Origin of the sequence: Parvibaculum sp. (genome assembly GCF_039973015.1) — a bacterium.
GTDB lineage: Bacteria > Pseudomonadota > Alphaproteobacteria > Parvibaculales > Parvibaculaceae > Parvibaculum.
In genome coordinates this window covers 225,241-280,906 of record NZ_JBDWLT010000009.1, presented here as the reverse complement: position 1 = coordinate 280,906, position 55,666 = coordinate 225,241, and the positions used below count along the sequence as shown (strand labels likewise).

Sequence of the window (55,666 nt, the reverse complement as noted above, 5' to 3'; positions counted from 1 at the left end):
GCGCTCGAAAAGGCGCAGCAGAAGGTCGAGGCGCGGAACTACGATATCCGCAAAAACCTGCTGAAATACGACAATGTGATGAACGACCAGCGCCGCGCGATCTTCGAGCAGCGCGTCGAACTCATGCGTGCAGACGACGTGTCGGACACGGTGGACGACATGCGCCGTCAGGTGATCGACGACATGGTGTCGCTGCATGTGCCCGAGAAAGCCTATGCGGAGCAGTGGAATCTTCAGGGCCTGAAGGAAGATGCGAAAAAGAACCTCGACCTCGACCTGCCCGTGGAGACATGGTCGGAAGAGGAAGGCATTGCCGACGAGGAAATCCGCGAACGCATCAATGCCGCCTCCGACCGCCTGATGGCTGCGAAGACGGCACAAGTCGGCCCGAAGCTCATGCGCCAGGTCGAGAAAGCCGTTCTCTTGCAGACGCTCGACCTTCACTGGCGCGAACACCTCATGATGCTCGACCACCTGCGTCAGGCCGTCGGCCTGCGCGGCTATGCGCAGCGCGATCCGCTCAATGAATACAAGTCCGAAGCCTTTGAACTCTTTGAAAGCCTTCTTGCGCGGCTTCGCGAAGACGTGACAAGACAACTCTCCGTCGCACAGTTCGTGACGGAAGAGCAGGCGCCGAAGATCGAAAACGAACCGCTACCTGAAATGCATGCTCACCATGCCGATCCGGTGACCGGCGAGGAAGAATTCGCTGATGGCGACACCGCCACCCTTCAACGCCCGGCGCGGAACGATCCGGGCGTTGCCATGGACGCGAACGATCCGCGCACATGGGGCAAGACCCCGCGCAACGCGCCCTGCCCCTGCGGCTCAGGCAAGAAATACAAACACTGCCACGGCGCACTCTGACCCTCAGAGCCACGTCGGACGGAAACAAAAAGAGCCGCGCATGAAGCGCGGCTCTTTCCGTTTGTGCGGTGCAGATCAGGCGCGATGACCGCCCGATGACGATTTCTTCAGATGATGGCCGGCAAGGAAGTAGTGCGCCGCCGCCCAGAGGTTGAGCATAGACGTGCCGAAGAGCGCCCAGCGAAGCGACTGGGTGCCCATTCCCATCGTGTGGTTGAAGAAATCCGACAGGATGCCAACAAATTGCGGGCCGAAGCCGAGACCGATGATGTTGATGATGAACAGCATCACGGCCGAGCAAAGCGCCCTTTTCGCAGGCGGCGTCAGCGTCTGGATCATGGCGAAGGACGGCCCCAGATAGAATGCGCCGAGGAAGGAGATCGGCACATAAAGAACCCAGAGGATCGAGACCGGGTACGTACCGAGATAGAAGGCCGGCGTGTTGTCCATGAGATAGAAGGCAACGATGAAAGGTACGACCAGCACCTTCGCCCAGGCCACCACCCAGGTATTCCAGCGTTCGTCCTTCTGCGCGAGACGGTCCGTCATATGTCCACCGATATAGGCACCCAGACCGCCGACCACACCAACGATGATCGCAAGGAAGGTCGAGACTTCACCAATCGACATACCATGCGTGCGGATAAGGAAGGCCGGGCCCCACATCACGCCGCCATAGCCGACGAAGGATGTGATGGTAACGCCGCAAACGACGTGCCGCGCGGCCGCAGTGTGCCAGAGATGATGGAAGCCCTCTTTTACAAGGGCGAGGCCGGTCTTGATGTTGAGCTGCGCATCCGCTTTTTCCGGCGCCATGCCATCCGCCCCGCCACGCTCCGGCTCGACCAGCGTGAAGCGAACGAGAAGGGCAAGAAGAAGCCCCGGCAACCCGACCACGAAGAAGGCCACGCGCCAGCCATACCAGACAGCAACCCAGCCGCCGACAAGGAAGCCGATCATCACGCCGAAATAGACGCCGAGCGAATATACCGCCATCGCGCTGGCGCGTTCGTTCGGTCCATACATGTCGGCGATCATCGAATGGGAGGGCGGGCTGGAGCCCGCCTCGCCAACGCCGACACCGATACGCGCGAGTGCTAGCTGCCAGAAATTGCCGGCAAGACCGCAAAGCGCCGTCATACCGCTCCAGATGGCGATTGCCCATGCGATGATGTTTCGCCGGTTACCGCGGTCGGCGACAAGCGCAATCGGGATTCCGAGCGTTGCGTAGAAAATCGCGAAGGCGATGCCGGAGAGAAAACCCAGCTGCGTATCGGAAAGGAGAAGATCCGCCTTGATGGGCTCAAGAAGGATTCCCATGATATTGCGATCGACATGGCTCGACGTATAGCCGAGCACGAGAATCATAAGTGCGTAGCGTCTGTAGCCCGGCGACAGCTTCGCAGGCGCTGCTCCCTTGGCCATTGCGGCTTCGGCCATTTCCTCTCCCCTCGATTTTTATGTTCTTTTGGTCCGGCAATTCTACTGACGCGAGCCCCCTCCCGCAATCTCGCCCGCTTGCGGCAGCGTCCCGCACTGCCATAATCGCCTGCAACGAAGAATGAAAACAAATGCAGCGAGGCGGAAATGACCCCCACTCCTTTCACCATCGACATTCCCCAGGGACAGCTCGATGCCATCATGGCGAAAGTGCGCGCCTATGAATGGCACGAGATGCCGGAAATCGCACCGGGCAGCGACCGCTGGGCCTATGGCACCGACATGGAATATATGCGTGAACTTTGCACCTATTGGACGGACAAGTTCGACTGGCGCGCGGCGGAAAAGAAGCTCAATGCCTTTCCGCAATTCCATGCCGAGGTAGATGGCCACACTGTTCACTTCATCCATGTGAAAGGCTCGGGCACCAATCCGGAGACGGTGTTGCTCACGCATGGCTGGCCGGGCTCGGTCTTCGAGTTCTATGACGTCATCGAACAGCTCGCACATCCAGAGAAGTCCGGCGGCAAGGCGGAAGAAGGCGTAAACCTCGTCGTACCCTCGCTGCCGGGCTACGGTTTTTCGGGAAAGCTGAAAAACCCCATCGGCCCGAAAGGCACCGCCGCGCTCTGGGACAAGCTGATGCGCGACGTACTCGGCTACGATACCTACATTGCGCAGGGCGGCGACTGGGGCTCCGTCGTTTCGGGTTGGCTGGCCTATGAACATGCCGTCACGAAAGGCGGCGGCTGCAAGGCGGTGCATCTCAACATGTATGGTGTGCGGCCCGCAGCACTCCCCGAAACGGAAACGGAGCAGCAATGGGCGGCAGGCGCCGCGATGACCTTCGAGCTCGAAAGCGCCTATATGCGCCTGCAAATGACCAAGCCGCTGACGCTCTCCTACGGAATGATGGACAGCCCCGTGGGGGCGGCCGCCTGGATCGTGGAAAAATTCCACGGCTGGTCGGACCGGCGCGGCCCGGACGGCAATGAGCACATCGAAAATGCCTTCACCAAGGACCAGCTTCTCACCAACATCATGATTTATCTGGTCACGGGAACCTTCAACACGGCCACGTGGTTCTACCGGGGCATGTTCGAGGAAGGCGGCACCAACATGGCTCCCGGCACGAAGGTCGACATACCCACAAGCATCGCCAACTTCCCGAAGGAGTTTCTCGTCTTTCCGCCGCGCAGCATGGTGGAGAAGGGCTACAACATTGTCCGCTGGAGCGATTTCGAGCATGGCGGTCATTTCGCAGCCCTCGAAACCGGCAAGGTATTTGCCGATGACGTGCGCGCCTTCGTCAGCCAGGTGAAGGAGTGAATGCGGAATGACGCATCGCATCGTGCCCGCCGACCCTTTCTCTATCCATGTCGCGGAGGCGGAGGTCGAGGATCTGAAACGGCGCCTGCAACGCACGCGCATGCCCAATGAACCGCTCGGGAACGGGGGGTGGGACTACGGCACGAACCTTTCCTATATGGAGCGGCTGGTCGAATACTGGCGCGACGATTTCGACTGGCGCACAGCCGAAGCGAAGCTCAATCGCTTCCCCCAATACCGCGCCACGCTGACGGATGAGGAGGGGGAGGATCACACCATCCACTTCATCTATGAGCGCGGCTCGGGCGACAATCCGGTACCGCTCATTCTGACGCATGGCTGGCCATCGACCTTTCGCGAATTTCTCGACGTCGTCGATCCGCTGGCGCATCCGGAGAAATACGGGAAGGCGGGACCGGCCTTCGACGTTATCGTTCCCTCGCTTGTCGGCTATGGCTTTTCCTCGCTGCCGAGAAAGCCGATAGGCCCGGCCGCAATCGCCGACCTCTGGCACCGGGTGATGACGGAAGTGCTGGGCTATGACCGCTATGCGGCGCAGGCGGGCGACTGGGGAGGCTTCGTGACATCGCGCCTTGCCCTCCAGCACAGCGATAGCCTCATGGGCATCCACCTCACCATGCTGCCGCTCCGGCCTTCGCTGAAGCATGAAAGCCAGCCGCCGGTGAGCGAAGAGGAAGGTCACTGGATCGCCCGGATGCAGAAATGGTGGCGGCAGGAAGAGGGCTACCGCTCGATCCAGTCAACGAAGCCCATGGCGCTTGCCTTTGGGTTGATGGACAGTCCCGCCGGCCTCGCGGGCTGGCTCGCCGACAAATATTACCGCCTCGGCGACACCGACAAGACCGACACGATGGAAGGCATGATCGCGCGCTTTCCCTTCGACGATATCCTGACCCAGTTCTCGATCTACTGGTTCACCGGAACGATCAACGCCGCGAACACGCTTTACAAGGCCGGCCCCGCCGAAGGCTCGTCCCAGCTCCTGCCCGGCGAGAAGGTGCGGGTGCCGACCGCCTATTCCGAATATCCAATCGACGTGTTGCCCGATACACCGCGATCCTGGGCAGAACGCGGCTACAACATCGTGCGCTGGCGCATCATGGATCGTGGCGGGCACTTCGCCGCGATGGAAGAACCCGAACTCTTTGCCGACGACGTACGCGACGCATTTCGCGAGATGGGGATCACAAAAGGAGACGCCCCTTCATGACCCTCGAGCAGGGCCTTTCCTTCGGTATTCTCTTTCTCGCTCTCGTCCTGTTTGCCTCCGGCAAGCTGCGCCACGATATCGTTGCGCTGATCTCGCTGGTCGCCGTCGGGTTCACGGGTCTGGTCGAACCGGCAGAACTGCTGTCGGGCTTCGGCCACCCCGCCGTCATCACCGTGGCCGCCGTCCTGGTCGTTTCCGAAGCATTGCGAAGCTCCGGCCTCGTCTATGTCATTGTGCAGCGGATCGGACCGCTCACCAAAACGGCAACGGGCCACATTGCCGTGCTGACCGGCGTCGTCGCACTGGCCTCATCCTTCATGAACAATGTCGGCGCATTGGCAATCATGCTGCCGGTCGCCCTGGCAACGGCAACCGAACGCGGCCGCCCGCCCGCCATGCTGCTGATGCCGCTTGCCTTCGGCTCAATGCTTGGCGGCATGATCACGCTGATCGGCACACCGCCCAATATCATCATCGCGAGCTTTCGCCGCTCCTATACGGACGAACCGTTCCATATGTTCGACTTTGCGTGGGTGGGCCTGCCGATTGCGGTGATCGGCATTCTCTTTATCGCACTCGGCGCATGGCGGCTCATTCCACGCGAGCGCAAAGGCGGCGTTCAACCCGAAGACATGTTTTCTCTTGAGGAGTATGTGATCGAGGTCCGCGTTCGCGAGAAAAGTCCGCTTGTCGGCCGGCGCATCACGCATATGGAGACGGCGGCGGGCGAAGATATCGCCATTGCCGCGCGCGTGCGCGACGACGGTCAGCTCTATCAGCCGGAGTCCTGGCAGCCGATCGCAGCCGGCGACCTTTTTATTCTTCGCGCCGACCCGGTAGACCTGACCGAGTTCCTCAACAAACAGGGGCTGGAGCTCGTGAGCCCGGAAGGAGAAACCCGCGCCGACATCACGAGTTCGGACCTGAAGCTCATGGAGGCGATTGTCGGGCCGAATTCCCCATTGATCGGCTTTGGTCCGCGAACGCTTTCGCGGCTCGCGCAGGACGAGTTTCAACTCTTCGCCGTCGCGCGTCAGGGCAAGCCCGTCGGCGGAAGGCTTCACAACGTCCGCTTTCAGACCGGCGACGTACTCTTGTTGCAAACAAAGGAAAGAGAAGACCTGCAGGTGCCGCCCGAACTCGGACTGCTGCCACTTCCCGAACGCGGCCTCCGGCTCGGCAGTGCCCAGCGGCTGGGAACCGCCTTCACGATCTTCGCAGGCGCGATCGGCCTCTCTATGACAGGCATTCTGCCGATAGCCGTCGCCTTCATCGCTGCAATTATCCTCTATGTCATTACGGGCATCTTGCCACTGCGCGATCTATACCGGCACATCGACTGGCCTGTTATCGTGCTGCTCGGCGCAATGATCCCCGTCGGGCAGGCGCTCCAGAACACAGGTGCAGACCTTCTCATCGCGCAGAGCATTGCAGGCACGGCGGGAACGCTGCCTGTATGGGCCGTCGTCGCGCTCCTTCTCGTCGCCACGATGGCTTTGACCGATGTCGTGAATAATGCCGCCACGGCGCTCATCATGGCGCCGATTTCGATTGCGACCGCGCAGGCGATGGGCGTCAATCCCGACGCCTTTCTCATGACCATTGCCATCGGGGCCAGTTGCTCTTTTCTCACACCGATCGGTCACCAGTCGAACACGCTGGTGATGGGTCCGGGCGGATACAAGTTTTCGGATTACTGGCGGCTTGGCCTGCCGCTTGAAATCGTCGTCGCCATCGTCGCCGTGCCGCTCATCATGTTTTTCTGGACATAAAGCTCGGTAAGGGCATCCGGTCCTGGTCCCGGATCGGCCCGGGCTAAAATCGCACCGGTCAGGGTCAGGAAAGTCCGATGCGGCCCATCGCGAGGAACTTTTCGCGGCGGACGCGGCGAATCGAGTCCGCATCGAGCTTTTCAAGGCCCTTCAGCTCCTCGGCAATCGCATCGCCGGTTTCCTTGATCATCTGGTTGCGCTCGCGGTGCGCGCCGCCGACAGGCTCCGGCAGGATGCGATCGATCACGCCAAGCTCATGAAGATTCTGGGCCGTGATCTTCATGGCGGTTGCCGCATCCTTCGCCTTGTCGGAACTGCGCCAAAGGATCGACGACGCACCTTCAGGTGAGATGACGCTGTAGATCGAGTGTTCGAGCATCAGCACACGATTGCCGCAGGCGATGCCGATGGCGCCACCCGACATGCCTTCGCCGATGATGACGGAAATAAGCGGCACCCCGAGAGAAAGACAGCGGTCCGTCGAACGCGCAATCGCCTCCGCCACACTGCGCTCTTCGCTTTCCATGCCGGGATAGGCCCCCGACGTATCGGCAAGCGTGACGACGGGAATACCGAACCGTTCGGCAAGCGTCATCAGGCGAATCGCCTTGCGATAACCCTCGGGCCGGGCCATGCCGAAATTATGTTTGATACGGCCCTGCGTGTCGGAGCCTTTTTCGTGGCCGATAAACATGACCGAACGGCCACGGAAACGGCCAATACCGCCGACAATGGCGGAGTCTTCGCCATAAACACGGTCACCCGCAAGCGGCGTGAAATCTTCAGCCAGACGTTCGACGTAATCCAGGAAGTGCGGACGCGAGGGATGACGTGCAACCTGCACCTTCTGCCAGGGCGTAAGCGAAGCATAAGTTTCCTGAAGAAGCTGAGACGCTTTCTGCTCGAGCTTCGACACCTCATCGCCAATGCTGACGGACGGATCTTCCTGCGCAAGAAGCTTTAGCTCCTGCACTTTGCCTTCCAGTTCGGCAATCGGTTTCTCGAAATCGAGATAAGTATGCATCGCGCTCCGGCAGCTCCTGTCCGGCCGCAATGCGGAACCGGGCGGCGGGCCTCGTCACGGGGCCCCCTTTTTTTGCAAGTGCGCGGCACACTGGCCCGCCCCCGCGCCCTTGTCAACCGGCCCGGCGGCCAATGGTAAATGGCGGAATCCTGCGGTTCCGGGTCCGCCTGTCACAAAGCTGCCGAGCGCCACGTCTTCCCTTCGTAATCAACGCTCCCCGAACACGGAGGCTTCCATGACCGAAAGCGCCACCGCCTCTTACCGGCACCCGCCCGCAAGGCAGGTTGCTCTCGCTCTCTTTGCCGCCATCTGGCTCATCAACGCCATCTGGATGCTCGCGGACCCGGCAGGCTGGTACGCCAGTATCGACGGTGTGCCGAATACCGGCCCCTATAACCCCCATTTTGTGCGCGATATTGGCGTCGCTTATCTGATGCTTGCGATATTGAGCGCAGCCCCGCTTCGCTGGCCCGACCATTCGACCGCCCTGCTCAGTGCAGTGACGCTTTATCTCGGCCTCCACGCAGCCCTTCATATCTGGGATATCGCTGCCGCGCGGCTCCCCCTCGAACACATCCTGATCGACCTTCCCGGTGTCTTCATGCCGCCCCTGATTGCGGCGGCGCTTGTTTGGTGGTGCGCGCCCGCCCGTCCAAATCACTGACAAAGGAGAATATTATGCTGAAAAACATAATAGGCCGCCTGATCCGCAAGCAGGAGGAAGTGACGGGCGAAAGCGCTGATTTCATGCGCAATTTGTATGAAGCTTCGCCGCGCGGCTTCTGGCGTTTCGTCCTTTTCGTACCCATGAGCCGCCATCGGGGCACCCTGCCCGTGGATGCGGTGAGCGCGGTCCGCATTGCCGCCGTTCATGCGGAAGATTGCGGCCCCTGTCTTCAAACCGTCATCAAACTGTCACTCGATGCGGGCGCCGCCCCCCGTCTCCTTCGCGCGGCCGTTGAAGAAAATCCCGCCGCAATGGACGAAGAAACGAGACTGGCCTTCGAGTTCGCCCGTCACCTCGTGGCGAGAGACCCGCGCGCCGAAGACCTGCGCCATGCCGTCGAGCAGCGCTGGGGAAAGGCGGGGATATGCGAGATCGCCCTCGCCATTGCCTCGACCCGCGTCTTCCCCACGGTGAAACGCGCAATGGGATATGGTCAAGCATGCCAGCGCGCCGTGATCGCGGGTGAGGAAACGGACGCGACGTTGAAGGAGCCGAGAGCCGCATGAACGGCGCAGCGAAACAGGAGATGCAAACGGACGCGATATTCGAGCGTCACCGCTCCCGCGCCTTCGGTGTTGCCTACCGCATCCTCGGATCGGCAAGCGACGCGGAAGACGTGGTGCAGGAGGCCTGGTTCCGCTGGCGCGGCGCGGACATTTCAACGATCCGCAATCCGGAAGCCTGGCTCGTGACGACGGTAACGCGCCTTGGTATCGACCAGCTTCGTACCGCACGCGCACGGCGCGAAACCTATGTGGGGCCCTGGTTGCCCGAGCCCCTCATTTCTGCCGCGCTCGAAACCGAAGCCACACCGGAAGATCGTCTGTCGCTTGCCGACGACATTTCGATGGCGCTTCTCCATATGCTTGAAAGGCTGGCGCCGGAAGAACGCGCGGCCTTCCTTCTGCATGACGCCTTCGACTACGACTATGGCGAGCTCGCAGCCTTGCTTGGAAAATCGGAAGCCGCCTGCCGCCAGACGGTCAGCCGCGCCCGCAAACGTGTACAGGAGGCGCATCCGCGCTTCGACACCAACGCGCGTGAACATCTTCGTCTCACCAATGCCTTCAGCGCTGCCATCACGAGCGCGGACCCGCAGGCACTGATCGACTGCATGAGCGAGGATGTGGTTTTCTATTCGGATGGCGGCGGAAAAGCGATCGCGGCACTGAACCCGCTCTATGGAGCGGACCGCGTATCGCGTTTCTTCATGGGCATATTGAAGAAGCGGCCGGAAAACCTCGCTGTGACGCCGGCAACCGTGAACGGGTTGCCCGGCTTCATCATCTATGAGGGAGACCTTGTCCACGCGGCACTGAGCTTCGGCATCAGCAATGGGCTCATCTCGACGCTTTACATGATGCGTAATCCCGACAAGCTGACGCGGATCGGCAGGCTCTAGGAGGCTTTGCCCTTCTTCGCGAGCGGATGATGCGTCTGCACCAGCTCCTTCAGGCGCTCGTCGAGCACATGCGTGTAGATCTGCGTGGTCGAGATGTCGGCATGGCCGAGCATCTGCTGCACCGCGCGCAGATCCGCACCGTTCGCAAGCAGATGGCTTGCAAAGGCATGGCGCAGAGTATGAGGCGAGACGCGCGTCGGATCGAGCCCGGCGGCGACCGCCAGATCCTTCAAAAGCTGTGCGAAACGATGGCGCGTAAGATGACCCTGCCGTCCACGCGAAGGAAAAAGCCAGGGTGAAACCTGATCGCCGAGACGCATCGAGCGGAGCGGCAGATAGGCGTCGATGGCGGCCCGCGCGGTTTCCGAGAGCGGCACGAGACGTTCGCGCCCGCCCTTGCCGCTCACCGCAAGGAACCGCTCATCACCGCGTACGGCGGAAAGCGGCAGGCCGACAAGTTCGGAGACGCGAAGCCCCGTCGCATAAAGAACTTCCATCAGGCAAACGAGGCGCGCGCGCTTGTAGGCGAGGACCGCTTCTTCCTGGGTGCGCCCGTCTTCCGCCCGTTGTGCGGCGGAAAGAAGTGCATCGACCTCCTCGACCGTCAGCGTCTTGGGCAGCGGGCGGGCGCGGCGCGGGCCTTCGATCGAACCGCAAGGATCGTCGGACCGAATACCTTCGGCAAAGAGGAACCCGTGAAACTGACGGATGGCGGAAAGACGCCGCGCGGCAGTCGAAGCGGAAAGGCCCTGCGCCGCGAGGTTTTCGAGATAGTCGCGAATGTCCTTGGTCGCCGCAGCCGTCGCGGGCTTACCCCGCGCGGTGAGAAAAGCGGAGAAATCTTTCAGATCGCGTTCGTAAGCATCGAGCGTGTTGCGAGCCGCACCGCGCTCCGCGCTCAGCATTTCGAGAAAGGCTTCGAGATGTTGCCCGCGCTCCTGAGACTCTTTCGCCATGTAACTCACCTTTTACTCAACCGCGTCCGGCGCTACTTCTCGCCATCAGCGCTTCCAATGCGAGGCGCCGCGCCTCGCTTTCCAGACCGACGGCCCGAAGACTTGCCACCGCCTGCGCCGAGGCACGCGGATGTACGGAACCGGGGCCGGCCTGTCCCGCCGCGTCGAGCGCAAGCAGCACGGTTTCACCAACCGCCCCTCTGGCGCCCGCCGCATGCAACCGATTAAGCAGCGCCTCGGGCGGAACCTTGCCCGTCAGCGCGCCGCGCGCATCAAGCAGCGCATCCCAGACGGCGGGATCGAGCTGAAACCCGAGCGCGTCCAGAAGCATTGCTTCGCTTGCGGCATAAAACTGCGTCGACTTCACGCCGGATTTAAGGTCGGCAATGATTTCCGCCGAAAGCTTTTTACCATCGAAATCGTTCGCCGAACCGTCAGCGACCCTCATCAGACCGGACAATTCCCGCTCGTCGCGGCCAAGCATCTGACCGCCCGGCGCCACCAGGGCAAACCACTCCCTGGCCTTCGTGTTTTCACCGATGGCGATGAAGGCACGGGTCGCCGCCGGTGCCAGTGGGCGAAGCGCGTCGTTCGGTTCCATCGCGCTCAGTTCAGAATATAGGGCTTCGACAGTCGGATAGTAGAGGCCAGCGCTTTCTGCCGTCGCAAAGGCCAGCTTGAAAAGCTGGATGCGCTCATCGGCCGCCACCGCCGATCCAATCGACTGATAGATCATGGCCCGGCGCAAGGGAGAGGCTTCCGGGATGTCGGAGGTCAGCAACCCCGCCATTTGTTCGTTCGTGAAGCGCGGCTTCCTGTAAAAAGCCGCAAGCTGGCGCCCGTTGATGAGCCCGTATGCTGCCGCCCGCTCAGCCGCCTCGACCTTTTGTTCGGCGGAGATGGACCGGTCGTCGAGCAGCGAAGGCAGAAGCGCCGGCACTGCGATTGCCGTGGCGTTTTCCGGCAAATCACGCTTGGCAAGACGGTAGAAGGCAGCATCCAGGATGCCGAGTTCGTTCGGCTCGGGCGCGCGCAGCGTGATTCCCGCCGCAGCCTCGCTTGCAAGCGAATAGAAGAGCGGATCGTCGAGTCCTTCCTCACGCGCAAGGTCGAGTGTGAGGCTCGCTATTTCCCGATTGCCCGCTGCAATCTGGCAATAGGTGCTGAGCTTCACCGAAAAGGCAGCCATCCCGTCATGCGCGGGATCGTTTCCCGGCGGAATGTCTTTCAACGCGCCGCAGGCGAGCTTTTCATTATCTTGCGCGAGCGCCGCCCGCGCGAGTTCCGAAGCCACACCCGGCGAGCGTTCCTTGCCTGCCGCTTCGGCGAGTTGAAGCGCAGCCTGGGTGTGCCCGGCGGCGATCAGCAAGTTGAGCCGCGTGGCAAGCAGCGAGCTTGCGTTACCCGCCCCTTCCGGCGTCCGTGCCCCTGTGAGAAGGAGACGGCGCGCAAGATCGCTCATGACGGGCGAACGCATCGGCACCGGCAAACGCGAAAGATAGCTGTCGATATCCGACCGGGAAGCGCCTCGCCACATATCCGCACCGAAGCCTTGTTGGCCGCTCAGAAGACCCGCTGTGGCCGCATCGACGACGGAAAGCGAACCGATCTCGATGCCCGACCCGCTTCGCCCCGGCACGGAACCCAGAACGCGAACGCTTTGTTCCGCAGGCTGCACCCCGGCAGGAAAAAACTGCGCAGGACCAGAAGGCTCCACAGTACGCGACGCCGACGAAGGGGTCGTCGCCCCGAAGCCCGGCGGCACAATGCTTTGCGGCCCCACGGCGGACCCGGCGGCAGTCTCTCCGGACGAGGGTTCGGCCAGCGATTGCGGTACCGGTCGCGCGGGCTGCATGCCCTCAGGGGCCTGCAGCATATTCGCGTCTTGGGCGAAAACCGGGGAACCGGAAGCCGAAAGGAAAGCGATAAGCGCCAAACCGGCGGCAAAGCGCCGCCGCGCCATCGGCTTAACGCGAGAACTGGTCATCTGGGAGAACCTTCTCCACTGTCTGGGCCTGCGGCTCAACGGCCTGGTCCAGATAAAAGAGCCCGCCAACGACGACCACCACGAGAATGACGGCGAGGACGAGAAAGCTGGTAGCACGGCTCATGATTCTTCCTTCTTGCGGATCGAAAACTCGGGGCTTCGACCTTCGGGTTCATGCCGCCGGGACAGTTCTCCAGCCTTACGGTCCGCTTGCGGCGAAATTTGGGCGCGACTCAGCCCTCGTGAGGCCTTATCTACAGCCATGACCGGCTGCAACTCCGTTAACCTTCGTTTACGATTCGGGAAAGCAGCCAGCGAAAGACCGGGAGACTAGGCCAAGCGGGTTAAGGCAGCCACAATGGAACCCGAAAACGGGACCCCGCCAGCCAAAAGGCTGAAAGGGCCCTGCCAAAGGCCAACGGAACAGAATGACGCAAGCAGACGAAAGCAGGGCGGGCGAACGAGACGAGAACGAGGCACTCTCGCCGGTTCCGCTCGCCGAACGCGCCATCGTGCTGGTCGGTCTGATGGGCGCAGGAAAAACCACAGTCGGCCGCCGTCTGGCACGTCGCCTCGACCTTGCATTCGTGGATACGGATGCCGAAATAGAAGAGGCGGCCGGGGAGAGCATTCCCGAAATATTCGAACGCCGGGGCGAAGCAGCTTTTCGCGCAGGCGAACGGCGCGTGATCGCCCGGCTCCTCGACGAGGGGCCGCAGGTTCTCGCAACCGGAGGCGGCGCCTTCATGGACCCGCTCACCCGTGCCAATATTGCGGCACGCGGCATTTCGATCTGGCTAAAAGCGGATCTCGACGTGCTGATGAAGCGCGTCAGCAAGCGCGGTGACCGTCCGCTTTTGCAGACGGGCGATCCACGCGAAACGATGAAGAGACTTATGGACCAGCGCTACCCCGTTTACGCCGAGGCCGACATTACGATTGAAAGCCTCGAAGGGCCGCATGACGCGGTCGTCGAACAGGTCATCGAAAAACTCGACCTCTTCCGGGCGAACCAGGCCGGTGTCAGCCATGAGTGAGGGCACAAAAAAAGTGCGGGTCGAACTCGGCGACCGCGCTTATGACATTCTGGTCGGTCCCGGCCTGATCGCCAAAGCGGGCGCGCATCTGGCGCCGCTCCTTCGCCGCAAGCGTGTCGCCATCGTCACCGACGAAACGGTGGGCAATATCCACCTGCCCGTGCTTGCGAAAAGCCTCGACGCAGAGGGCATTCGTCACTCGGCCATTCGCCTGCCCGCGGGCGAGAGCACCAAATCCTTCGCCCAGCTCGAAAAGCTGACCGAATGGCTGCTCGGTGAGGAAATCGAACGCGGCGATCTCGTGATCGCTCTCGGTGGCGGCGTCATTGGCGATCTGACGGGGTTTGCCGCCGCGATTCTCCGGCGCGGCATCGACTTTGCGCAGATACCGACGACACTGCTCTCACAGGTGGACAGCTCCGTCGGCGGCAAGACCGGCATCAACACAAAGCACGGCAAGAACCTCGCCGGCGCCTTCCACCAGCCCCGCCTCGTGCTGGCCGACACGGATGCACTGGCGACATTGCCGATGCGCGAATTTCTTGCGGGCTATGCCGAAGTCGTGAAATACGGCCTTATCGGCGACCGCGATTTCTTCGACTGGCTGGAGGAAAATCTCGACCGCCTGAAGGAAGGCGATGTCGAGACTCGTATCCATGCCATCGTGAAAAGCTGCGAGGCGAAGGCCGCGACCGTGGCCGCCGACGAACGCGAAGGCGGGGTGCGCGCGCTTCTCAATCTCGGCCATACATTCGGTCATGCGCTGGAGGCGGCGACGGGTTTTTCCAGCCGCCTCGTGCATGGCGAGGGCGTAGCCGTGGGCATGGCGCTTGCCTTCGAACTTTCCGCCCGGCTCGGGCTTTGCCCTGGTCAGGATGCCGTGCGCGTTCGGCAGCATCTTGCCCGAGCAGGCCTGCCCTGCTCACTCGCCGGCATTCCGGGCGACTTGCCGGATGCGGACGGACTGATCGCATTGATGGGCCAGGACAAGAAAGTCGTCGACGGCACCCTCACCTTCATTCTCGCGCGGGGAATAGGCGAGGCTTTCATTACCCGCGACGTCGACCCCGACGCGCTTCGGGCCCTGATGCGGGAAAGGGAGCCCGCCTGAAATGGTTTCGCTCGGCCTCGGCGTCATTCTTTGCGCCATTGTATTGCTGCTGCTTTTCTCCGGCTTCTTCTCGGGCTCGGAAACGGCGCTTACCGCCGCTTCGCGCGCGCGCATGCACCGCCTCGCCGAAGAGGGCGACAAGCGCGCCCGGATCGTGCTGCGCCTCACGGAAGATCGCGAGCGCCTGATCGGTGCAATCCTGCTCGGCAACAATCTCGTCAACATTCTTGCTTCGGCGCTGGCGACGAGCCTTTTCCTCGCGCTGTTTGGCGATGCGGGCGTTGTCTATGCGACACTCGTCATGACGGCGGTCGTGCTGATCTTCGCGGAAGTGGCGCCAAAGACACTTGCGATCACGAATACCGACCGCGTCGCGCTTGCGGTTTCGCAACCCTTGCGCGTGCTCATCTTTCTGTTCGGCCCTGTGACAGCCGCCGTTCAGTTCATCGTGCGCCACACCTTCCGTATCTTCGGTCTCAATGTCGATGACCAGCAGCAGGTGCTTTCCGCTCATGAAGAATTGCGCGGCGCGATCAACCTGCATCACCATGAAGGCGGCGTGGTGAAAATCGACCGCGACATGCTTGGCGGCATTCTCGACCTGCGCGATCTTGAAGTCAGCGACATCATGGTTCATCGCAAGAACATCGCGATGATTGATGCCGCACAAACAAACAGTGAAATCGTGGGGCAGGTTCTCGCAAGCCCGCATACGCGCATCCCGCTCTGGCGCGACGAGCAGGAAAACATCATCGGTGTGCTGCACGCGAAGGATCTGCTGCGCGCACTGGCGAGTGCAGGCTGGAATCCCGACGCGGTGGACGTTCTTGCCGTGGCGACGAAACCCTGGTTCGTCCCCGACACGACGGCACTGCAGGACCAGCTCAACGCCTTCCTCCGCCGAAAAACGCATTTTGCGCTCGTCGTCGACGAATATGGCGCGCTGATGGGTCTCATTACGCTGGAAGACATTCTGGAAGAAATCGTCGGCGAGATTTCGGACGAACACGATATCGACGTGGCGGGCGTACGCGCACAGCCGGACGGCTCGGTCATCGTGAACGGCTCGGTTCCGATCCGCGACCTCAATCGCGCTTTCGACTGGTCATTGCCGGACGATGAGGCAACGACCATCGCCGGTCTCGTCATTCACGAGGCACGTACCATTCCCGAAGTCGGGCAGGCTTTCACCTTTCACGGCTTCCGCTTTGAAATCACGCGGCGTCAGCGCAACCAGATCGCGCAGATGCGCATCATATCCGCACGCGGGCTGAAGGCGGGCGCCGCCGATTAGGACGCGGCTGCTTCTTCCGGCGTCAGCGTCTTCATGGAAAGTGCGTGGATGGGAGCGCCCATCTCGTCCTTGAGCGCGGCCGCGACGAGACGCTGGCGCTCGACGCGCGATTTACCGGAAAAACCGGCAGCGACGACAGTCACGCGGAAATGAGTCTCCCCTTCGGGCCGGTGCCCGGAATGGCCCTTGTGAAGGTGGGACTCATCAACTATTTCCAGCCGTTCCGGTAAAAGAGCCGCTTCGATCTTGCGGCGTATCGTCTCCGCGACGGACATGAACTAACTCGCTAGGCTATTCGTTAATGGAAGCCGCGCCATGCTTCCTTGTTTTGACGCCGCCGCCAACCCATAATTTGCCCGTGAAGCTGACCTCGAAATATTTCGATTCGATAAGGATCGCTCCCCGGAAACGCCGCGGCGTGGAGGAGCCCCCGCATGTCCGGCGCATGAAGCGCGAGCAGGCGCCGAAACAATGCGAATGGGCAAGCTGCCGGGAGGTAGGCACGTTCCGCGCCCCGCGCATCGGGCCTGCCGACAGCGCAGCCGATGCGGGTGCCAGCCAGTATGCCTGGTTCTGCGAAACCCATATCCGCGAGTTCAACCGTAGCTACGACTTCTTCAAGGGCATGAGCGACGCCGATATCGCCAGCTTTCAGCGCGACGCGCTGACCGGGCACCGCCCGACCTGGAATCTGGGCGTGAATTCCGCGAATGCAGCGTTTAACTCGCCTTTCGAAGCGAGATTTCGCCGGGAGTCGCCTTTTCGCGATACATTTGGCTTTTTTGACGAGAACCCCGGCCCGGACGCTCGGGAAGGCGCGGAAACGCGGCGTAAGCCGCGCGCACTGGAGCAAAAGGCACTCGATACGCTGGATCTCCCGGCCTCCGCATCCTTGAACGAGATCAAGGCACGGTATAAGGAACTGGTAAAAAGGCACCATCCGGACGCCAATGGCGGGGACAGGTCTGCCGAGGAGCGTCTGCGCAAGGTCATTCAGGCCTACGATTACCTCCGCAAAAGCGGCTTCAGCTCATAAGCGGAAGCGGCATAGGCAGGCCAGCAGACACCACCGTTCCGGACGGGACGCGGGCCACGGACGCGCGCCGCTTTTTTTGATTGAACTGCCGGTCGCACACGGCCGGTCCCGAACACCTAGGGTACGGAAGTAGGATAAGGATGAGCTTCGAAGCGAGAAACGGCATGTCGGAGAACCTCCCGGACAAGAAGGTGTCCGCCCGAGAGGTGTTCAAAATCGACATCGACATGGAAGTACCGGCCTTTTCGGAGCCCAATGAATATGTGCCCGATTATGATCCCGATTACCTGTTCGACAAGGATACGACGATCGCCCTGCTGGCGGGTTACGCCTATAACCGCCGCGTGATCGTTCAGGGCTATCACGGCACCGGCAAGTCGACCCATATCGAGCAGGTCGCGGCCCGCCTCAACTGGCCCTGCGTCCGCATCAATCTGGACAGCCATATCAGCCGTATCGACCTTGTCGGCAAGGACGCGATCGTGCTGAAAGAAGGCAAGCAGATCACGGAATTCCGCGAAGGCATCCTTCCCTGGGCGTTGCAGCACCCTGTCGCTCTCGTCTTCGACGAATATGACGCTGGCCGCCCGGACGTGATGTTCGTGATTCAGCGCGTACTCGAAGCCTCGGGCAAGCTGACGCTGCTCGACCAGAACCGCGTCATCCGCCCGCATCCGGCTTTCCGCCTCTTCGCGACGGCGAACACAGTCGGCCTCGGTGACACGTCCGGCCTCTATCACGGCACACAGCAGATCAACCAGGGCCAGATGGACCGCTGGAACATCGTGACCACGCTGAACTACCTGCCGCATGCCGACGAAGTGAACATCATGCTCTCCAAGATGAAGAGCTATGACACGGACGAGGGACGCAAGAATATCGATGCGATGGTCCGCGTTGCCGATCTCACGCGTTCGGCCTTCATCAATGGCGACATCTCGACCGTGATGAGCCCGCGTACCGTTCTCACCTGGGCGGAAAACGCGCGTATCTTTGGCGGCGATATCGGTTTCGCCTTCCGCGTTACCTTCCTCAACAAGTGCGACGAACTGGAGCGCCCAACCGTTGCTGAATTCTATCAGCGTTGCTTCGGCCAGGACCTTCCGGACTCGGCGGCCAACATCAAAGTCGCCTGACCCCGCAAATATTGATCCCTCCCGCTACTCGCGGGAGGGCCATGCCTCCGAACCGGCGAGCAGAGAACTGACGACGCCATGAAGTCAAAGGAAAGCCCGGTCGAACCCTTCAAGCGTGCGCTGAGCATGACGATGCGCACGATTGCCGAACAGCCCGAGCTCAACGTCTCATTCGGCACGGAAGCACCCGGCCTTCGCGGCTTGCGGGCGCGCCTCCCCATGCCGAGCCGCAACCTGCCGCCGGAGGAAGTAGCGCAGGTTCGCGGCGTCTCGGACGCCTATGCACTCCGCCTCGCCCATCACGACGAAAAGGTGAACGCAAACCTGCAGCCCGAAGGCGGCAATGCGCTCGCCGTCTTCGACGCCATCGAGCAGGCGCGCTGCGAAGCCATAGGCGCGACGCAGATGTCCGGCATGGCGAAGAACCTCACAGCCGCGCTCGAACAGCGTTGTGCCGCGCGTGGTTACGACCGCATCACCTCACGCGAGGAGGCGCCGCTTTCGGAAGCCGTCGCGATGATGGTGCGCGAAAAACTGACAGGCGAAGCACCGCCCCCTTCCGCGCAGAAACTCGTCGAACAGTGGCGTCCATGGATCGAGGAAAAGGCGGGTTCCGACCTTGAGCGCCTCCAGGACGTGATGGAAGACCAGGCCGCCTTCGCGCGCGCGACACGCGATATTCTCGTCGATCTCGATATGGGCGACGAACTCGGCGAAGCCCCGGACCAGTCTTCCGAAGATGCCGAGAACCAGGAAGGCGACAGCGAGGACAGCTCGGACCAGAGCCAGTCCGGCGAAGCCGAGCAGCCCGATGGCTCTTCGGCCGAGCAGGTTGAATATGCCGAAGGTGAAGGCGAGGAAGGCGAGGAGCAGACGGTCGAGGTCGAAGCCGACGATGCGCCGATGGATGGCGATACGGACGAGACGAGCGACGGCAACCAGCCCTGGCGTCCGAACCAGCAGGGCGATGACCGCAATCGCCAGCCCTCCTACAAGATTTTCACGCCGCAATTCGATGAAGTGATCTCGGCGGAAGACCTCTGCGATATCGAGGAACTGTCACGGCTGCGCCAGTATCTGGACCAGCAGCTGCAGCAGATGCAGGGCGTCGTCTCACGGCTCGCAAACAAGCTGCAGCGCCGCCTGCTCGCACAACAGAACCGCACTTGGGAATTCGATCTCGAAGAAGGCATTCTCGATGCCGCGCGCCTTACCCGCGCCGTCATCGACCCCACCCTGCCGCTCGCCTACAAGGTCGAGCATGATATGGATTTTCGCGACACCGTGGTGACGCTGCTGCTCGACAATTCGGGTTCGATGCGCGGCCGTCCGATTACCGTCGCCGCCATGTGCGCCGATATTCTTGCGCGCACGCTGGAACGCTGCTCGGTGAAAGTCGAAATCCTTGGCTTCACGACCCGCGCCTGGAAAGGCGGCCAGTCGCGCGAGCGCTGGCTCGCTGAAGGAAAACCGGCCCAGCCGGGCCGCCTGAACGATCTGCGTCACATCATCTACAAGGCCGCCGACAGCCCCTGGCGGCGCGCACGGCGCAATCTCGGCCTGATGATGCGCGAAGGCCTGTTAAAGGAAAACATCGACGGCGAGGCGCTTATCTGGGCTCATAACCGTCTGCTCGGCCGCCCCGAGCAACGCCGCATCCTGATGGTGATTTCGGACGGCGCACCGGTTGACGATTCGACGCTTTCCGTCAACGCGGGCAACTATCTCGAAAAGCACCTTCGCAGCGTGATCGAGGAAATCGAAACACGCTCGCCCGTCGAATTGATCGCCATCGGCATCGGCCACGACGTCACGCGCTACTATCGTCGCGCCGTCACCATCGTCGATGCCGAGCAGCTCGGCGGCGCCATGACCGAAAAGCTTGCCGAACTCTTCGAGGATGAAACGAGCAAGAAGCGTAGCCAGCGCCGTGGCGGGAAGCTGAGCGCGGGTGAACCCCGCAGGGGCGCGGGCGCCGCGCGCTGAGCAAGCACTCGCTGGCCCATTCCGGCGTAGAGCGGGGGGGATGGCTGAATGCAGGATGCAACACAACTTCACCCGCGCCACAAACGCAGTCTCGCCGCCGCCATCCTGTCCATGGGCATGGTCAACCTCTCCATGGGGATCGCCTTTCCGCTCACCGCACTGATCCTCGCGCGGCAAGGTGTCGAACCCGGCATGATCGGCCTCTCGACAGCAGCGCAAGCAGCGCCCGTCTTCTTCATCTCGCCTTTCGCACCGCGCATCATGCGCCGCTTCGGCCCCGCCCATGTGATGATCGCAGGGCTCGTCCTCGCCGGCATCTCGTTTGTGCTGATGGCACTTTTTCCGAGCCTTCTTGCCTGGTTTCCACTGCGTTTCCTTCTCGGTTCGGCCGGAACCCTTCTCTGGGCGACAAGCGAAGCCTGGATCAACTCTCTTGCGCCGGAAGAACGGCGCGGACGGGTTATCGGCATCTATAGCGCGGCGGCCGCGGCGGGCTTTGCTTCCGGGCCCATGCTGCTCGCCCTTATCGGCACGGACGTCACTCCCTTCTATATCGGCGCCGCGCTCATGCTCATTGCAGCATTTGTCGTTACAACGGCGGATCGCGGACGCGACTATTTCGGCGAAGCGGGCACTTCGTCGGCCATGTGGCGGCTGATCCTGATCGCGCCTGCAGCCCTGCTTGCGAATTTCTTTTTCGCGGCAGCCGAAGATTCGCTTGTGACATTCTTCCCGCTTTACGCGATCCGCACCGGCATGACCGAGAGCGCAAGCCTTGGGCTTCTTACCGTCGCGGCACTTGGCGCCATCGCAACGCAACCCGCCATCGGCATCGCCGCCGACCGGATGAACCGGCTCAACCTGCTGATCGGTCTCGTCATTGCGACCCTTGCGGGCTATATACTGCTGCCCTTCACCATGCCGGACGCCATCGCCACGGGTGCAACGCTCTTCCTCGTGGTCGGGCTTGCGAACGGCATCTTCACACTCGCCATGGTGCTTGTCGGGGAGCGTTTCCGCGGCGCCGAACTCGCAAGCGCGAGCGCATTCACGACGGCAATGTGGGGTGCGGGCGCGCTTGTCGGTGCGCCGCTATCGGGCATCGCCATGCAGGTCTGGGATCCGCATGGCCTGATCGTAGCGGTATTGCTCATCTTCCTTGCCTACCTCCCCTTCCCGGTGATCGCCCGATTGCCGGCAAGGAAATCGGCTGCGGAATAAGAAAAAGAACGCTTGAGCTTCACCCCGAGGGGAATATTCTGCGCGGCTTTTCTCTCGCAGAAGAAGATACCGACAATGCACGCCGCGACACCTCAAAACAGACGAGCGCTCTGGATCGCCGAAGCCACGGCAACGCTGGCGCTCGCCTGGCCGCTTATCGCGACGAACCTCGCTCAGATTGCCATCAACGCAACCGATGTTGTGATGATGGGCTGGCTTGGCCCGGAAGCACTCGCTTCCGGCGCACTCGGCTCGAACCTTTATTTCGCAATGATGATCTTCGGTATCGGCCTCGTGACTGCCGCCTCGCCCATGGCGGCCTCCGAGCTGGGCCGGCGGCGCCATTCCGTGCGTGACGTGCGCCGCACGATCCGCCAGGCCTTCTGGGCAGGCGCAACCCTTTGCCTTCCATTCTGGCTCCTGCTCTGGAACGCCGAACAGATTCTGGTCCTGCTTGGGCAGGAACCGGCACTGGCCGCGCAAGCTGCTTCCTATACGCGCGCCTTGCAATGGGCGCTGCTGCCGTCGTTTCTCTACGTCGTGCTGCGTATCTTCATCTCCGCACTGGAGCGGCCGCGCTGGGCCCTAGCAATCGGCGCGCTTGCCATTCCCTTCAACGCCTTCGCAAACTGGTGCCTGATGTTCGGGCATCTGGGATTTCCTGCGCTCGGCCTTCAAGGCGCCGGCATCGGCAGTGTGCTTACCGGCATTTTCATGTTCGGAGCGCTTGCCCTTGTCGTCATTATCGACCGGCGTTTCCGCCGCTATTATGTTTTCGGCCGCTTCTGGCGTCCGGACTGGCCGCGTTACCGCGAACTCTGGCGGCTCGGCCTGCCCATCGGCATGACGCTCGCCTTCGAGGTTCTGGTCTTCAACGCAGCCGTGCTGCTCATGGGCCTTTTCGGCGCGCAGGCGCTGGCCGCCCATTCCATCGCCCTTCAGATTGCAGCCATCTCCTTCATGATACCGCTCGGCTTCTCGCAGGCCGTAACCGTTCGCGTCGGTCGTGCACTCGGCGCGAATGACAAGGCTGCCATCACGCGAGCGGGCTGGACGCCCTTCACGATGGGGATCGCCTTCATGGCGCTGATGGCGGTTCTGATGATGCTTTTTCCGCACGTGCTGATCGGCGTATTTCTCGACCGCGACCTGCCCGGAAACGCCGAAGTGATCGACCTTGCCGTCTCCTTTCTCGCCATCGCCGCTCTCTTCCAGGTCTTCGACGGCGCACAGGCAATCGCCGCCGGCATGTTGCGCGGCATGCAGGATACGCGCGTGCCGATGATCTATGCAGGCATCGGATACTGGGTCATCGGCCTGAGTGCGGGCGTCTTCCTCGCTTTCCCGATGGAACTTGCCGGTGTCGGTATCTGGCTTGGTCTCGCGACGGGACTTGCCGCGGTTTCCGCGATGATGATCTCGCGCTGGCTCAAGCGGACAAGGCTGGGCCTCGACCGCTCGCCCTGGGCCGCCGGCGATCAGCACCTGCCGCAAAACGCCCCTCCCTTGTAAGCGAGCCACACGCCGATATGATGCCCGCACCGGCCCTATCCGCCATCGAAGAGCGGGAGCGCGCCGGTTCAGAGGGGTGAACTGAATTGGCTATCCGCTACCGCTACCGTTCGATATGCGTACTCGCCGTCTGTACCGCGTTTGCGGCGCTCCCGCTGACGGCACCCGCTGCAAGGGCAGCAAGCGAGAACATCGAAGTCTCGACATCCGCGCTGCTCTGGAATCCCGAGAACCGCAGCGAGATGAAAACCGGCAAGCTTTCATGGGCAGGCGGTATCGAAATCAGCTCTCCCGATGACGATTTCGGCGGCTGGTCGGGGCTGGCGGTGAGTTCCGATGGAGCGGCCATGCTTTCCGTCTCCGACAAAGGCCACTGGCTGAGTGCAATCCTGCTCTATGACGAGCGCGGTCGGCTTTCCGGCATGGCGGAAGCGAAGATCGCGCCGATGCTCGGCCTCGATGGCAAACCCGTCTCAGGCAAACTGCTCGGAGATGCAGAGAGCCTCGTCATTGCCCCCGGCGCCACGGACAGCCTGATGGGCAAGGCCTATGTCGGATTCGAGCGCGCGCATCGTATCTGGCGCTATGACCTCGAAGCCTATGGCGCGGAAGCAAAGCCGGAACAACTGCTGACGCAGCGCCATTTTGGACGGCTGAACAATAATGGCGGGATCGAGTCGCTTGAACTGCTGCCCGGCTCCTCGCCAGAGAAAGACCGGCGCATACTCGCGATCACTGAAGACACGCTCGATCCGCTTGGTCATATCAAGGGTTTCATCGCCGATGGACACGACATTGCCTGGTTTGGCGTGAAGGCGCGCGAACCATACAGCCCCACAGACATGGCAAAGCTGCCAAACGGCGATCTGTTATTGCTGGAACGCCGCTATTCGCCGCTCGGAGGCGTCGGCATGCAGATGCGCCTGATCCGTAGCGATGCATTGAAGCCCGGCGAGGTGATAGACGGCGAAGTGCTTGTCGATGTCGGACAGCGCTACTCGATCGACAATATGGAAGGGCTCGCCATCCGCGAAGACGAGAAGGGAAACCTCTATGTCTATGTAATCTCGGACGACAACTTCAATCCGCTGCAACGGACGCTGCTGCTGATGTTCAAGCTCGACTTGAGTGAGGAGCCAGAGCCCGCCGAAGAGACGCCTACGCGCCTCCAAACCCCGGCAGCGGACGGATCGTCCGGCGGAGCATCAACGTCGGAAGAAGCTGCACCAGAGCCCAGGTGAAGTGGATCGCCGCCTCGACCGCGAGACGCCCGCCAAGTTCCTCATCCCATACCATCGCCGGACGCGTGTTGAAGACAATCGCGAAAGCGGCACCGCCGGCGAAAGCCGCAAGGAAGGGTGCCTTCCACCAGGGAATGCCGCGCAGCCGGTCAAACAGGAGAATGTTCACAAGCTGACCGACCGCCATCGCCCCGACAAAGGACGCCGCGAGCGCATAGGGCGCAATTTCCTGCTCAAAGCCCGCAATGAAACCCTCCCGGACCGCCCAGAAGATACCGCCCGCGAGCAGCAGCCAGGCGAGTAGAGACGCTGTCAGCGTCAGCGCCGCGCCGTAGCGGCGGCTCGTAAGGTTGAGGACGAAGAAAACCAGCGGAAGAACAAGCAAGCCCCAGTTCAGCCAGCTTGACGGGTCGAGCAGCGGGTCGACCTCGCGAAGCCGGTCCAGTTCCGGAACCGGGATGTCACGCAGATAAAAGCAGAGGACAAGAGCCCCGCACAACGCCAGGACAGGCAGAATGAGGCGGACGATGGTTGTCACGAACCGCGACACCGCTCCCGGCCGGCTCACCGGCACGCGATCCACCCCCCTGTCCAACATTTTACGCCCCCGAATAGAACACAGCCACGAGTCTAGCCGCGCCGGGCCAAGCCTGAAAGGCCCCCGGAACGCCTCAAACGACATTTCGAAAATCTGGGTAAACGGCGCAAAGCGGGCCAAAAACGAAACGGGCGGCCCGATGGACCGCCCGATTTCAGAATTCTTTCATCGCCGTCAGGCGGCGACTGCCGTCTTCGCCTTTTCGATCTGACGCTTCAGCTTCAGCACCCGTGAGGAAAGCTGCGCATCCGAGGCTTTCAGAAGGAAGAAATCGAGACCGCCATTATGCTCAACCGAGCGCAGCGCATGGGCTGAAACGCGCAGGCTGATCTGGCGGCCGAGAGCGTCGCTGATAAGCGTCACCTGGCAGAGATTCGGCAGAAAGCGGCGACGCGTCTTGCGGTTCGCGTGGCTCACATTATTGCCGGTCATCACGGCCTTGCCGGAGAGTTCGCAACGGCGGGACATAGGGCTTCCTTTGCAGTATCGGCTGGGCCGCCGCGAGTGACCGCGCGGCCCGGAAAAAACACCTTAAGACAGGCGCGCACGTATAAAAGGCCGGGAGAGGCACGTCAAGGCCGGAAACGGGGCTTCACTCCTCCCTCCCGCCTCCCAGAACGAGGGAGAGCAGGCGTTTCGCGGCCGCGGTAGGCGTAGCCCTTCCTTCCGCTACGTCCGCTTCGAGCTCGGGGAGCAGTTTCGCAGCCTTTTTGTCCGTCTTGAGTGTGGAAAAAAGCCCTTCCCTGATCTCCGTCCACATCCATGCACGCGCCTGGGCCGCCCTGAGCTTGTCGAGTTCGCCCGCCTCCGACATCGCCTTGTGATGCTGTTGGGCGGCCTCCCAGACGCCGGAAAGCCCTTCGCCTTTGAGGGCCGAGGCCAAAAGAACGCTTGGGGTCCAGACGGCGCTTTTCGGCTTCATCAGATGAAGCGCGGTCTTGTATTCCATCTGGGCGCGTTTCGCGGCCGGAATAAGGTCGCCATCCGCCTTGTTGACCACGATGAGATCCGCAAGCTCCATGATCCCGCGCTTGATCCCCTGTAGCTCGTCGCCACCGCCCGGCGAAAGCAGCAGAAGGAACATATCGACCATTTCGGCGACGGCGGTCTCCGACTGGCCGACGCCCACCGTTTCCACGATGACAACGTCATAGCCCGCCGCTTCCGTGAGAAGCATGGCCTCGCGCGTACGCCGTGCAACGCCGCCCAGCGTACCGCCTGAAGGCGAAGGCCGGATGAAGGCATTGGGATCCCGGGCGAGAAGCTCCATACGTGTTTTGTCACCAAGGATCGACCCTCCAGTTCGTGCCGAGGAAGGGTCGATCGCCAGAACGGCGACCTTGTGCCCCTGCCCGGTCAGATACTGGCCGAAGGCCTCCGTGAAGGTCGACTTTCCCACACCCGGCGCACCGGAAAGACCGAGCCGCACCGCCCTGCCCGTCTCCGGCAAGAGCATCGCAAGCAGCTTCTGGGCAATGTCCTGATGGTCCGCCCGCGAAGATTCGACAAGCGTGATAGCCCGGGCGAGCGCCGTACGGCTCCCGGCCCGGATTCCCTCGGCAAGTTCCGCCGGATCGGGCGAGCCCCGGTTATAGGACCGGCGCTCTGCCTGTTTTTTGTCTGTCCCGCTCATCGTCTCAGTTGCATACTTGCCCCGACCGGTCCCGTCCAGCCCTGCTCATCCGGTCAGGGCCCGGTTCATTATAAGATATTGGACGGAACGCTTGCGGGAGGAGATCGGGAAGCCCTCGGCCATGAACACAGCAGCGGCCAAGAGAAAGAAACGCCGCCAAAAACTCGCGATTGCCCTCGCCTTCGCGACGGGTTTTGCCATGCCGGTCACAGCAAAACCGCTTGAAGACGAGAATACCCGCAAAGGCATTGTGGCGTATTATACGATTTACATCGGGGGCCTGATTGTTGCGGAAGGGTCGATGAAGGCAACGCTCGCCGAAAAGACCTACCTGCTGCAAAGCAAGTTCGGCTCTGCGGGGCTGCCAAAGAAATTCTGGGATGCGAAGTGGACGATGACAAGCGAGGGGCACGTCGATGGAAACGAGCTTCGCCCTTCCCGCTTCGCCTTCAGCTCCGTCGAAAACGAAGAAAGGAAGAAGCGACTTCTCGTCTACAGCAAAGGCGGTATGCCGGAGCTGACTTTCGATCCGCCTCTACCGCCCGGCGAACTCGAAACCACGGAGCCCTTCGAACGCAAGAGAACGATCGACCCCGTGAGCAGCCTTCTCCTGCCCGTGACGGGAGAGGGCAATCCCTGCAACCGCAAGCTCCCGGTCTTCGACGGCAAGCGCCGCTATGACCTCGACCTGACGTTCGACCGCAAAGACAAGGTCGTCACAAGGAACAAGGGCTATGACGGCGAGGCGGTCATCTGCACTGTACGGATGACCCCGCATGCGGGGATGGAAAAGGCAAAAATCGCAACGATGCGTAGCGAGCGCGACAAGACGCGGATATGGCTCGCCCCGGTCAATGACGGACGGTTCTACATTCCCGTACGCGTCCAGATGAGAACGCCCATCGGGATCGCCATTCTCGATGTCGTGCGAATGCGCCCGCTCGCCATGACCACCGCAGACGCCAGCCCGCCCTGAAATGAGGACGCAACCGCTCTAGCTTCGATCGCTGACTTCCCTTTGAAGCGCGCGGAGCCGCTTCACCAGATCATCCTCTGGCGGCAAACCCGATTTCTCTATTTCATCCAGCAGTCCTTCAAGCCGGGCTGCCAGCATGTCGTAATATTGTTTCTGCCTGTCGTCCGCCTGGACACCGGCAGCATTCTCGTCACGGCGCTGCTCCGAGCGCGCCAAACCGTCTTTGGTGCTCATGGCACCTCCGCGGATCTCACGTATGTGAATATGTTTCGGCAGTCGCGTTTTCCCGGGCTTCCTCGGCCGGGAGGGCACGTCTCGCCTGGCAGGACCCATTGGCGGCGGCTCGGAGATCGTTGAGCGGCACGCGTGCCCTGCCTGTCCGGTTCTACGACCGGAAGTTGCTGCGGGAGATAATCTGGCGAGAAACGGGTTGCAACCCGGAACACACGACAGCGCGCTTTTGACGCACGGAATGCCCGTCAAATGGGCACTTTTTCTACCGCCCGTTTTGTCGGCAATCAGGCCGCCTGACGCCTTTTTTCGCGGATAAGCGCCAGAATTTCACTCGCCGCAGCCGGAATATTCGTACCCGGACCAAAAATGGCGGATGCACCCGCCTTCTTCAGGAACTCATAATCCTGCTGGGGAATCACACCACCGCAAATGATGAGGATGTCGTCGGCGCCCTCATCCTTCAACGCCTTGGCGAGTGCGGGAACGAGTGTTTTGTGGCCTGCGGCGAGACTGGAAATGCCGATGACGTGGACGTCGTTTTCGATGGCATCGCGAGCAGCCTCTTCCGGTGTCTGGAACAGTGGCCCGACATCCACGTCGAAACCGAGATCTGCAAAGGCCGTGGCAATTACCTTCGCACCGCGATCATGGCCATCCTGCCCCATCTTCACGACGAGGATACGCGGACGGCGGCCTTCAGCTTCCGCGAATGCCTCGATTTCCTTCGAAATCTGCATGAAGCCCTCATCACCTTCATAGGCCTGACCATAGACGCCGGAGATCGACTTGATCTCCGCGCGGTGACGGCCAAAAACTTCCTCCATCGCGTCCGAAATCTCGCCCACAGTGGCGCGCGCACGCGCCGCGCCAATCGCGAGCTCGAGCAGATTTCCCTTGCCGCGCGCGCCTTCGGTGAGCGCTTCGAGTGCTTTGCGGCATTTTTCTTCATCACGCGAAGCGCGAACATTCTTCAGCCGCTCGACCTGAGAGGCGAGCACCTTGGCATTGTCGATATCGAGAATATCGATCGGATCGGGATGCGCCGGGCGATACTTGTTCACGCCGACAATAACCTCTTCGCCACGGTCGACCTTCGCCTGCCGCCGCGCGGCGGCTTCCTCGATCTTGAGTTTCGGCATACCGGTCCCGACGGCCTTTGTCATGCCGCCCAGCTCCTCGACCTCTTCGATCAGCTTCCACGCTTCCGTTACCAAGGAATGTGTCAGCGTCTCCATGTAGTAGGAGCCGCCGAGCGGATCGATGACGTTGGTAATGCCTGTCTCGTGCTGGATAACGAGCTGCGTGTTACGCGCGATACGCGCGGAGAAATCCGTCGGCAAGGCAATGGCCTCGTCAAGCGCATTGGTGTGAAGCGACTGGGTGCCGCCCAGCACCGCCGCCATCGCCTCGATGGTGGTACGGATGACGTTGTTGTAGGGATCCTGTTCGGTAAGCGAAACGCCCGACGTCTGGCAATGGGTACGCAGCATGGACGACTTCACATCCTTCGGCTTGAACTCCGACATGATCTGCGCCCACAGAAGGCGCGCAGCGCGGAGCTTTGCGATCTCCATGAAAAAGTTCATACCGATGGCGAAAAAGAAGGAGAGACGCGGCGCGAATTCATCGACATCAAGGCCTGCGGCCAGTGCGGCTCGCACATATTCGCGACCATCGGCCAGCGTGAAGGCCAGCTCCTGAACCTGGGTCGCCCCCGCTTCCTGCATGTGATAGCCGGAAATCGAGATCGTGTTGAAGCGCGGCATATGCCTCGAACAAAACCCGATAATGTCCGAAATGATCCGCATCGACGGTTCCGGCGGATAGATATAGGTATTGCGAACCATGAACTCCTTCAGAATGTCGTTCTGAATGGTCCCCGAAAGCTGCTCGGGCTTCACGCCCTGCTCTTCCGCCGCAACAATGTAGTTCGCAAGGATCGGGATCACCGCGCCGTTCATCGTCATCGAGACGGACATTTCGTCGAGCGGAATCTGGTCGAAGAGGATCTTCATGTCCTCAACGCTGTCGATCGCCACACCTGCCTTGCCGACATCGCCAACCACGCGCGGATGATCGCTGTCATAGCCGCGATGCGTCGCGAGGTCGAAGGCAACGGACAGACCTTTCTGGCCTGCCGCGAGGTTGCGCCGATAAAACGCGTTCGATTCTTCCGCAGTCGAGAAGCCGGCATATTGGCGAATCGTCCACGGCCTGCCCGCATACATGGTCGCTTGCGGACCGCGCGTATAGGGCGCGAAGCCCGGCAACGTGTTCGCGTCATATCCGTCCGCTGAAATGCGCTCGAGATCCTCGGCAGTATAGAGCGCCTTGACGTCTATCCCTTCCGGCGTCTGCCAGACGAGAGAGTCAGGGCCGGCTCCCTTGGTCTGCTTCGTGACTGCGGCTTCCCAGTCCTTGAGCGTCTTCTTGTCGGCCATTTTCGTCTCTACTCACGGCAAATTGCGAAATTTCACTGCAGGCAGCATAACATGGCACAGTCTGCCGCCCCAAAAGCGGCCGGAGTATCCGGGAAGCGCCGCAGCCGGTCAAACCGCCCTGAAGAAGGGGCCGGAACACCGCTATTTCGCTGCGTAAGCATATGGGCTCAAATGGAGAAAAGCTGGCCGGAACGCGCCACAGTCGTGAAATCAGGGGGAAATATGTCCGTCAATCGCATTCGAATAACCTCAAAGGCCGGTGCCGTGATCGCATTGAGCGTCCTCGGGCTCCTTCTCGCCGCCTGTAGCAGCGGGGGCGCGGCTCGCAAGCGAGACGCCGATGGCCGTATCATACCGACACTCGCCGAGCAGGATCCATCGAGCACACTCTATGCAAAATCCGTCGGCCAGGCCGCACGCGGCGAGTGCGACAGCGAGACTATCGACGTTCTCACCTGCTTTGCCTATCGGGGACACGGTTACGAGGGGGCACAGATGGCGCTCGGACAGTGTTACATCGCCAAAGGACAGGAAGCTGAGGGGGCGGAATGGGTGCAACGAGCCGCCAATAGCGGCTGGCCGGATGCCCAAAAGCTGATGGCTACGTTCTATCTCAAGGGACAGGGTGTCGACCGGGACGCCGTCGAGGGTGCGAAATGGGCAAAGCTCTATACCCGCAATCCCAGCCTGCTCTCTCTCGGTGTACAGCCTGACGTCTCTATTGTGCAGGAGTTTCGCGGCAGCCTGACAAGCGAACAGAGCGCCGTGGCGGATCAGCGCGCTTCGAGCTGGGTTCCGAGCTATTGGACACCTACATCCGTCATCGACCGGGACGTGCGGCGCAGCTGCGCCGTCGAAGGGCGCCGGCGCGCTCCGTCCATGTCCGATATCGAAAGCGTTCCAAACCCCTACTGATTCCCAATTCCGGCTCGAATACCCCCGCCTGTCCCGCACAGGCGGGGTTTTTCGTGTCTTGCCGCCCTCCCCCGAGCGTTCAGGGAAACTTTACCTCCATCGCATAAACCGGAAAGCGGATGGGGTCTGATTTGGGGGAGGAGACCCCGTCGCAAATGCCCGGCACCAGCATTCATTCCAAGGCGAGCCCTCCAGCCCGCGCCAAAACCGCGGAAGAAGAACGCGCGTCCGCCATCCGGCTCGAACTTTACAGAACGATCATGCGCACATTCCGCGCATTGCCGGTGTTTTTCCCGGCGATCTCCGGCGCCGTCGTCTTCACCTTCACGCCTGCCTATCCCGAGCCTGTCATCGTGATCTGGTGGCTCGTCATTGTTGCGGGTTATGCGGAATACGGGTTATTTCAACGCAGGTTTTTCGCCGCCGACGACCGCGGAGAAGCCGACGCCGATCACTGGATAAAACCAACCGCCATCCGCTACTGGCTTCTAAATCTGGCGTGGATCGGCTTGGTGCCTCTCTTCTGGCGAGCCGATGGCGGCATGCAGAATCTCGCCCTCCTCACAGTCCTCATCGTGCATGTCGTCATGGCATCGCAGATGGCCTTCCAACTGAGACCGATCTTCTTTTCCGTAACGGTGCCTGTCATGGCAACCGTGATCGGCGTCTGCCTCTGGACGGCGAGCCCTGTCTTCATGGCGCTCGGGTTTGCTTGTATTCCCGCCTTCCTTCTCCTGGCGCGTGTGGCCCGGCAGCAAAGGGCATCTGCGACCGAGACTTACAGCCTCCGCTTCAGAAATGCCGACCTCATTCGAGACCTCGGCCACGCGCGCGATGTCTCCGAGGCAGCACGGCGCCGCGCCGTGGAAGCGAACGAACAGCTTCAACGGCGTGAACATCACTTCCGCGCCCTCGTCGAGAATGCTTTCGACGTGGTGCTGGTTACGGATGAAAAAGCGATCATCCAGTATGCGTCACCGGCAGCAGAGAAACTTGGCCTGTCGCCTGACGCCCTCATTGGCACTAACAGCCTGGACTTTCTGGCGGACGAACAAAAGCGGCAGATTCTCGACAAGTTTGGCGAAGGCACTTTCTCCCTCGAGAAAACACTATATTACGAGCTCACTGTTCCCCGCTATGAGGGCCGCACCATATGGATCGAGTCGAGCGTCACCAACCTGCTGGACGACCCGAATGTGCGTGGGTACGTCATCAACATTCGCGACATAACCGAGCGCAAACGCACCGAGACGGAGCAACGAAACCAGTTCCGCGTACTGCGCGCGCTGGCAACCGGCGAAGTTCTCGATGAGGTTCTCTCTCTGCTCGCAGTCGGCGCGGAAGAGGCAAATCCCACCGGACGTGCAGCCGTCTACCTGCTTGACGCCAAGAACGACCTTATAACCTGCGCTGCACCTCATCTTCCTGCGGACTTCCAGAGCTGGGTAAAAACCTTCTGGAGAGAACAGCGCGACGCCCCCTTCGGTCATATGGCGCTCGCGGGGTCGAAGATCGTCGTAACCAACCTGCAGAACGAGGAACACGGCGAGACCGTCACCTCCTACATGCGGAAAATCGGTATCCAGACTGTCTGGTTCCAACCTGTAATCGCGCACAATGAAAAGGTCGTGGGCGCCTTCGCCCTCTATTTCCCCGATGCTTACGAGCCCGGCCAGTGGGAGTCCGACTACCTGCTAAGCGCCGCACATCTGGCGGGCATTGCCATCGACCGCCGCAGAGCGGAAGAAGATCTCCAGCATGCGACGGAAGCCGCAGAACTCGCCAACCGGGCGAAATCGAAATTCCTTGCCAACATGAGCCATGAACTCCGAACGCCGCTCAATGCCATCATCGGCTTTTCGGAAATCATGCAGCAGGAAATGTTCGGGCCGATGGGCTCCGAGCGCTACAGCGAATATACCAACGATATCCATGATAGCGGCCGGCATCTGCTGAACGTCATCGACGATATTCTTGATATTTCGAAGATCGAAGCCGGTCGTTATGTACTTGAAGATGAAGAAGTCGATCTTCCTGCTGTGCTGCGCTGGTCCGTGGAAATCATGCGGGCCCGTACGATGGACAAGGCGCAGCAGGTTCACCTCCAATTGCCGGACATCCTGCCCAACCTGAATGCCGATCAACGCGCCATGCGCCAGATCATGCTGAACCTCCTGTCTAACGCAGCGAAGTTCACCCGCGAGGGCGGCAGTATCGATCTGACCACACGCATCACAGAAGCCGGCGACCTTACGATCGCCGTTCGCGACAACGGCATCGGCATCCCCGGGGACAAGCTCGCAGAAGTGATGGAACCCTTCGGTCAGGTAGACGATACGAGCGCCCGCCAGCATGGCGGTACGGGCCTTGGACTGCCGATCACCAAATCGCTGATCGAAATGCATGGCGGCAGCTTCACGCTCGAAAGCACGATTGGCGAAGGCACGGTCGCGACCATGATACTTCCCGGCTGGCGGCTCATCTGGCGCGAGGACGAAGGAAACGAAAAAGCCGCCACGCGATAACGTGGCGGCTCTCTTTTTCATCAGTCTTCAGCAGGTTTCCTGCTTACTCAGCGGCCTTCGCCGGACGGTTGCTGCCGATATAGCCAAAGAGATGACCTCCGACCTTGCGCATCTGAATTTCCTCCGAACCCTCGGTAATGCGGTACCGGCGATGATGCCGGTAAATATGTTCGAAGGGCTTGTGCCGGGAATAACCGATCGCGCCGTGTACCTGAATGGCGAGATCAGCTGCCTGACAGACAAGACGGTTTGCGCGGTAGTTGCACATCGAGACCTTGTCGGAGAGATATTTCGCGACATCAGGCTTCGACATCTGATCCATTTCCCATGCCGTCTTGTAGATGAAGTTACGGATCATTTCACACTCGGTATGCGCTTCGATCAGCGGAAACTGGATCGCCTGATTGGACGCGAGCGGCTTGCCAAAGGGCTTTCGCTGTTTCGCATAGGCGACGCTTTCGTCGATACAGAATTTCGCTGCGCCGACACCCGACGCGGCCTGCCGGATGCGGTTCTCATGAACGAAATGCTGCGCGAGTTCGAGCCCGCGCTCGGGATCGCCCAGATAGGAGCCATCCGGCACCCAGACATTGGTAAAGGACACACGCGGGTGATCCGTCGGCATGTTGAAGGTCCAGAGATACTCCTCGATTTTCACGCCCGGCGTATCGACGGGCACGATGAAGCAGGTGATGCCGAGCGCATCGCCTCCCTTGCCGCTCGTGCGCGCAAACACGAAGTCATGCGATGCGACATGCATGCCCGTATTCCACATCTTCGCGCCATTGATGAGCCAGCCGTCGACCCCGTCGCGCTTCTCGCGTTTCGCCGTTGTCTCCATCCAGGTCGCATCCGATCCATGATCGGGCTCCGTCAGGCCAAAGGCGATCCGGACCGAGCCGTCCAGCGAACCGGGGATAAATTCCTTCTTCTGCTCCTCCGTTCCAAAATCGCGAAACATGAGGACGGTCGGGAAATTGCCGACAATGGACGATTCATTCTGTAGATCGTTGTGAAGGCCAAGACCCTTCGCGGCCAGATGGTCGCGGATCACCGCCATGCCGAGATTGGTGCCGTCCTTGCCACCATATTCCTTCGGGAGCGCATAACGCAGATGGCCTGCCTTGTCGGCACGCCGACGCATTTCGACGAGCAGCGCTTCCCAATCATGTCTCGGAAGCCCTTCATTATCCCAGTCGGTCCGCGCATGCTCGCGGCGGTGGTCAAAAAAGCGCTCGTTGTCGTCCTGCGCCTGGAGCGGCTTGATTTCTTTCTCGATGAAATTGTCGAGCACACCGAGATAGTCGGTGACTTCCTTGGGAATTCTGAAATCCATCGCTGTTCCTCCCGAGATTGCCGCGAGCCTCTTCAACGGGCCCGGCGACGCTGTTCCACAATGTTGATCCGGATACTATAGACCGCGGTCCAGTATCCGAAAGAGCACCGGGCCGCCGGTCGTACCACACCCCCGCCGCGACGCTGCGGAAGGGTGCATATTTTTTATATTAACTTTTCGTCCGCCTAAGCCGTTGGAGAGACACAAGATTTAGCCGTGAACGAAGCCGGAAAATCACACGGTCAGCGATTCGGACCCGGTTCGTTCGCCCAATATTCCAATCCTTAACATCGCAGCGGTTAATGCACCGGCGCTCTTGCATCCGGGCCGCTTTGCGCGGAAGGTGCCCTTCGAAACATGAGTATCCCGCCTTCCCAATATGCCTCCGCAGAGGCCCGTGACCGCCTCGCGGAGCGCCGCCGCGTCACGGCGGTGCTGGGGCCGACCAACACAGGTAAAACCCATCTCGCCATCGAACGAATGATGGGCCACGAGACGGGCATGATCGGGCTGCCGCTGCGTCTTCTTGCCCGTGAGGTTTATGATCGCGTCGTGAAGGTGAAGGGCCCTCGTAATGTAGCTCTCATCACGGGCGAGGAAAAAATCCTCCCCGCCTCCGCGCGCTACTTTATCTGCACAGTTGAGGCGATGCCGCTCGAACGCGAGGTTGATTTCCTGGCGGTAGACGAAATCCAGCTCGCTGCGGACCGGGAGCGTGGCCATACTTTCACCGACCGCCTGCTCCGCGCGCGCGGGCATTCCGAAACCATGATGCTCGGTTCCGAAACGGCGCGAGGACTGATCCAGAAACTCCTGCCGGAAACGCATTTCATTAACCGGCCCCGCTTCTCGGAACTTTCATGGACCGGGTCAAAGAAGATCACCCGTCTTCCGCGACGCTCCGCCGTGGTCGCTTTTTCCGCCGACCAGGTTTATGCGATCGCGGAACTGATCCGGCGCCAGCGCGGCGGAGCAGCGGTTGTCATGGGCGCGCTCAGTCCCCGCACACGCAACGCGCAGGTCGCCCTCTATCAGTCCGGCGAAGTCGATTTTCTTGTTGCGACCGACGCAATCGGCATGGGCCTCAACATGGATGTGGACCATGTGGCTTTCGCCTCAACGGGAAAGTTCGACGGCCGGCAGCACCGCCCCTTGCAGGTTTCCGAACTCGCCCAGATCGCCGGGCGCGCAGGGCGTTATATGAACGACGGCACTTTCGGCGTAACGGGCGATGCAACCATTCCCTCCGAAGAAACCATCTCCCGCATTGAAAACCATCAGTTCGAACCCGACCGTGTCTTTCAGTGGCGCAATCCGCACCTCGACTTCTCCAGCGTAGCGGCACTGATGCGCAGCCTCGAAATATCTCCCGGAAGGTCCGGCCTCGCCAAAGCGCAGGTCGGTGACGACCTGGAAGCGCTGATGCGTATGGTCCGGGATCCGGACGTGAGCGGCTGCCTGCGCTCCCCGATGGCAATCAAACGGCTATGGGAAGTCGCTCAGGTTCCCGATTTCAGGAAAACCCTCGCAAGCGAACATGCGGCGCTTCTCACCCGCCTCTTTCTCTTCCTCATGGACCCCTCGAAAGAGAACGGCGGATGCATCCCTGACGACTGGCTTGGCCGTCAGATGCAGCGTCTCGACCGCACCGATGGCGACATCGATATACTGGCCGCGCGCCTCGCTCATATCCGTACATGGACCTATGTGGCAAACCGGGCCGATTGGCTTCACAATCCCACGCATTGGCAAGAGCGTACGCGTACGATAGAGGATAAGCTGTCCGACGCTCTGCACGAGCGCTTGACGCAGAGGTTCATCGATAGGCGCACCAGCATATTGATGAAGCGGCTGCGCCAGAACGAGGAACTCATGACGGCTGTAAACGGCGACGGCGAAGTACTGGTAGAGGGCGAATATGTCGGGCGCCTGCAAGGGTTTGTCTTCGTGCCCGACCCAAGGGCGGAAGGCGAGCAGGGCCGCATTCTTCGGAATGCGGCATCGCAGGCTCTCGCCGGTGAGATATCTGACCGCGCGCAGCGCCTCGTGACGGCACCAGATGCCGATATCTCCCTTTCCGAACATGGGCGTATTCTTTGGGACGGCCATCCGGTCGCCGAATTGAAGGGCTCCGGCAATATTCTCCTGCCCGGTGTGGAACTGATCGCCGGCGAGGAATTGAACGGCGCCGCGCGCGAAAGCGTACAAACGCGCCTCGACGCATGGCTCAAGATGCAGATCGCCAATGTGCTGGCGCCGCTCGTGGCCTTGCGCGACGCAACGGATATCGAAGGCCTGGCGCGCGGCATAGCTTTCCGTCTCGTCGAGAACCTTGGGACGCTGACACGCGAAACTGTCTCGGAGGATGTGCGGGCACTTGATCAGGCAGCACGCGGCCAATTGCGCAAGCACGGCGTTCGTTTCGGTGCCTATTCGATTTTCATGCCCGCCTTGTTGAAGCCGGCACCCGCACGGCTGAGGCTCACCCTCTGGGCACTCCATCGCGCAACCGCAGAGCAAGAACCGTTCGAGAACCTTCCTGCCCCGCCGACCCCCGGCCTCACATCCGTTCCCGCCGATCAGGCAGCACCGGAAGGTTTCTACGAAGCGGTCGGGTTCCGTGTTTGCGGTACACGCGCTGTTCGCATCGACATGCTGGAGCGCGTCGCCGACCTCATCCGCCCGATCATCGCGGCGCGCACCTATAATGGCGGCTTCACCGTGACCCCCGACATGATGTCGCTTGTCGGTTGTTCGGGTGAGGAGTTTTCGAGCCTTCTGCGTGGCCTCGGCTACCGTTCACAGATCGAGCGGGTGAAACCGCCCAAGGTCGGCGAGCCCAAAGCCGAGGAACCCAAAGCCGAGGAGCCAAAACCGGAAATGCAGGCACCCGGGATGGTGCAGGAAACAGCTGAGGCAGGTCCACAAGACGAAATCTCCGCACCTGCCACAATGGCACCTGAAAGGCGGTCGCCTGCCGGAGAAGATGCCGAAACCCCGCCGGATGAAGCATCTGCCGTAACTTCGGCACTCGCTCCCGAAGCCTATCTGCCAGGCGAACAGCCTGCGCTTGCCGAAATGGCTCCAGATTCCGGCAACCCCGAACAAGCGCCCACAGAGGACGCCCCCGCTGAGGTCGAGATGGAAATCTGGCGCCCCCAGCGGCGTCGGCATGGCGGCGGCAAAGAGGGAGGCGAGCGCAACAAATCTTCGCGCCGCGACAAGCGCAAGCAGAGCGGCGAGCCGCAGTCGCATGGCGAAAAGAAGCCGCCGCGCCGTGGCGAACGAGGGCCGCGCCCGCAGCAAAAGCCGGACCGGAAGCCGCGTGAACGTGAGCCCGACCCGGATTCGCCTTTCGCTGCCCTCGCCGTCCTCAAGGAACGTGTGCGCGGCAACGGCTCCTGATGAGCGATGCACTGGGCCAGCCGGGACAGCGGATCGATCGCTGGCTCTGGTGCGCCCGCTTCCTCAAGAGCCGATCTCTTGCGGCAACCCTGGTTCAGTCCGGGCGTATTCGGGTAAATGGCGACAGGATTTCAAAGGCGAGCCGGATAGTTCGCGCCGGCGATATTCTCACCTTCCCGTTGGGGCCGCACATCCGTGTGGTAAAGATTCTTTTTCTCGCCGAGCGGCGCGGTCCCGCATCGGAAGCCCAATCGCTCTACAACGACCTCGATCCGCCTGCGTCGGCAGCGCAGCGAGATGCGGTCACCCCGTCCGCAACACCGCTACGCGAAGCGGGCTCCGGCCGGCCCACAAAAAGAGAACGTCGGCAGACCGATGCACTCCGTGGTGAAGAATCTTAATTCACATTTTTCTATGTGGTTGAATAATTCCCCCGACGCCTATAGGTAAAATACTTATGATTGACCGGCTCAAATCTTTCCTGCTCGGCGCGCCTGAGGAAAAGCCTAAAGGCTTTGATGATCTCCAGGTGGCGGTCGTTGCCCTTCTCATCAGGGCGGCAACGTCGGACGCACAGTTCGGCACGGAGGAACGTGAGGCGATCAGACGCATCGCCGCCGATTCATTCGGACTGACACCAGAGGCAGTTGCTGCGCTGGTGGATGAAGCCGAGGGAGAGGAATCCGAGACACTCGATCTTCATCGCTGGGCGCAGGCCATCAAGCAGGCCTATAGCCAGGAAGATCGGGTCGGACTGATCGAGAAGATGTGGGAAGTCGTCTATGCAGACGGCGTTCTGGACGACTACGAAGCCAATTTGTTGCGGCGCGTTGCCGGGCTGATATACGTTCCCGATCGCGAATCCGGGCAGGCGCGCCAACGCGTCATGGCCCGGCTCGGCATAACGCCCCCCAAGCAAGGATAAGCAAGGGGGAAACCCCGGAAGGAGCGTCTGTCGTGAGGCGACGACGCTATTGGAGAGTACGATGACCTATGTCGTGACCGACGCCTGTATCCGCTGCAAGTATATGGACTGCGTGGAGGTTTGCCCTGTGGACTGCTTCTACGAGGGCGAGAACATGCTGGTCATCCATCCGGACGAATGCATCGATTGCGGCGTCTGCGAACCCGAGTGCCCGGCCGAGGCGATCAAGCCAGATACGGAACCGAGCCTTGAAAAATGGCTGGAACTCAACACCGAATATGCCAGCAAGTGGCCGAACATCACGATAAAGCGAGATGCGCCTGCCGATGCGGATGACTGGCAAGGTGTGTCAGGCAAGTTCGAGGAGCATTTCAGCCCCGAGCCCGGCGAAGGCGATTAAACCTTCTTCGCGTTTCTGCGAACCTGAAAAGGCGCAGGAAACTGCGAGGAAAAGTGCCTATCCTCCTGTGTTAACTGTCTTTTTTGCGGACGTCCTTCCAACGGGCGGGGTTTTGTGCTATATATGTCGCACAGGAATTTCCGTGAACTTGGGCGTACACCTGATCAAAAGTTCTAGATCCAGGTTGCGCTGGTTGAAGCGTGTCTAACCAATCCCCCAGTTCGATGCGGCTGGCTGCTAGCCGCCGATAAGGCTGGAGGAAATGAGCCAGATGGGGATCGGCTATCACCGGAAATCGGGTTCCGGGACCTTCCGGCAAGGCACAGGCGCCACCATCAAGGCCGGTCTTCTTGTTCGATGACTGAAGGAGCTGGAATAACTTCCGGCTGCAAGGTCTGTCGATGGCTCGACGGTGAGAGACGCATCACTGCGGACGTGAATTACTGAGCCGGGAAGAGGGCATTCTGCCCTTTCCGGCCTTCGGAAACGAGAAAGGCTGGGTATAGGAAAGACGATGGCGAGCAAAATCACCAAGGCACCCAAGTCGAAATCTGCGCCCGCGAAATCAAAAACCGGGGCAAAGCCAGCCAAGGCGCGCGCCAAAGCAGCAAGCGCCACCACCAAGGCGACAAAATCCGCGCCGGCAAAGTCCAAGTCCAGCACCGCCACAAAGGCAAAGGCTGCTCCGAAGACTGCGGCCAAGACGGCGAAGCCCGCGACTGCGAAGCCCGCGACTGCGAAGAAGCCCGCAGCCAAAACAGCAAAGCCTGCTACGGCGGCAAAAAAGTCTGCCGCCAAGCCGAAAGCAAAAGCAGCCCCTGCCAAACCCGCTCCGAAAAAGAAGGAGCCTGTTGCCAAGCAGGAAGCGAAGCCTTCCCCGGCAAAGGCTGCCGCCAAAACCCCGAGCAACGCGGCGAGCAAGCTGATGGCCGCAGCGAAGAGCCGCGCAGAAAAGGCCCGCAAGACCGACACGGTCAAGGCCACACCCAAGGAGGCCGCGGAAGCGAAACCGGCTAAGGTGGAACCGGCCAAGGCGAAGGCCGAACCCGCGAAACCCGCAGCACCGCGCCCGAACTTCAAAGCGAAGGAATTCGTGGTCTATCCGGCCCACGGTGTAGGCCAGATTCTCGAGATCGAAGAACAGGAAGTCGCCGGTCACAGGCTGGAGCTTTTCGTCATCAACTTCGATAAAGAGAAAATGACGCTCCGGGTGCCCACCAACAAGGCAACCGCCGTCGGCATGCGCAAGCTCTCTGACACGGGTGTCGTCGACTCTGCAATCGAGACCCTGCGAGGCCGCGCCCGCATCAAACGCACCATGTGGAGCCGTCGCGCCCAGGAATACGAGGCCAAGATCAATTCGGGCGATCTGATTTCGATCGCCGAAGTGGTCCGCGACCTCTATCGCTCCGACCGGCAGCCGGAACAGTCTTATTCCGAACGTCAGCTTTACGAAGCGGCGCTGGATCGCATGGCCCGGGAAGTGGCGGCCGTGGAACGGATCGGAGAAGACGCCGCTATCGAACGGGTCGAGGAAGCACTCCAGGGCACGCCGAAAGGTGAGAAAACGCCGAAGACCGACGAGGCCAGCGAGGCTGCTTGAACCCGGCGCTTACAGCGCCCTACCGAACATCGAAAAGGCCCGGTAATTACCGGGCCTTTTTTTATGGAAAGCCCGGTTCCCTGCCGTTCGGCACAGCAAGCTGGAACATTTCTGAAGTCAGCGAGTTGATCTTATGCGGAAGATGAAGCGTAAAAACCTCAAGACGCGCTAACGAAGTCCCACATCCTGTCGGAAGGGTGACCGAGATGGCACATATGGATACGCCTGAAACCCAGAGAGCCAATCGCCGCTATATGAAAAGTGCGATGACAGTGCCGCTTCTGGATGAGCAGCACGAATTCGAGTTAGCTCGCCGGTGGAAGGAAGAAAAGGATGAACAGTCCCTGCATGAGCTGACGCGCGCCTATATGCGCCTCGTCATATCGCTCGCCACGCGCTTCCGGAATTACGGCCTCCCCTACGGCGACCTCATTCAGGAAGGCAATGTAGGATTGATGCAAGCTGCAGCACGCTTCGAGCCGGAGCGTGGTGTGCGTTTTTCGACTTATGCAAGCTGGTGGATCCGGGCGGCCATCCAGGACTACATTCTGCGGAACTGGTCGATCGTACGGACAGGAACCACCGCCGCGCATAAGTCGCTCTTCTTCAATCTTCGCCGATTGCGGGCACTCATAGCGAACGGCACCCGTCAGAACCTGACCGAAGAAGATCGTATCTTCATCGCAAGGAAGCTAGGGGTCGGCGCGCGCGACGTCGAGACCATAGATGCCCGCCTGATGAGTGGCGATCGCTCGCTCAACGCCACAATAGCCGACAGCACCTCGGTCGAAAGCGCCACGGAATGGCAAGACCTGTTGCAATGCGAGCGCCCCCTGCCGGACGAAGAGGTCATGGAAAGCCATGATGGACTTCAACGTACGCGTTGGATTGAGGACGCGATGGAAAGCCTGAACGAACGCGAATTGACAATTATCCGCGAACGTCGGCTGCGTGACGAAGCTGTGACGCTTGAAACGCTGGGAATCCAGCTCGGCATCTCGAAGGAGCGCGTCCGCCAGATCGAGCACGCGGCTTTACGGAAGCTTCGTGAAGCATTGCTGAGCAGGGTCCCCGACCCCGAAGAGGCGGGCCTCCTCGCGTGATGCTATCGCGTCACGACAATTTTTACGCGCTGCCCCTTTACCGGCTGCCCGCTGGGCCACAGGCCGTTCAGCACACGAAACCGCTCGGCTGCGTGATCTGAAAATGCCATTCGGCGCCCAAGCGTTTCCGCCGTGTCCCCAGAGCGCACTTCAATAATTTCGATCCGCATCGGTTTTACAGCTTTGGCTTCACCTGCAGAAATCTTGCGGAAACTCATGACGAGCGCGTGAATGGCACTGTCATATCTGGTACCGGCCTGCGGCAACGTACCGACCAGAAATCTGTAGACGATATCCGGCGCATATTCGATCGCCACAAGCCGTCCGTTGTACTTGCCGACTTTCGCGGTCGCAGTAGCGGCACTCATGCCGTTTATCTCGAAGCGTTCCACCGCCGACAATTTGACACCCTTCGCCCAGACCGCCGCCAGATATTGTCCAATTTCGACGCCCTTAACTTTCTTTGCACCGTCAAACTGCGCGACCGTTCCTTCCGGACCTTCAACGAACACCATCCTTGAGGAATTCGTGACAGTAAAATGTTGGGGCGCTTCGAACGCAAAGCGCCGCTTCGGATGAACAAACTGCCGATCACGCGCAATGCCCTCTTCGGGATCATCGCCGTAAAGCATTCCGTCGATTGCCGAAAAATATGCATTGCCGTTTCGCGGTAACTGTCCCGTGCCTCCCCCAGCTTCCCGAGCGTATTGCCTTGCCGCCGCAACACGGTCGGGGGTCGCCGGATGGCTTGCCAACCAGTCGTTGCGCGAGACATCGTATTCTGCGTTGCGCATCTGCGCGCTAAGCTCTTCCTGCGCGCTCATGGATTGCAGAAAGTCCGCTGCTGCGTATGGATCGTAACCCGCCTTGGCGAGATAGCGAACACCGAGCATGTCCGCTTCATACTCCTGATCCCGCGAATAATTGGCGAGAAGTCCCTGCCCGCCAAGCCCGACGATCTGATTCACGGCATCGCTGCCGACAACCGCGCCCAACACAGCACCAAGTAAAGATGTTCCCATCGCCGCCGTCTGGCGCTGGGCCGAATGACGCGCATTCACATGACCTATTTCATGTCCTATAACGCCTGCAAGCTCCGCCTCGTCACTCACGAGCGCCATCAGGCCTCTCGTCACATAGACATAGCCCCCCGGCAAGGCGAAGGCATTGACGGCAGGACTATCCAGAACAGTTACGCGATACGGGCCGTCCGGACGGTTCGTCGCCTTGACAATTCGCGCCGTAACACCGGCCACATAAGCCCCGAGCATCTCGTCATCATAGACGCCTCCATAGGCTTCAATAATCTTGGGATGAGCGGCGGCACCTGCTTGTGCCTCCTGTTCCGCAGACATGAGCGGCGCGATTTGCCGTTCTCCGGTCGCAGGATTGGTCGCGCAACCGGCGACCAGTAAAATTGCCAAGAGAGAAAAGACGTGAGGGCGGGCCCGCGGCACCAAATCAGGAAGTCTCAACATCGACTCTGCTTTCCGTTGAGCTATGGAGCATCCATCACTCCGCTTCTCATGGAAATTCAATCTGTTCCGGATGGGTGACTTCAATTTCCGGGCCGTTGTAGCGATCGACCCAGCCGCGTACGCGAACATACTCACCCGCCAGCGCTGAAGCGTTCGTACCTTCGGCATCATCAAGAAACGAAGTCCAAGGCTCCTCCGCCTTGAAAAGTTTAACGTCGCGCCCTGTGACTGTCACGGTGAAGTCCTGACGATAGTCCTCACCAAAATTGAGATAAAGCCTGTCGCGGAAGAGCGCAGCCGACACGACCTTTCCTTCCACAAGTTCAAAGCGGCCAACTAGTCTGGAGAGCTCATCGATATTCACCGCATTGCGGATGTCATAATAATCGTTGTTCCAGATACCGAGTCCCTCTGCTCGCGCACTTTTTTCCGCTGCCAGAAGTTCTTCACTGCAGGCACGATTGTCGCGAAAGGTGTAAACCCGCGCGAGCCCGCGCCTCAACATCTCCTGTTGAGCCCAGACAGGTTCCGTTCCGGCTCTCTCAATAAAGATATGGGCCAGCACCCGCCCGTGACGGTCAATGTTCTCACCTCCGTATTGCAGCGTCGCGCGCTTGCCCATCACGATTTCGGCAAGTGCGTCGCGAGCTTCCGGAGCAAGCGGCCATGTTTTGAAGTTGGCGCGCCCCAGCGGCAATTTGGGCGCCTGAATGCCGGTCAGGCGAACCTCGCGCCCATCGTCGAGAAGCAGTGTATCCCCATCAACAATATCGGCGACGCGGACCTCGTCGTTTCCTTCAAGGATACATTCACTCGCTCCCGCAACACCGGCGGCACAGAATAGCAGGAGGGATGACAGCAGAAACATGAGGGTGCGTCGCAGGCTCGCTTGCCACGGCACGCCGATCCCGCTCCAAACCTCTGGCGTGTATCCCCTCAGACCGGATCCTCCACACGGGGCGGCGGGGTGCTTCGTAATGCGATAATTGCCGCTTCCGTTCGATTGCGAACACCTAACGACTGCAGGATCGCATTTACATGCAGCTTTACCGTCGCAATGGAAATCCCGAGCACCCGCGCGATCTCCTGGTTCGAGCGCCCCTTGCCGAGTTCCTGCAGCACCTGCCGTTGCCGCGGCGTAAGCTTTTCCTGCCCTGCACCGACAAAAGTTCCCGATGACTCGGCAAACCCCTCCGCCTCCAATGTCAGCAGAATATCCGGGACATAGCGCCCACCCATTTCGATCATGCGCAGGGCACTTTCGACGAGATTGATACTCATGCTTTTTGGAATAAAGCCCGCAACACCGAGATCCATGACTTCGCGCACAAAGCCCGGTGAACTCCTGTCGCTGAAGAGAGCTATCTTGCCGTTCGTCTTCGAAACGAAATCGCTCAGAACCTCGACGTCCGACAGGGCACCACTACCTGCATCGAACAGGACGAGATCAGCCAGGCTGGTATCCACACCACTTAAAGGACGCGGGCCTGCGACAACGCGCGTTTCCGCACTGGAGTAGAGGCGTCTGATGACGGTCGCCAGACCTTCGCAAAAAATCGGCTGCTCACCGATGATCAGAACATGCATACCGCCCTCCTGTTTTTCCGGGAGAAGAGCCGGACCCTCTTTTCCAGTTCGACAAGCCGACAGACAAACGGCTCAAAATGAACCATGCAACCGGAGTCAACCTTAGAGCGTAGGACTAAATATTTAGGCCAAATCGGAGGTAGACGCAAAGGAGCAAATCCACCTGCAGGCGCCTGTGGGGTCAGCCACCTATTGCGGCGCGGCATGAGGTAACCTAGGTTTCGGTGCGCGATGCACCGGCCCACGGTGATGTCGCTCGCCTTTCTGAGACCCCGTAGCTCAGCTGGATAGAGCATCAGATTCCTAATCTGAGGGTCGCGCGTTCGAATCGCGCCGGGGTCACCATCTTCCTCTGGCAATGCCCCGCTGCAGCGAAGCCTCAAGCCAGAATTTAACTCTATACGGCTCATTTTCTCCTCCCGCGCAACGACAAGGGTTTGGCGGCCTGAGGCACAAGCTGTATAACTTTATTGGTAGACCGCAACCATTTAATACAAACATATCTTGGCTTATGTCAACAAGAAATCTTGGTATAACTGCGTACGCCTTCCGGCGAAGGTCGCGCCGTGCGCGTCAATTCAGGCTAAGCCACTGATTTCTTTTGTATCATCGGCTGGAAACTCCGCTATTCATATGAAGAAGTGGGCCACATGAGCGTCCCTGCGCGCCTGGCCCAGATACGAAAGTTTCTTGGTCTTTCACAAAAAGAGATGGGTAAACGAGTCCGCGTGTCTGGCACCACGTGGCAGAATTACGAACTGGAGAACGCTGCCCCGAACGCGCATGTGCTCGCGCATCTTTCGGGCGAAGGGTTCGATATGAACTGGGTGCTGACGGGTCAGGGCGAAATGCGCAAGGCAGGCGCGGCAGGGAAACAGGAAACCGGCTTTGCGGAACTCGCCCCGCTCGAACTTCCGCGCAACCAGGTGGGCGGCACAGGCGCGCACATGCTCGTACCGCGTTACCGGCTCCGCACGCTCGACACGGAAGCGGGCAAGCGCATGACCGTTGAGGACAGAACGATTCTCGATGCGATTTCATTCCGCCGCAGCTTCATCGAGCAAGAGCTGAAGGTCGATCCTGCAAAGCTGATCGCGGTGGAAGCGCCGGACGATTCGATGGAACCGACATTCTCCGCAGGCGACATACTGCTCGCCGACACCAGTGACCCAAAACTGCGCGGCAGCGGCGTCTATGTACTGACGAGCGGCAGCGCGCTGCTCGTGAAGCGGCTGCAGATGAAGATCGATGGCGGCGTCGTCGTTTCGAGCGACAACGCGACACGCTACCCCTCCGAAGAAATCGGCAAGGGCGACACGGATGAGCTGAAGATCGCCGGCCGCGTGATCTGGCGCGGCGGACGAATGTGAGCGCAGAACGCATGACCGCTACCTCCCCCGTCCCCTTCGCAGGCGACGCAAAACGCATCCTCGTCATCAAGCATGGCGCCTTCGGCGACGTGATCCAGGCTGAAGGCGCGCTACGCGACATCCGCGAAAACCACCCCGATGCCTTTATCGCGGTGCTGACGATGAAGCCCTATCGCACAATCCTCACGCACTGCCCGCATGTGGACGAAGTGATCGTCGATGAGCGCGCACCGCGCTGGCGCATCGACCGCATGCGCGCGCTGAGAACAAAAATTCGCGCGCGCGGCTTCGACATGATCTACGATCTGCAAAACTCGAAGCGCACAGCCTTCTATTTCAGATGGATGCTGAAAAACGCCCGCTGGTCCGGAACCGCAGCGGGATGCAGCCACCCGCACCGCGCAAACGAGCCGAAGAAAATCCGCACACTCGACCGCCTTGCCGGACAACTGGAGGATGCGGGCCTGACCATCCGCCACACGCGAACGCCCGATGTTTCCTGGCTCGCCGACGACGTGAGAGACATGCTTGGCGCAGCCAATGTAACCACGCCTTACATCGTGCTCGTGCCCGGCTGCTCCGCGCGCCATCCGCAAAAGCGCTGGCCATACTACACGGAACTCGCGGGGCGCCTGATTGCGGCGGGCGAAACGATCGTGACGGCGCCGGGGCCGGACGAGGTGGAACTCGCGCGCGCGATACCCGGCATCTGCATCGAAAAGACGAACTGGGCCGAGCTTGCAGGAATATTGAAAGGCGCGCGCTTCGTCATCGGCAACGACACGGGACCGAGCCACCTCGCAGCGCATATGGGCGTGAAAGGCCTCGCGCTTTTCGGCACACATATGCCGGCAGAGCGAACCGGAATCCTGACGGAAAATTTCGGCGCCATCGAAGTGGACGATCTTTCGGCGTTACCCGTTGCCCGCGTCTTCGACGAGGTGGAGCGCCGCCTCTCTCACTCGAATTCGGTGTAGGACTTTTCTTCGACGATTGCCGAGCCGGTCAGGAGATTGATCTCCTTCTTGATCGCGGCGCGCTTGTCGTTCTGCTTGTAGACGGAACGCGCAAGCTCGACGAACTTCGATCCGAAATCCTTGTCCGCCTCGCACTGACGGATATCGTCCTCGATCACCCAGAGCGCTTCATTGACGGATTTAAGGTCACCTTCGAGGCGGCGCATCTCCGCGCTGTCTTCCAGGTTCGCCTTGCGCGCCTCTTCGAGCACGGTGAGTTCGTGGCGCACATTGGCGAGCTTCGCTGCATCCGACATGCGCTCCGACTTGATCCGCAGAATGGTGATCTTGTCGATGAGCTCGCCCGGACCGACCTCGATCATGACGGGTTTGGCGTCTTTCTGGGACATGGGAACTCCGGGCGTTGCGTGACGAATGTGCCTGCTATAGCGCAAGGACCGGGGCCTTGTCATCTCGCAGGGCACTCCATTAACCCTCACGCCCAGTAAAGGCTTGCGCCGATGCCCGCAGCCCCCGAAAATCGCGCCTGCTTCAAGCAACGCAGCGGCGGCCAATGTCCCTGATTTCAAGATGGCTCGATCATTTGCGCGGCAGCGAGATGCCCGAGGAGCGCCAGTCCGCGCGTGCCTCCGCCCCCGTGCTGATGGTCGAGATCGGCGGCTATGCACACAAGGCGCGTGACTGGTCGGCGGGCGGCGCCTGCATCGAAGGCTTCGCGGAAGCGGTCGCCATCGGCAACATTCTGAGCGGGCATCTTTACTGGGCGGGCGACAGGCGCAGGCTCGGCTTCGCGGCGGAAGTGATGCGCCTCGACCCCGGCGGTGCGCTGGCGCTCAGATGGCTCGACCTGCCGCTCGCGATCCAGCAGGAAATGGAAGCCCATATCGGCTGAGCGCCCTTGCGTCAGTTGCGCGGGCGGGCCCACGCGCTAGGCTCCCTGAAAACATATTGAACAGGGAGGAACGCGACATGGCCTACAAGACACTCATCGTTGAAAAGGAAGGCGCCGTCGACCGGGTGACGCTCAACCGGCCCGATGCGCTGAATGCGATGAACCCGGAACTCGTCGGTGAACTGCAGGACTATTTCGGCAAGCTCTACACGGATCATTCCGTGCGCATCGTCGTACTGAAGGGTGCGGGCCGCGCCTTCTGCGCCGGGCTCGACCTCAAGGAACGCTCGAACAGGCCGGACACCGACACGAGCGGCAGCCCGCAGGCAGGGCTTGTCGCGCAGCGCCGCATCAGCGAAATCGTGATGCGCATGCGCCGCTGCCCGCAGGCGATCATCTCGCTCATCCATGGACCGGCCTGCGGCGGCGGCTTCGCGCTGGCGCTTGCGTCCGACATTCGCATCGCAGGCAAAAGCGCGCGCATGAACGCGGCCTTCATCCGCATCGGCCTGTCGGCCTGCGATATCGGCGTGAGCTATTTCCTGCCGCGCCTCGTCGGCGTGTCGGTGGCGAGCGAACTCATGATGACGGGCCGCTTCATCAACGCGGACCGTGCCGAACGCGTCGGCCTTGTGTCGGAAATGGTGGAGGACGACAAGCTGGAAGAGGCGGCAGCGCCTTACATCGAAGAGATGCTGACGACATCACCGCTCGGCCTTCGCCTGACAAAGGAATGCCTCAACATGTCGGTCGATGCGGGAAGCCTCGAAGCCGCCGTGGCGATGGAAGACCGCAACCAGATCCTCTGCGCGCAGACAAATGACTTCCGCGAAGGCATCGGCGCCTTTCTCGGAAAGCGCAGACCCGAATACACGAACAGCTAGAGAAGTCCTTCTCTCCCAGCTACTTCTCCGCACAAACGAAAGCGGCCGCCTCGCTGCCCCGCGAGACGGCCGCTCGCCCGTCCATGCCGTTCCCCCGCCGGACGGGACTGGTACGTTCGATCAGAAGCCGAACACGACCGCTGCCGTCAGATCGTCGACGCTGTCGCTGTCGAGATCGTAATGCGTCCATTCCGTGCGGATGGAGGTGTTGTCCGCCACGGCGAACTCCATGCCCGCGCCGCCTAGCCAGCTAAGCTCGCGATCGTCGCCCGGCTGGCTGTAATTATGGACACCGCCCTTGCCGTAGATCGCCATCGTATTGTTCAGCGGGAAGGAGACGAGCGCCGCCGCACCATAGGTATCGACATTGTCGCTCACGCCGCCGACGGTGATGTCGGCGAGATCGGCATAGAAGCCTTCCACGGCGAGATACTGGTTGAGACGCCAGCCGGCCTGACCGCGCCAGGTCCAGTCGTCATCATTGTCCGCCCAGCCCCAGCCGACGCCCGCTCCCACATAAAGGCCGCGCTGGAAGGCGGTCTGGTTGTAGAGGTTGCCGTCGTTCGAAGCGGACATGCTGTCCGAATTGCTGGCCTGCTGGGCCGCCGCGCCGTTTGCAAAACCGGCGAGACCCAGCGCAAGGCCGGCGGCGCAAAGAATGCGAGTCGCGTTTTTCATTTTATACAGAGCCTCGTATCAATTTCCGAAGCCCCCGCTAAGCCCGGCGCGACTATTGCCCGCGTGCTTTCTCCGCCGCAAGCGGTTGTTGCACGGTCACGCCGCCAGAATGTTGACACAATCGGACAAGTGCTTGTGGCGCAGGCACTTTTCGCGATGCGAAATTATGGGGAATGGAACCTGCGCTGCTCTTTCGCGCATTCCGTGACTCTCGCGCAACAGTTTGTGTGAGTGATATTGAATTTGCGGCGACGCTGCAGAATCAAGAAAATGGAAAATAATCCGCTTACGGAGCGCACTACTTCTTCTTGCTCATATCGATGAGCGGCATCATGCGGATCGTCGACGTGCCTTTCGCAACGATCTCGCCTTCCGCATTCTTGAGATTGCCCTCGACGAACATGGTCGAGCGGCCCTTGCGCTCGATCCAGCCTTCCGCGACGAGAAGCCCCGGCGTGGCGGGACGGAAGAAGCTGATCTTGATTTCGAGCGACATGGGCGTCATCTGGAAATCGGTCACGCACATGGCGGCGCGCGCCATGGCGGCGTCGATCCAGCCCGTGACGAAACCGCCCTGCACCACGCCGCCCGAATGGCACATGCGCATTTCGGCCTCGACCTCGATGGCGGCGCGGCCCGCCTCCTTGTCCATATACAGTGTACGGACGATGCCGAGGGACTGGCCGAGACCGTCGCGGCCGGCCTCGTCGTCGAAATGTTTTTCGGGCGCAATCGTCTCGGACATGGGGTCTCTTTCCGGGGATAAGGTGATGCCTGTTGAGGCGCAGTCTAGGGCTTTTGGCGCGCCCGGGAAGCACCCGCAGCCGTTCACCCCCGCCCGGCGCGCCGTTCAAAGGTGGACAGGGGCCGGGGACAAGAAGGCCCGAAAAACCCCGACCGTCATCGAAACGTAACGAAACCGTCACAAATGGCCGCCTTATCCCCCTTTGCGGGATAAGCGGGCCCCGGCCGCCTGGACGCTCGACCCGGCGCGCAAGCCGGGGGAGACTTGTCCCCGGAAAAGGGACGAAGGGGACGGGGATATGTTTTTCGACATGCGGACGGCTTTTTTTGCGCTTTTTCTTGTCCCCGCCCTCCTCCTCTGTGTGCCGGGGATAGCCCACGCGCAGGGGCTGGCGGAGGCCCGCGTGATGAGCGAGGGCGAGTATGAGGAGGCGCTCGCCTTCCTGGAGGGGACGAAGGCGGCGATGGCAGAGGCCGAGGCCGCGCTCGGGACCGGCAGCACCCGCGCGGAAGCCGAAACGCGAAAGGCCGACCTCGGCCAGCGGCTCGACATCCTCCGCAGGCTGATGACGGCGGCGGCGCAGCGCGACCGCATCGGCGCGGGGGGGACCAAGGAACAACAGGGTGACGCCGGAACGCGAACGCGCGCGGGACGTGATCGAGCGGGCTGGCGCACTGGAAGACCGGCTTCAGGACTTGTGGGTGATGTGGTCGCAAAAGGCGCGCGGGCTCCAGGCGCCATAGTCACCTGCGCGCCGCATCTTCCTCGCTGATGAACTCCGCGCAGCAGAGAACCTTGTCCACCGCGTCGTCGCTCTCGCCGAAGGGCACGAGCACGACGGTATAGAAGGTGAAGGTGCGGTCGCGATAGATCCAGCTCGCCGACGCCGTGTGCATATAGGGCGCGCGCTCGGCGCAGCAGATGCGGAGCGGCGAGAGCGCGACTTCGGCGTTCGCGCCGAAGACCTGTTCCGGCGACATGCCCGCCGGATTGCCGACGCCGAAAAAATCGGAAATGAGCGAGCCGACGACGCGGTAGCAAAAGCCGCCTTGCGGCGCCACGTCGAGCAGGAAGATGTTGGGCAGGTGCTGGCGCACATCCATCGGGTTGAAGAGGCTGCGCGATGGCATGCGGCGGGAGCCGCGAAGGCGCGCCCAACGGTCGAGGACAGCGAGCGGCGCTTGCGCGGTCAGATGCGGGCGGACGGCTTCGAGCGAGCCCCAATGCTCCGCCTGTATGACCGAGGACGGCAGCACCTGCGCCGAAGCCGCGCCTGCCCGCGCGGCGGCATCGTCCATCATCTCCAGTCCCTCCGGCCCCGGATTATTGCCGGAGCACCCTTCATCCCACGGACGAGTTTGCGGCGGCGGAGCTTAAGGGGAGGTTTATGGGGCGGGTTGACCGGATTATATCAATAGTTATATAAATGGTGTTCATGGGCACGGGCAAAAAGAAACAGGCGGTTTTCGAAGGCAGCTCGCTGGACGAGTTGCTGGCCTTTCCGCCCCCGGCGCGGGAAGCAGCGGGTTTCCAGATATATCTGGTCGAACTCGGGCGCGACCCCGACGACTGGAAGCCGATGAAGGGCATTGGTGCGGGCGTCCGGGAAATACGAATCGCGGACACGCAAGGCCAGTACCGCGTGATCTATGTCGCGAAGTTCGACGAAGCCGTTTACGTGCTGCACGCCTTTACGAAGAAGACACAGAAGACGCCGCAGCGAAACCTCGACATGGCGGCGGCACGGTACAAGGCGCTTGTGAAGAGACGGCGCGAAAGGAGTTGAGTATGGCGGAGAAACCCAAGGCCTCCGAAAAGGCTTATGACAGCGTCTGGCAGGCGCTCGCGAAGGACGAGGCGGAAGCCGAGACGATGCGCTTGCGCGCGGACTTGCTGATCGCCCTGCGCGACCGCGTGGCATCATGGAAGGTGACGCAGGCGGAGGCCGCGAAACGGCTCGGCATCTCGCAGCCGCGCCTCAACAACATGCTCCGGGGGCAGATCGAAAGCTTCAGCCTCGACATGCTGACGAAACTCGCCTGCCGCGCGGGACTGAAGGTGGAGATGAGGCTGAAAAAGGCGGCTTGAAATACACGGCTTTTCCGCCTCGTCACCATTGTTAAAGAATTAAGAGATGAGTCGAATCCGACGTGACATTTACAGACGAAAGTTAGGAGAACTGCTCGCTTGCGCAGACGACAAAGAGTTTCTGCTAATGGTGTGGGCCGTCTCCGCGCTTCAGACCGGACGTGAAGGCCAAGCAAGTCGCTTCCTAAGGTACCCAAGCGAGGCTGCAACTTCCGACATAAGCTCTAAATACGCAATGCATCCGTGGAAGCTGGAGACACTCGTCAATGAGCTGCTAGCCCAACCTAAAGCGCAAATTCGGCAGGGTAAAAATAGAAGACTGAACTGCCAATTTTTCGAAGCCATAGCTAGCGTGAACCACGCACTTACAAAACTGGAGGACGCTGAGGATGGACTGACGCTACAGCGCGTCGATGTGCTTAGGGAGATGCACCGCCTCATACAGCGACAACTTGAATGGCAAGTAGGCCGCGGCGCAAATGCACAGCGGCTATATCGAAGTGGCTATATATACGGAGGGCAAAAAGCGCAGGCGTTCTTTGCGGAGAAGAATAAGCTTACAGTCAACGAGTTTTCTTTCGCCTGCTTAATGTTGCGTTCGCTATACGAGAAGAACCCGATTATTCACAATACAGGCGGGATGGAGTCCATTGGAATTTCGAAAGAAGCCTTAGACGCTACATTCGACCTGATCACCATTCCTCATCCGGCAGCACGCGACAAAGCGCGTACTCTTCGTTCTCCACCTGGACACGTAAGCTACAAACGTAGTCTACTTCGTGAGTACCCCTGCATATCATTTGATTTGCACAATCGGCACGCGCTTGCGCCGCTAGTAGAGCTACTCGTACTGCGGAGTACGACCGGGCTGTTCTACGACATGATCAAAGGCGGCAGCGACATTCGAAATGAAATAGCATCCAGATACGAATGCTACAGTTACGAACTCCTAACAGAGATGTTGCCGTCCTATGAAGTGAATCAGAGCTATGAGTACTCTCTACGAAAGGGGTTTCCGTCCAATAGCCCCGATGTAATGGTGAGCGATCACGCTGGCATCTCTCTAATTTTTGAGTGCAAAGCGACTCGCATGAGCTACGAGGCGCGGTTCTCAGAAAACCCGGTAGTGGATGCCGCTCGGGGATATGAAGAGATTGCGAAGGGCGTCTTTCAAATTTGGAAATTTGTCTCGCACCACAGGAGAGGAATTCTTCCAACATCCAGCATAAACACGGACGCAAAAGGAGTGGTTCTAACCCTCGACCCGTGGCTTTCTATGGCAAGACCCATGAAGGAAGATGTGTTGCAGATCGCCAGAAGAATATGCGCCGAGAAAGATCCGGACATTACCAGCGCCGACCACATCCCGATTATTTTTTGCCCCATTGAAGAACTTGAGTTCACGCTTTTGGATGCGACGGAGCGGTCTTTTTTTGACGCCATTCAGGCAGCTTCCCGCAAGGATTTCGACGGCTGGCAACTGTCGGGAGTACACAGAGAGATCGCTCCGAATAGAACAGAACGGCGGCTCTACCCCTTCCGAGACCGAATAGGCGAGGTATGGCCCTGGTGGGACAGCATCGATATTTGACCCCCTCGACATCTCCCTCCTTTTCCGCCATATTCCGGCGCGTTTACTGACAAAATTGAAGGCAGCGGAAAGCGGCCCGGGTAAGCGTCATGCGGTCAAGATTGACGCAGCGGCGGCGGGGGCTTAAGCCCTTTCTCTCGTGGCGTCTGGCAGTGCCGGGCCAGCCCCGGAACTTGCCGAAAGGCCCATGGATTCCGGCTTCTCCTTGTTTTGAAGGGGGCGGGGTGACACCGGAGGGTTGTGAATCGCGGTGCCGGAGCCTCGGATGCGGAGCCAACGGCAACGTGGATTGGGTCCCGGCTTTCGCCGGGATGACACTGAATTTTTGGTGGACACCGGGACCTTCTTTATTTTGAAGAGGGCCCCGGGATGACACTGAACTCTAGAGACGAGCCCGAGTTTCAATAACAAACGCCGACCCCAAAGGAGCGCGCCCATGCCGAGCTACAAGGCCCCCGTGGAAGACTTCATGTTCCTGTTCCACGAGCTTCTCGAAATCGACAAACGCGGCGAGGTGCCGGGCTTTGGCGACCTGACGCCGGACATGACGCAGGCGATCCTCGAAGGCGGCGCGAAGTTCTGCGAGGACGTGCTGCAGCCGCTGAACCAGGTGGGCGACGAGCATGGCTGCGTGCTGGAGAACGGCGTCGTGCGCACGCCGCCCGGCTTCAAGGAAGCTTTCCAGAAATATTGCGAGGACGGCTGGAACCGCCTCGGCGCGCCGGAAGAAGCCGGCGGCGCGGGGCTGCCCTCCGTCATCACCTTCGCCTTCACCGAAATGGGCATGTCGGCGAACCAGGCCTTCTCCATGTATCCGGGCCTGACGACGGCGGCTTACTCGGCGCTCTGGGCGACGGGCGAGCCCTGGATGAAGGAACATGTCGCCAAGAAGATGATCTCCGGCGAATGGACCGGCACCATGTGCCTGACCGAGCCCCATTGCGGCACGGACCTGAAGCTGATGAAGACCAAG

General features: G+C 60.7%; 54 protein-coding genes and 1 tRNA gene (2 of these 55 running past the window's edge). 35 read left to right on the top strand and 20 right to left on the bottom strand.

The window, feature by feature from the left end; translation table 11 throughout:
- On the top strand, positions 1-867 hold the end of the coding sequence (secA, locus tag ABJO61_RS11015; RefSeq protein WP_348328487.1) for a preprotein translocase subunit SecA. 1,860 nt of this gene lie to the left of the window's left edge; 867 of the gene's 2,727 nt are visible here — the last part of the coding sequence; its start codon lies off the left edge, out of view; the stop codon is at positions 865-867.
- 75 nt (positions 868-942) lie between these two features.
- Here secA and ABJO61_RS11010 read toward each other — a convergent pair whose 3' ends face one another.
- On the bottom strand, positions 943-2,307 hold the full coding sequence (locus ABJO61_RS11010) for an MFS transporter (RefSeq protein ID WP_348328484.1): 1,365 nt from the start codon (positions 2,305-2,307) through the stop codon (positions 943-945).
- A 147-nt stretch (positions 2,308-2,454) separates the two neighbouring features.
- On the opposite strand from ABJO61_RS11010, the gene ABJO61_RS11005 reads away from it, so the two are divergent.
- From ABJO61_RS11005 to ABJO61_RS10995, 3 genes are read left to right on the top strand one after another with little or no spacing between them, the layout of a single operon-like run.
- Positions 2,455-3,636, top strand: coding sequence for an epoxide hydrolase family protein (locus ABJO61_RS11005; RefSeq protein ID WP_348328481.1), 1,182 nt, complete (start codon positions 2,455-2,457; stop codon positions 3,634-3,636).
- Positions 3,637-3,643: 7 nt separating this feature from the next.
- Positions 3,644-4,867, top strand: a complete 1,224-nt coding sequence (locus ABJO61_RS11000) for an epoxide hydrolase family protein (RefSeq protein WP_348328478.1) — start codon at positions 3,644-3,646, stop codon at positions 4,865-4,867.
- The gene (locus ABJO61_RS10995; RefSeq protein ID WP_348328475.1) at positions 4,864-6,639 is read left to right on the top strand and encodes an SLC13 family permease; all 1,776 of its coding nucleotides are present in this window, start codon (positions 4,864-4,866) and stop codon (positions 6,637-6,639) included. Before ABJO61_RS11000 ends, ABJO61_RS10995 begins: the two co-directional genes overlap by 4 nt.
- A gap of 64 nt (positions 6,640-6,703) precedes the next feature.
- On the opposite strand, the gene ABJO61_RS10990 is transcribed toward ABJO61_RS10995, so the two are convergent.
- Positions 6,704-7,663: an acetyl-CoA carboxylase carboxyltransferase subunit alpha gene (locus ABJO61_RS10990; RefSeq protein WP_348328472.1), complete on the bottom strand. Its 960-nt coding sequence runs from the start codon at positions 7,661-7,663 to the stop codon at positions 6,704-6,706.
- Between the two features lie 235 nt (positions 7,664-7,898).
- On the opposite strand from ABJO61_RS10990, the gene ABJO61_RS10985 reads away from it, so the two are divergent.
- From ABJO61_RS10985 to ABJO61_RS10975, 3 genes are read left to right on the top strand one after another with little or no spacing between them, the layout of a single operon-like run.
- On the top strand, positions 7,899-8,327 hold the full coding sequence (locus tag ABJO61_RS10985; RefSeq protein ID WP_348328469.1) for a hypothetical protein: 429 nt from the start codon (positions 7,899-7,901) through the stop codon (positions 8,325-8,327).
- 14 nt (positions 8,328-8,341) lie between these two features.
- Positions 8,342-8,896 (top strand): hypothetical protein, encoded by a 555-nt coding sequence (locus tag ABJO61_RS10980; protein WP_348328466.1) that lies wholly within the window; start codon positions 8,342-8,344, stop codon positions 8,894-8,896.
- On the top strand, positions 8,893-9,792 hold the full coding sequence (locus tag ABJO61_RS10975; RefSeq protein ID WP_348328463.1) for a sigma-70 family RNA polymerase sigma factor: 900 nt from the start codon (positions 8,893-8,895) through the stop codon (positions 9,790-9,792). The genes ABJO61_RS10980 and ABJO61_RS10975 overlap by 4 nt, the downstream gene beginning before the upstream one ends.
- Here the strand turns inward: ABJO61_RS10975 and xerD are convergent.
- The 3 genes from xerD to ABJO61_RS10960 are packed head-to-tail and all read right to left on the bottom strand — an operon-like array spanning position 9,789 to position 12,859.
- Positions 9,789-10,748: a site-specific tyrosine recombinase XerD gene (gene xerD / locus ABJO61_RS10970; RefSeq protein WP_348328460.1), complete on the bottom strand. Its 960-nt coding sequence runs from the start codon at positions 10,746-10,748 to the stop codon at positions 9,789-9,791. The two genes, ABJO61_RS10975 and xerD, sit on opposite strands and share 4 nt — an antisense overlap.
- A gap of 16 nt (positions 10,749-10,764) precedes the next feature.
- Positions 10,765-12,735 (bottom strand): hypothetical protein, encoded by a 1,971-nt coding sequence (locus tag ABJO61_RS10965; protein WP_348328457.1) that lies wholly within the window; start codon positions 12,733-12,735, stop codon positions 10,765-10,767.
- On the bottom strand, positions 12,716-12,859 hold the full coding sequence (locus ABJO61_RS10960; RefSeq protein WP_348328454.1) for a hypothetical protein: 144 nt from the start codon (positions 12,857-12,859) through the stop codon (positions 12,716-12,718). Before ABJO61_RS10960 ends, ABJO61_RS10965 begins: the two co-directional genes overlap by 20 nt.
- Positions 12,860-13,163: 304 nt before the next feature.
- On the opposite strand from ABJO61_RS10960, the gene ABJO61_RS10955 reads away from it, so the two are divergent.
- Genes ABJO61_RS10955 through ABJO61_RS10945 form a run of 3 tightly spaced genes read left to right on the top strand, consistent with a single transcriptional unit; the run spans position 13,164 to position 16,177 of the window.
- Positions 13,164-13,772 (top strand): shikimate kinase, encoded by a 609-nt coding sequence (locus ABJO61_RS10955; RefSeq protein WP_348328451.1) that lies wholly within the window; start codon positions 13,164-13,166, stop codon positions 13,770-13,772.
- Entirely contained in the window at positions 13,765-14,883 is a 1,119-nt protein-coding gene (aroB, locus tag ABJO61_RS10950) for a 3-dehydroquinate synthase (protein WP_348328448.1), read from the top strand. Before ABJO61_RS10955 ends, aroB begins: the two co-directional genes overlap by 8 nt.
- Position 14,884: 1 nt before the next feature.
- Positions 14,885-16,177, top strand: a complete 1,293-nt coding sequence (locus tag ABJO61_RS10945; protein WP_348328445.1) for an HlyC/CorC family transporter — start codon at positions 14,885-14,887, stop codon at positions 16,175-16,177.
- Here the strand turns inward: ABJO61_RS10945 and ABJO61_RS10940 are convergent.
- Positions 16,174-16,452, bottom strand: coding sequence for a BolA family protein (locus ABJO61_RS10940; RefSeq protein WP_348328442.1), 279 nt, complete (start codon positions 16,450-16,452; stop codon positions 16,174-16,176). The genes ABJO61_RS10945 and ABJO61_RS10940 overlap by 4 nt on opposite strands.
- An 83-nt stretch (positions 16,453-16,535) precedes the next feature.
- Between ABJO61_RS10940 and ABJO61_RS10935 the strand changes: the two genes are divergently transcribed.
- The 6 genes from ABJO61_RS10935 (at position 16,536) to ABJO61_RS10910 (ending at position 24,309) form a co-directional block, all read left to right on the top strand.
- Positions 16,536-17,213, top strand: a complete 678-nt coding sequence (locus ABJO61_RS10935) for a J domain-containing protein (protein WP_348328602.1) — start codon at positions 16,536-16,538, stop codon at positions 17,211-17,213.
- Between the two features lie 164 nt (positions 17,214-17,377).
- Positions 17,378-18,349 (top strand): cobaltochelatase subunit CobS, encoded by a 972-nt coding sequence (gene cobS / locus ABJO61_RS10930; protein WP_348328599.1) that lies wholly within the window; start codon positions 17,378-17,380, stop codon positions 18,347-18,349.
- A 78-nt stretch (positions 18,350-18,427) separates the two neighbouring features.
- The gene (gene cobT / locus ABJO61_RS10925) at positions 18,428-20,335 is read left to right on the top strand and encodes a cobaltochelatase subunit CobT (protein ID WP_348328439.1); all 1,908 of its coding nucleotides are present in this window, start codon (positions 18,428-18,430) and stop codon (positions 20,333-20,335) included.
- Between the two features lie 48 nt (positions 20,336-20,383).
- Positions 20,384-21,556, top strand: coding sequence for an MFS transporter (locus ABJO61_RS10920; protein ID WP_348328436.1), 1,173 nt, complete (start codon positions 20,384-20,386; stop codon positions 21,554-21,556).
- 75 nt (positions 21,557-21,631) lie between these two features.
- The gene (locus ABJO61_RS10915; RefSeq protein ID WP_348328433.1) at positions 21,632-23,068 is read left to right on the top strand and encodes an MATE family efflux transporter; all 1,437 of its coding nucleotides are present in this window, start codon (positions 21,632-21,634) and stop codon (positions 23,066-23,068) included.
- An 86-nt stretch (positions 23,069-23,154) separates the two neighbouring features.
- On the top strand, positions 23,155-24,309 hold the full coding sequence (locus tag ABJO61_RS10910; RefSeq protein WP_348328430.1) for an esterase-like activity of phytase family protein: 1,155 nt from the start codon (positions 23,155-23,157) through the stop codon (positions 24,307-24,309).
- Here the strand turns inward: ABJO61_RS10910 and ABJO61_RS10905 are convergent.
- The 3 genes from ABJO61_RS10905 to meaB all read right to left on the bottom strand — a co-directional run bounded on the left by ABJO61_RS10905 (position 24,227) and on the right by meaB (position 26,540).
- The gene (locus tag ABJO61_RS10905) at positions 24,227-24,847 is read right to left on the bottom strand and encodes a hypothetical protein (RefSeq protein WP_348328427.1); all 621 of its coding nucleotides are present in this window, start codon (positions 24,845-24,847) and stop codon (positions 24,227-24,229) included. The two genes, ABJO61_RS10910 and ABJO61_RS10905, sit on opposite strands and share 83 nt — an antisense overlap.
- A gap of 234 nt (positions 24,848-25,081) precedes the next feature.
- Complete coding sequence (gene rpmB, locus ABJO61_RS10900) at positions 25,082-25,375, bottom strand: 50S ribosomal protein L28 (RefSeq protein WP_348328424.1); 294 nt, start codon at positions 25,373-25,375, stop codon at positions 25,082-25,084.
- A gap of 124 nt (positions 25,376-25,499) precedes the next feature.
- Entirely contained in the window at positions 25,500-26,540 is a 1,041-nt protein-coding gene (gene meaB, locus ABJO61_RS10895) for a methylmalonyl Co-A mutase-associated GTPase MeaB (protein ID WP_348328421.1), read from the bottom strand.
- Positions 26,541-26,661: 121 nt separating this feature from the next.
- On the opposite strand from meaB, the gene ABJO61_RS10890 reads away from it, so the two are divergent.
- Positions 26,662-27,516, top strand: coding sequence for a DUF3108 domain-containing protein (locus ABJO61_RS10890; RefSeq protein WP_348328418.1), 855 nt, complete (start codon positions 26,662-26,664; stop codon positions 27,514-27,516).
- 18 nt (positions 27,517-27,534) lie between these two features.
- Here the strand turns inward: ABJO61_RS10890 and ABJO61_RS10885 are convergent, their stop codons facing one another.
- Together ABJO61_RS10885 and scpA are read right to left on the bottom strand one after the other, a co-directional pair.
- A complete protein-coding gene (locus tag ABJO61_RS10885) occupies positions 27,535-27,750 on the bottom strand; it encodes a hypothetical protein (RefSeq protein ID WP_348328415.1) in 216 nt (71 codons plus the stop codon).
- A 284-nt stretch (positions 27,751-28,034) separates the two neighbouring features.
- Positions 28,035-30,191 carry a methylmalonyl-CoA mutase gene (gene scpA, locus ABJO61_RS10880; RefSeq protein ID WP_348328412.1) on the bottom strand — a complete coding sequence of 719 codons (2,157 nt, stop codon included), beginning with the start codon at positions 30,189-30,191 and terminating at the stop codon, positions 28,035-28,037.
- A gap of 222 nt (positions 30,192-30,413) precedes the next feature.
- Between scpA and ABJO61_RS10875 the strand changes: the two genes are divergently transcribed.
- Complete coding sequence (locus ABJO61_RS10875; protein WP_348328409.1) at positions 30,414-31,106, top strand: hypothetical protein; 693 nt, start codon at positions 30,414-30,416, stop codon at positions 31,104-31,106.
- A gap of 155 nt (positions 31,107-31,261) precedes the next feature.
- Entirely contained in the window at positions 31,262-33,631 is a 2,370-nt protein-coding gene (locus ABJO61_RS10870) for an ATP-binding protein (protein WP_348328406.1), read from the top strand.
- Positions 33,632-33,674: 43 nt separating this feature from the next.
- Here ABJO61_RS10870 and ABJO61_RS10865 read toward each other — a convergent pair whose 3' ends face one another.
- Positions 33,675-34,967 carry an acyl-CoA dehydrogenase family protein gene (locus ABJO61_RS10865; protein WP_348328403.1) on the bottom strand — a complete coding sequence of 431 codons (1,293 nt, stop codon included), beginning with the start codon at positions 34,965-34,967 and terminating at the stop codon, positions 33,675-33,677.
- Between the two features lie 357 nt (positions 34,968-35,324).
- On the opposite strand from ABJO61_RS10865, the gene ABJO61_RS10860 reads away from it, so the two are divergent.
- The 4 genes from ABJO61_RS10860 (at position 35,325) to fdxA (ending at position 39,697) form a co-directional block, all read left to right on the top strand.
- A complete protein-coding gene (locus ABJO61_RS10860; RefSeq protein ID WP_348328400.1) occupies positions 35,325-38,372 on the top strand; it encodes a helicase-related protein in 3,048 nt (1,015 codons plus the stop codon).
- Entirely contained in the window at positions 38,372-38,773 is a 402-nt protein-coding gene (locus tag ABJO61_RS10855; RefSeq protein WP_348328397.1) for an RNA-binding S4 domain-containing protein, read from the top strand. The genes ABJO61_RS10860 and ABJO61_RS10855 overlap by 1 nt, the downstream gene beginning before the upstream one ends.
- A 56-nt stretch (positions 38,774-38,829) precedes the next feature.
- Complete coding sequence (locus ABJO61_RS10850; protein ID WP_348328394.1) at positions 38,830-39,297, top strand: TerB family tellurite resistance protein; 468 nt, start codon at positions 38,830-38,832, stop codon at positions 39,295-39,297.
- Positions 39,298-39,358: 61 nt separating this feature from the next.
- Positions 39,359-39,697, top strand: coding sequence for a ferredoxin FdxA (gene fdxA / locus ABJO61_RS10845; RefSeq protein ID WP_348328390.1), 339 nt, complete (start codon positions 39,359-39,361; stop codon positions 39,695-39,697).
- A 285-nt stretch (positions 39,698-39,982) separates the two neighbouring features.
- Here the strand turns inward: fdxA and ABJO61_RS10840 are convergent, their stop codons facing one another.
- Positions 39,983-40,675: a hypothetical protein gene (locus ABJO61_RS10840; protein WP_348348368.1), complete on the bottom strand. Its 693-nt coding sequence runs from the start codon at positions 40,673-40,675 to the stop codon at positions 39,983-39,985.
- Between ABJO61_RS10840 and ABJO61_RS10835 the strand changes: the two genes are divergently transcribed.
- Entirely contained in the window at positions 40,623-41,300 is a 678-nt protein-coding gene (locus tag ABJO61_RS10835) for a CarD family transcriptional regulator (RefSeq protein WP_348328384.1), read from the top strand. The genes ABJO61_RS10840 and ABJO61_RS10835 overlap by 53 nt on opposite strands.
- Positions 41,301-41,506: 206 nt before the next feature.
- A complete protein-coding gene (locus ABJO61_RS10830; protein ID WP_348328381.1) occupies positions 41,507-42,403 on the top strand; it encodes an RNA polymerase factor sigma-32 in 897 nt (298 codons plus the stop codon).
- A 2-nt stretch (positions 42,404-42,405) separates the two neighbouring features.
- On the opposite strand, the gene ABJO61_RS10825 is transcribed toward ABJO61_RS10830, so the two are convergent.
- The 3 genes from ABJO61_RS10825 to ABJO61_RS10815 all read right to left on the bottom strand — a co-directional run bounded on the left by ABJO61_RS10825 (position 42,406) and on the right by ABJO61_RS10815 (position 45,468).
- Positions 42,406-43,758, bottom strand: a complete 1,353-nt coding sequence (locus ABJO61_RS10825; protein ID WP_348328378.1) for a M48 family metalloprotease — start codon at positions 43,756-43,758, stop codon at positions 42,406-42,408.
- Between the two features lie 169 nt (positions 43,759-43,927).
- Positions 43,928-44,749 carry a thermonuclease family protein gene (locus ABJO61_RS10820; protein WP_348328375.1) on the bottom strand — a complete coding sequence of 274 codons (822 nt, stop codon included), beginning with the start codon at positions 44,747-44,749 and terminating at the stop codon, positions 43,928-43,930.
- 68 nt (positions 44,750-44,817) lie between these two features.
- Positions 44,818-45,468, bottom strand: a complete 651-nt coding sequence (locus tag ABJO61_RS10815; RefSeq protein WP_348328372.1) for a response regulator transcription factor — start codon at positions 45,466-45,468, stop codon at positions 44,818-44,820.
- A 268-nt stretch (positions 45,469-45,736) separates the two neighbouring features.
- Between ABJO61_RS10815 and ABJO61_RS10810 the strand changes: the two genes are divergently transcribed.
- From ABJO61_RS10810 to ABJO61_RS10800, 3 genes are all read left to right on the top strand, one after another.
- Positions 45,737-45,813 (top strand) — tRNA-Arg (locus tag ABJO61_RS10810).
- Between the two features lie 305 nt (positions 45,814-46,118).
- The gene (locus ABJO61_RS10805) at positions 46,119-46,838 is read left to right on the top strand and encodes a S24 family peptidase (RefSeq protein ID WP_348328369.1); all 720 of its coding nucleotides are present in this window, start codon (positions 46,119-46,121) and stop codon (positions 46,836-46,838) included.
- A gap of 11 nt (positions 46,839-46,849) precedes the next feature.
- A complete protein-coding gene (locus ABJO61_RS10800) occupies positions 46,850-47,815 on the top strand; it encodes a glycosyltransferase family 9 protein (RefSeq protein WP_348328366.1) in 966 nt (321 codons plus the stop codon).
- Here ABJO61_RS10800 and ABJO61_RS10795 read toward each other — a convergent pair.
- On the bottom strand, positions 47,797-48,204 hold the full coding sequence (locus ABJO61_RS10795; RefSeq protein ID WP_348328363.1) for a DUF6165 family protein: 408 nt from the start codon (positions 48,202-48,204) through the stop codon (positions 47,797-47,799). The two genes, ABJO61_RS10800 and ABJO61_RS10795, sit on opposite strands and share 19 nt — an antisense overlap.
- 164 nt (positions 48,205-48,368) lie before the next feature.
- On the opposite strand from ABJO61_RS10795, the gene ABJO61_RS10790 reads away from it, so the two are divergent.
- Positions 48,369-48,707 (top strand): PilZ domain-containing protein, encoded by a 339-nt coding sequence (locus ABJO61_RS10790; protein WP_348328360.1) that lies wholly within the window; start codon positions 48,369-48,371, stop codon positions 48,705-48,707.
- Positions 48,708-48,784: 77 nt separating this feature from the next.
- Positions 48,785-49,591 (top strand): enoyl-CoA hydratase/isomerase family protein, encoded by an 807-nt coding sequence (locus ABJO61_RS10785; protein WP_348328357.1) that lies wholly within the window; start codon positions 48,785-48,787, stop codon positions 49,589-49,591.
- Positions 49,592-49,711: 120 nt separating this feature from the next.
- Here the strand turns inward: ABJO61_RS10785 and ABJO61_RS10780 are convergent, their stop codons facing one another.
- Together ABJO61_RS10780 and ABJO61_RS10775 are read right to left on the bottom strand one after the other, a co-directional pair.
- On the bottom strand, positions 49,712-50,269 hold the full coding sequence (locus ABJO61_RS10780) for an outer membrane beta-barrel protein (RefSeq protein WP_348328354.1): 558 nt from the start codon (positions 50,267-50,269) through the stop codon (positions 49,712-49,714).
- Positions 50,270-50,567: 298 nt separating this feature from the next.
- Complete coding sequence (locus tag ABJO61_RS10775) at positions 50,568-51,014, bottom strand: PaaI family thioesterase (RefSeq protein ID WP_348328351.1); 447 nt, start codon at positions 51,012-51,014, stop codon at positions 50,568-50,570.
- Between the two features lie 298 nt (positions 51,015-51,312).
- Here ABJO61_RS10775 and ABJO61_RS10770 point away from each other — a divergent pair, with 298 nt between their 5' ends.
- The gene (locus tag ABJO61_RS10770; RefSeq protein WP_348328348.1) at positions 51,313-51,786 is read left to right on the top strand and encodes a hypothetical protein; all 474 of its coding nucleotides are present in this window, start codon (positions 51,313-51,315) and stop codon (positions 51,784-51,786) included.
- Here the strand turns inward: ABJO61_RS10770 and ABJO61_RS10765 are convergent.
- Positions 51,758-52,315 (bottom strand): PAS domain-containing protein, encoded by a 558-nt coding sequence (locus ABJO61_RS10765; RefSeq protein ID WP_348328345.1) that lies wholly within the window; start codon positions 52,313-52,315, stop codon positions 51,758-51,760. The genes ABJO61_RS10770 and ABJO61_RS10765 overlap by 29 nt on opposite strands.
- Before the next feature lie 134 nt (positions 52,316-52,449).
- Between ABJO61_RS10765 and ABJO61_RS10760 the strand changes: the two genes are divergently transcribed.
- The 4 genes from ABJO61_RS10760 to ABJO61_RS10745 all read left to right on the top strand — a co-directional run.
- Positions 52,450-52,800 (top strand): type II toxin-antitoxin system RelE/ParE family toxin, encoded by a 351-nt coding sequence (locus tag ABJO61_RS10760; protein WP_348328342.1) that lies wholly within the window; start codon positions 52,450-52,452, stop codon positions 52,798-52,800.
- Positions 52,801-52,802: 2 nt separating this feature from the next.
- Positions 52,803-53,102: an XRE family transcriptional regulator gene (locus tag ABJO61_RS10755; RefSeq protein WP_348328339.1), complete on the top strand. Its 300-nt coding sequence runs from the start codon at positions 52,803-52,805 to the stop codon at positions 53,100-53,102.
- A gap of 127 nt (positions 53,103-53,229) precedes the next feature.
- Complete coding sequence (locus ABJO61_RS10750; protein WP_348328336.1) at positions 53,230-54,693, top strand: hypothetical protein; 1,464 nt, start codon at positions 53,230-53,232, stop codon at positions 54,691-54,693.
- Positions 54,694-55,129: 436 nt separating this feature from the next.
- Positions 55,130-55,666, top strand: partial view of an acyl-CoA dehydrogenase C-terminal domain-containing protein gene (locus tag ABJO61_RS10745; RefSeq protein ID WP_348328333.1) — the beginning only. Its footprint extends 1,314 nt past the window's final position; 537 of the gene's 1,851 nt are visible here — the first part of the coding sequence; its start codon is at positions 55,130-55,132; its stop codon lies beyond the right edge, outside the window.

Excerpts from the sequence above, each read along its gene's own strand:
- ABJO61_RS11010 (WP_348328484.1), bottom strand. The coding sequence starts at position 2,307 with ATGGCCGAAGCCGCAATGGCCAAGGGAGCAGCGCCTGCGAAGCTGTCG.
- ABJO61_RS11005 (WP_348328481.1), top strand. The coding sequence starts at position 2,455 with ATGACCCCCACTCCTTTCACCATCGACATTCCCCAGGGACAGCTCGAT.
- ABJO61_RS11000 (WP_348328478.1), top strand. The coding sequence starts at position 3,644 with ATGACGCATCGCATCGTGCCCGCCGACCCTTTCTCTATCCATGTCGCG.
- ABJO61_RS10995 (WP_348328475.1), top strand. The coding sequence starts at position 4,864 with ATGACCCTCGAGCAGGGCCTTTCCTTCGGTATTCTCTTTCTCGCTCTC.
- ABJO61_RS10990 (WP_348328472.1), bottom strand. The coding sequence starts at position 7,663 with ATGCATACTTATCTCGATTTCGAGAAACCGATTGCCGAACTGGAAGGC.
- ABJO61_RS10985 (WP_348328469.1), top strand. The coding sequence starts at position 7,899 with ATGACCGAAAGCGCCACCGCCTCTTACCGGCACCCGCCCGCAAGGCAG.
- ABJO61_RS10980 (WP_348328466.1), top strand. The coding sequence starts at position 8,342 with ATGCTGAAAAACATAATAGGCCGCCTGATCCGCAAGCAGGAGGAAGTG.
- ABJO61_RS10975 (WP_348328463.1), top strand. The coding sequence starts at position 8,893 with ATGAACGGCGCAGCGAAACAGGAGATGCAAACGGACGCGATATTCGAG.
- xerD (WP_348328460.1), bottom strand. The coding sequence starts at position 10,748 with ATGGCGAAAGAGTCTCAGGAGCGCGGGCAACATCTCGAAGCCTTTCTC.
- ABJO61_RS10965 (WP_348328457.1), bottom strand. The coding sequence starts at position 12,735 with ATGACCAGTTCTCGCGTTAAGCCGATGGCGCGGCGGCGCTTTGCCGCC.
- ABJO61_RS10960 (WP_348328454.1), bottom strand. The coding sequence starts at position 12,859 with ATGAGCCGTGCTACCAGCTTTCTCGTCCTCGCCGTCATTCTCGTGGTG.
- ABJO61_RS10955 (WP_348328451.1), top strand. The coding sequence starts at position 13,164 with ATGACGCAAGCAGACGAAAGCAGGGCGGGCGAACGAGACGAGAACGAG.
- aroB (WP_348328448.1), top strand. The coding sequence starts at position 13,765 with ATGAGTGAGGGCACAAAAAAAGTGCGGGTCGAACTCGGCGACCGCGCT.
- ABJO61_RS10945 (WP_348328445.1), top strand. The coding sequence starts at position 14,885 with ATGGTTTCGCTCGGCCTCGGCGTCATTCTTTGCGCCATTGTATTGCTG.
- ABJO61_RS10940 (WP_348328442.1), bottom strand. The coding sequence starts at position 16,452 with ATGTCCGTCGCGGAGACGATACGCCGCAAGATCGAAGCGGCTCTTTTA.
- cobS (WP_348328599.1), top strand. The coding sequence starts at position 17,378 with ATGTCGGAGAACCTCCCGGACAAGAAGGTGTCCGCCCGAGAGGTGTTC.
- cobT (WP_348328439.1), top strand. The coding sequence starts at position 18,428 with ATGAAGTCAAAGGAAAGCCCGGTCGAACCCTTCAAGCGTGCGCTGAGC.
- ABJO61_RS10920 (WP_348328436.1), top strand. The coding sequence starts at position 20,384 with ATGCAGGATGCAACACAACTTCACCCGCGCCACAAACGCAGTCTCGCC.
- ABJO61_RS10915 (WP_348328433.1), top strand. The coding sequence starts at position 21,632 with ATGCACGCCGCGACACCTCAAAACAGACGAGCGCTCTGGATCGCCGAA.
- rpmB (WP_348328424.1), bottom strand. The coding sequence starts at position 25,375 with ATGTCCCGCCGTTGCGAACTCTCCGGCAAGGCCGTGATGACCGGCAAT.
- meaB (WP_348328421.1), bottom strand. The coding sequence starts at position 26,540 with ATGAGCGGGACAGACAAAAAACAGGCAGAGCGCCGGTCCTATAACCGG.
- ABJO61_RS10890 (WP_348328418.1), top strand. The coding sequence starts at position 26,662 with ATGAACACAGCAGCGGCCAAGAGAAAGAAACGCCGCCAAAAACTCGCG.
- ABJO61_RS10885 (WP_348328415.1), bottom strand. The coding sequence starts at position 27,750 with ATGAGCACCAAAGACGGTTTGGCGCGCTCGGAGCAGCGCCGTGACGAG.
- scpA (WP_348328412.1), bottom strand. The coding sequence starts at position 30,191 with ATGGCCGACAAGAAGACGCTCAAGGACTGGGAAGCCGCAGTCACGAAG.
- ABJO61_RS10875 (WP_348328409.1), top strand. The coding sequence starts at position 30,414 with ATGTCCGTCAATCGCATTCGAATAACCTCAAAGGCCGGTGCCGTGATC.
- ABJO61_RS10870 (WP_348328406.1), top strand. The coding sequence starts at position 31,262 with ATGCCCGGCACCAGCATTCATTCCAAGGCGAGCCCTCCAGCCCGCGCC.
- ABJO61_RS10865 (WP_348328403.1), bottom strand. The coding sequence starts at position 34,967 with ATGGATTTCAGAATTCCCAAGGAAGTCACCGACTATCTCGGTGTGCTC.
- ABJO61_RS10860 (WP_348328400.1), top strand. The coding sequence starts at position 35,325 with ATGAGTATCCCGCCTTCCCAATATGCCTCCGCAGAGGCCCGTGACCGC.
- ABJO61_RS10855 (WP_348328397.1), top strand. The coding sequence starts at position 38,372 with ATGAGCGATGCACTGGGCCAGCCGGGACAGCGGATCGATCGCTGGCTC.
- ABJO61_RS10850 (WP_348328394.1), top strand. The coding sequence starts at position 38,830 with ATGATTGACCGGCTCAAATCTTTCCTGCTCGGCGCGCCTGAGGAAAAG.
- fdxA (WP_348328390.1), top strand. The coding sequence starts at position 39,359 with ATGACCTATGTCGTGACCGACGCCTGTATCCGCTGCAAGTATATGGAC.
- ABJO61_RS10835 (WP_348328384.1), top strand. The coding sequence starts at position 40,623 with ATGGCCGCAGCGAAGAGCCGCGCAGAAAAGGCCCGCAAGACCGACACG.
- ABJO61_RS10830 (WP_348328381.1), top strand. The coding sequence starts at position 41,507 with ATGGCACATATGGATACGCCTGAAACCCAGAGAGCCAATCGCCGCTAT.
- ABJO61_RS10825 (WP_348328378.1), bottom strand. The coding sequence starts at position 43,758 with ATGTCTGCGGAACAGGAGGCACAAGCAGGTGCCGCCGCTCATCCCAAG.
- ABJO61_RS10820 (WP_348328375.1), bottom strand. The coding sequence starts at position 44,749 with ATGTTTCTGCTGTCATCCCTCCTGCTATTCTGTGCCGCCGGTGTTGCG.
- ABJO61_RS10815 (WP_348328372.1), bottom strand. The coding sequence starts at position 45,468 with ATGCATGTTCTGATCATCGGTGAGCAGCCGATTTTTTGCGAAGGTCTG.
- ABJO61_RS10805 (WP_348328369.1), top strand. The coding sequence starts at position 46,119 with ATGAGCGTCCCTGCGCGCCTGGCCCAGATACGAAAGTTTCTTGGTCTT.
- ABJO61_RS10800 (WP_348328366.1), top strand. The coding sequence starts at position 46,850 with ATGACCGCTACCTCCCCCGTCCCCTTCGCAGGCGACGCAAAACGCATC.
- ABJO61_RS10795 (WP_348328363.1), bottom strand. The coding sequence starts at position 48,204 with ATGTCCCAGAAAGACGCCAAACCCGTCATGATCGAGGTCGGTCCGGGC.
- ABJO61_RS10790 (WP_348328360.1), top strand. The coding sequence starts at position 48,369 with ATGTCCCTGATTTCAAGATGGCTCGATCATTTGCGCGGCAGCGAGATG.
- ABJO61_RS10785 (WP_348328357.1), top strand. The coding sequence starts at position 48,785 with ATGGCCTACAAGACACTCATCGTTGAAAAGGAAGGCGCCGTCGACCGG.
- ABJO61_RS10780 (WP_348328354.1), bottom strand. The coding sequence starts at position 50,269 with ATGAAAAACGCGACTCGCATTCTTTGCGCCGCCGGCCTTGCGCTGGGT.
- ABJO61_RS10775 (WP_348328351.1), bottom strand. The coding sequence starts at position 51,014 with ATGTCCGAGACGATTGCGCCCGAAAAACATTTCGACGACGAGGCCGGC.
- ABJO61_RS10770 (WP_348328348.1), top strand. The coding sequence starts at position 51,313 with ATGTTTTTCGACATGCGGACGGCTTTTTTTGCGCTTTTTCTTGTCCCC.
- ABJO61_RS10765 (WP_348328345.1), bottom strand. The coding sequence starts at position 52,315 with ATGATGGACGATGCCGCCGCGCGGGCAGGCGCGGCTTCGGCGCAGGTG.
- ABJO61_RS10760 (WP_348328342.1), top strand. The coding sequence starts at position 52,450 with ATGGGCACGGGCAAAAAGAAACAGGCGGTTTTCGAAGGCAGCTCGCTG.
- ABJO61_RS10755 (WP_348328339.1), top strand. The coding sequence starts at position 52,803 with ATGGCGGAGAAACCCAAGGCCTCCGAAAAGGCTTATGACAGCGTCTGG.
- ABJO61_RS10750 (WP_348328336.1), top strand. The coding sequence starts at position 53,230 with ATGGTGTGGGCCGTCTCCGCGCTTCAGACCGGACGTGAAGGCCAAGCA.